The following is a 57,064-nucleotide window of genomic DNA, read 5'->3' on the forward strand; positions in this document are numbered from 1 at the left end:
TCATCCAATTCAGTCAACCGGTGCAGCATCAGGCGTTCAAGTTCCGGCAGATCAGCGTGAGGAAGATTTTCGCCTTCATCGTGGGCGAGCGTGCCCAGCATCCAGCGGATCGTGTTCCGCAACTTGCGATAGGCATCAATGTTAGTCTGGATGATGCTCTTGCCGAGGCGCTGATCTTCCCAATAATCGGTCGTCATGACCCAGAGACGCAGAATATCCGCACCGGATTCCTTGATGACGTCCTGTGGCGTGACTGTATTACCGAGCGACTTCGACATCTTCTTGCCGTGCTCATCCATGGTGAAACCATGGGTCACGACGGCATTATATGGTGCCCGGCCACGCGTACCGCAGCTTTCCAGCAGCGACGAATGGAACCAACCGCGATGCTGGTCAGAGCCCTCCAGATAGACATCAGCTGGCCACTTCATATCCGGACGGTCTTCCAGCGTGAACGTGTGCGTCGAACCGGAATCGAACCAAACGTCAAGGATGTCGCGCACCTGCGTCCAGCCTTCATTGGCACGGCTTCCGAGAAAGCGCTCGCGCGCGCCTTCGGCGAACCATGCATCAGCGCCTTCGGCTTCAAAAGCATCGAGAACACGCTTGTTGACCGCATCGTCCTGAAGGATGTTGCCTTCTTCATCCACAAAAACGCAGATCGGCACGCCCCATGCACGCTGACGCGAAAGCACCCAGTCCGGGCGGCCTTCGATCATCGAGCGCAGGCGTGTCTGTCCGGCTGCCGGTACGAAACGCGTGTCGTCGATTGCCTTCAAAGCGCGTGAACGCAAGGTCGTACCGTCACCGAGGTTCTTGTCCATATAGACGAACCACTGCGGCGTATTGCGGAAGATGACCTGCTTCTTGGAACGCCACGAATGCGGATAAGAATGCTTCAGGCGACCACGTGCGAAAAGCTTGTCGCGCGCGATCAACTGATCCATGACAGACTTGTTGGCATCGCCCTTCTTGCCGTTATCGTCGATAACCCGCGCGGGACCGCCGTCACGGTCCGGACCAAAGCCCGGCGCGTCCTTGGTGTAAAAGCCATCATCCCCGACCGGGAACGGAATACTTGGATCTATACCGCGCGCTTCCAGCTCGCGGGCATTGTTCATCCATGCCTCAAAGTCTTCGCGACCATGGCTTGGAGCGGTGTGCACAAAGCCCGTACCTGCATCATCGGTAACATGGTCGCCATCAAGCATTGGCACGATGAATTCATAACCACCGCCAAAGCCCTTCAACGGATGATCCAGAACGATTTTACCCAGTTCATCAGCCGAGATACCACGCAAACGCTTGAATTGAAGCTTCGCCTTGGCAAAGCTTTCTTCGGCGAGCTTGTCGGCGAAGATAAGCTTTTCGCCCGGGCGAGGGCCAAAGTCGTTCTCGGGTTCCGTGACTTCATAAAGCCCGTATTCGATGCGCGACGAATAGGACACGGCACGATTGCCGGGAATGGTCCACGGCGTGGTCGTCCAGATCACAACATCGCTGCCGGAGAGATCATTCTGACCGGCGACCGGGAACTTGACCCAGATCATATCCGACTCGACATCGTGATACTCGACTTCGGCTTCGGCGAGTGCCGTGCGCTCGACGACCGACCACATCACCGGCTTGGAGCCGCGATAAAGCTGACCGGAAGCCGCGAATTTGAGAAGCTCGCCAGCGATACGCGATTCAGCGTGGAAGTTCATCGTCGTATAGGGATTTTCGAAATCGCCGAGGATGGCAAGGCGCTTGAACTCATCCGTCTGGACCTTGATCCAGTTGGTCGCGAATTCGCGGCATTCCCTGCGGAATTCGTTGATCGGCACTTCGTCCTTGTTCTTACCCTCGGCGCGATATTTTTCCTCGATCTTCCACTCGATCGGCAGACCGTGACAATCCCAACCCGGAACGTAATTCGAGTTGTATCCGCGCATCTGGAAAGAGCGCGTGATAACATCCTTGAGAATCTTGTTCAGTGCGTGGCCGATATGGATATTGCCGTTGGCGTAGGGCGGACCGTCGTGCAGCACATAGAGCGGGCGATCCTTGGCCTGTTCGCGCAGCTTCTTGTAAAGGTTCATCCCCTCCCAGCGCTCGACGAACAGCGGTTCGCGCTGCGGCAGGCCCGCGCGCATCGGAAATTCTGTCTGCGGCAGATAAAGGGTTTTGGAATAATCGATTTTGGTCGTCTCAGTCATGAGGGTATTCGCCTGTGAAGCCCCGGCCGGAGATGGCGGGCAAGTGGATCAAAGAAAACAGGGGGCTGTAGAGCACAGCCGGTCGGTCCCGGACCTCCGCGCCAGATATTGCCTGGCAAAGCAGCCATTCAGGCAAAGCGGGAGACCGGGCCAATAATTCGTATGGCCGTCATGATAAGCCGAAAATCCGTCATCATGGGCACGCTTTTAGCAATGAGCTTCGCAGGAATAAAGAGGCCAGAGGGGCAAAGACGCAATAAAACTGCATCCCTGCCCCTGAAAGTGTTCACATTGATACCGTTGAGGTCAGTCCAGCGAGAAATCGAAACGGTAAGTCGCAGAAACGCCGACCATGAACTGGTCCGGGGAGCCGCGTTCCTTCACGATGCTTGAATCCTTTGCCGAACCTTGCAGACGACTGTACTCACCAAACAGGCTCGTATCGATCTTGTCGGTTGCCTTCCAGGTAATTGCGCCACCAACACCAGCTGACTTGAAGCCACCGCCCGGACTATATTCGGAAAGTCCCGACGCAACCGCTTCCTCGGCATCGACGCCGAAATAGGTTTTGAAGTAATCCTTTGAGGCGAAAGTCGCACGCGGACCACCCGACACACGAACAGTCGGCGTAACATCATAGAACGCATCGGCAGCAATATCGGCTACGACGCCATTATGCGCACGGATACCGTGACGCACTTCGCCACGCACACGCATCCAGTCGGTGGGGTAGACGTCGACAAAAGCGCCCGCTTCACCGCCAAACTTTGTGTCTTTCAGGCCATGAATGTCGTCATCCCGCTCAAAAAGAAGTTTGCCAGCGAGACCCACACGGAAGCGGTCATTGTCGATCAACGCGAAGGACACATTGTCATTTCGCGATGAGAAGCGCGTCGCCTGCCCCTGTCGGCCAAGCGAGATCAACGGCTGGGCAGAAAAGCGATATTTGTTCGAGCCTTCGAACTTTGGAGCGACGAGTCCTGCCGCGCCGACCTTTAGATACCAATCGCCGGACCAGAAATGCTTGCGAGCGGGCTGAACGGTTTCCGCCGCATAAATATCGGTTTGCTGTACATCGGCGGAGAAAGCGAGCGAACTACTCGTTAGGAATGCGGCACCTGCAACGAGCGCCAGAGGAACAATACGTGCCACATTAAACTCCAACAAAAAGCGCCCCAACAAGTTTTGAGGCATTTATCACTTTTTGTCGAGAATAAGTAAAATTTGATTTAAATCTTAAGTGGAAAACGAAACCAAGACTTCGCCTCACTCAAAAGAAAGCAAGCGATCCAGTTCTGACAGTGGCTTCGCACTTGCAAGCAGGGCTCGTGCCTCTGCGTCATCGCGCTTCATCTGATCGATAAGCGGATCAAGGCCATCAAACTTGATTTCCCCGCGCAGAAAGCCGAAGAAAGATACACAAGCGATCTCGCCATAAAGGTTGCCCGAAAAATCAAAAAGAAATGTTTCAAGAAGAGGCGTACCGTCACTGTCGACGGTTGGCCGACGACCGAAACTTGCAACCCCGTCATAAAGGTCACCGTTCTCGCGCCGGAACCTGACAGCATAGATTCCGTGCTTCAAGCCCGCCTGCGCGTCGATTTGCATGTTCGCGGTCGGAAATCCAAGCGTACGTCCGAGCTTCTTGCCGTGAATAACTTTACCGCAAGCCATATAGCGATAACCAAGAAGTCCTGCTGCTTGAACGACGTCCCCTTCGCAAAGCAGATTTCTTATGCGGGTCGATGAGACGAGGTTATCGCCTTCGTCTGAAAAGGCGTCAACAAGTGTAACCGTGAAACCGGCTTTTTCTCCAGCTTTCTGAAGAAATTCCGGTGTTCCGCGCCGGCCCTTGCCGAAATGAAAATCATAACCGGTGACCACACAGCTTGCGTGCAATCTTTCAACCAGAATGTGTTCAACGAAGTCCTCCGCAGAGCGAGACGAGAACTCACCGGTAAATGGTTGCTCGACGACCGCATCAAAACCCATCAGACGCAGAATCTCAGCCTTCTTTGCTGCTGCGGTCAAACGATCGATTGGCGCATCTGGCTTGAAGAAGCTACGCGGGTGCGGTTCAAAAGTCAGGACTACTGCTGGCAGACCGCTTTTTTCAGCAATCTCCAGCGCACGCTCCAGCACAGCCTGATGGCCGCGATGGACACCATCGAAATTACCGATTGCCACGACACAATTCTGCAGGCGTTCCGGCAAAGAATCCGTTCCAGAAAGGCGCTGAAAGCTGGATGGGGTCATTGTGATCCGAACTTCGTTGGTCGTAACGAGATTGCTCACCCTCAAACAAGAGCATTAAGCGCAGCAACCGGACGATTGCCATGCTTCTGGAGAAACGCTTCCATTCGGGCGATGTCAACAGTACCATCGGTCGTATAGTCCGCAGCATGGACTCCGCCGGAGATGTAGAGCACATCCAGTCCGAAATCGGCAGCTCCCTTCACATCGGTCAAGACACCGTCTCCGATACCGAGAATCCGGCTTTTCTCGACTGTCTCACCGCGGATCTCTTCAGCGAACCTCAGTGCTGCCTCGTAAATCGGGCGATGCGGCTTTCCTGCTATAAGGGTGCGTCCGCCGAGCTGGCCATATTCGCGTGCAAGGGCACCTGCGCACCAGATCAGCCGCGTACCGCGCTCAACCATAATGTCCGGATTCGCACAGATGAACGGAAGATTGCGCGAACGCAGCCGGACCAGCAATTCCTTATAATCGTCCGGTGTTTCACTTTCATCATCATAAAGTCCGGTACAGACGACCCCCGAAGCTTCGAATTCTTCGACCAATTCAACATCGAGACCGTCATAGATGGTCAACTCGCGCTCACAGCCGATGTGAAACACCTTGCGCGGACCTTCGGCGATCAGATCACGGGTTACATCGCCGGACGTGACCACACGATCATAGGCATCGGCGGGAACGCCAAGACCCAACATCTGCTTTTCGACATCAGGATGAGGCCTTGGAGAATTCGTCACCAGAATGACCGTAACACCCTTGGCGCGCGCGCGCTTTAGCGCCTCGATTGCAGCCGGATACGCGGCTTCACCGTTATGCACCACGCCCCATACATCACAGAAGAGCACATCGTACTGGTCGGTCAGATCGTCGAGGCGTTCGAGCTGCTTCATGGTTTCCTCTTGATAATCCATCGGTAAGGCGAGAACCGCTATAGGGTGTCTTTAAGACTGCCGAAAAGGCAGCCAGCGCTCCATCTAACGCAGCCAATCACATCTGTCACGGTCTTTGGCCTGGATATCCGACCAGCAAAGCGCGTCCAATTATCCCATAGGTGATTTCACCGATCATTTACCGTGCTTCGTGACTGACTGTTAGAAAGATGCTGGTAGGAGCGGATACAACCTTTCATTTCATGTGTCGCAGACACAACCGTCGGCGGGGGCTACATTGAAAAACTGGATCACTCAAACCAGCAGGCTTGCGCTGCGTAGTTTTCGTCAATTGACTCAACCCATGAGCCTGCGCTTTGCCAAAGACGAGCGCGGTAATTTTGCGATGATAATGGCTTTGGTGCTGGTGCCCCTGTTGCTTGCCGGCATGGTTGCAGTCGACTCCGCCAATCTCATGCGCGTGCGCAACAATGTGCAGGCTTCGCTCGATGCTGCGGCACTTGCTGTGGGTAGGAGATTTTCCACTGGCGAAAGTCAAACTGTCGTGCAGGTCTATGGTGCGCAAGTTTTTACCGCTAACCTTACCGCACTGAGCGCAGATGCGGTCAATTTCGACGTCGCTTTTCCCAAAGATAAAACAACTGATCAACAGATACAGGCGACCGCTGGATTCACTTATAAGTCCCTGTTTGGTGTCATTGCTTCTCGCCTTACAGGAGATGATTGGGATCAAAACCAATATACGCTCAGCTCTTCGGTCAGGCTTAAGAACACTATTGAAGTCGCTCTCGTTCTCGACAATTCCCGCTCCATGGATGAAACTAGAAGCGGGTCGACAAAAAAGCGCATCGACCTTCTGAAAGAAGCCGCCTCACAGCTCGTGGAGACAATGGCCGCGCAATCCACGCTCATAACGCACGTTGAAAACCCTGTGCAATTTTCACTCGTTCCCTTTGCTGGTTCAGTAAATATCGGCCCGCAATATTTGAACGCAGCCTGGATGGATCCGGAAGGCAGGTCTCCCGTCAATCTCGAAAACTTTACGCTGCCTGTCACCATCGACAGTACACGCAAGATAGAAGAAAAGCCGGTAGGCAGCGGGCGATATTACAAATCCGGAACCGGCTGGGGGGAACGCAATAACAAACCTTATTCGCGTGCAGAACTTTATGCCGACCTTTCCCTGCGATCGAAAGAGACTTGGCTCCCTTGGCAGGGTTGTGTCGAATCTCGTCCGGGCACCTATGCGCTGGATGTAACGCCTCCTTCTGACAACAACCCAGACACATTATTTGTCCCCATGTTCGGCCCGGCCGAGTATTACAATACCGATAGCAGGGGAAACGTCACTTCCACCGTTTTGAACAGCTGGTGGCAAGACGACACATCCTTGGCTTACTCGCCCCGGCAAAGCGACCTCAAGAAATACTATCTGCGCGATTCCCTCGACAAGATTTACCGAGGCGGCAGATCGAATGGCGGCGGCCCCAACTATAGCTGCACATCATCACCTCTCACCCCATTGACGGACGTCACTACCGAACAGGGGATGAAAACAATTCAAACCGCAATCAAGGCGATGGTACCAAGCGGCGGTACGAATGTTCCCGAGGCTATGGCCTGGGGCTGGCGAACGATCGTCCGAGGAGCACCGTTTACAGAAGCCCGGCCTTCGACCGAACGCGGCAATGATAAAGTTGTGATCGTGCTGACCGACGGCGCCAACACCTATTATAAATATGACGGACTGGCTGGCTCGGGTCCCGACAGAGCTGCAAACTTTTCCTACTATTCAGCGCACGGCTACACTGCTCGCATAACCAAACACTACAGCCAGGCCCGTTTATTTCAGGAAAGCGGCGTTTCGGTTTCGCAAAATAACAGTACATATACGAAGGCCATGAATGCGCGTTTTGCAAAGCTCTGCGACAACGCCAAGTCAGCCAGTATCATCGTTATGACAGTCGCATTGGACCTCAGCGAGACGAACAGCACCGAGAAAGCACAAATAGATCTGTTGAGATCCTGTTCTTCAAACTCGCGCGTTCGCATGGAGAGTGGCAGGCCAGCCAAGCTTTTCTGGAACTCAACCGGCGGTGAACTAAGCGAAACATTCAGGCAGATCGGCGACGAACTCTCCAATTTGCGCATTGTGGATTGATATTGCCAACGACATCACCATATGCCGGATCGGACATAGTCAACCCGTGGCCGCTCCGCGTTAAGGATGGTGCAAATTAACCATCATTCATCTGTCAAATTTCTCAGGCAATCTTGACAAGATAAGGTCCGGCTTCTATCTCAGAGCCACGTTAGCACTCTCGCATGATGAGTGCTAACAAGCGCGGATCGGCTCGATCCGTTAACAGGGTTCAACGTCTATAACACCAAGGGTTATACCATGGCTGATATCAAGTTCCGCCCGCTTCATGACCGCGTCGTCGTTCGTCGCGTTGAATCGGAAGCCAAGACCGCTGGCGGCATCATCATCCCTGACACCGCCAAGGAAAAGCCGCAGGAAGGCGAAATCGTCGCTGTTGGCGCAGGCGCTCGTGACGAAGCTGGCAAGCTGATCGCTCTGGAAGTCAAGGCTGGCGACAAGGTTCTGTTCGGCAAGTGGTCGGGAACCGAAGTCAAGATCGGCGGCGAAGACCTGCTGATCATGAAGGAATCCGACATTTTGGGTATTGTCGGCTAACGCCTCCGACTCGGTATCGTCGGCTAATATGGCCTACATACGGGTCGATCATATACCACAAACCAATTCACCATAATCTGACCGGGACAATTCCCAGGAGAGTAAAATGGCTGCAAAAGACGTAAAATTCGGTCGCTCTGCGCGCGAAAAGATGCTGCGCGGCGTCGATATCCTTGCTGACGCTGTAAAGGTAACGCTCGGCCCGAAGGGTCGTAACGTTGTCATCGACAAGTCCTTTGGCGCTCCGCGCATCACCAAGGACGGCGTATCGGTCGCCAAGGAAATCGAACTGGAAGACAAGTTCGAAAACATGGGCGCACAGATGCTGCGCGAAGTGGCTTCGAAGACCAACGACACTGCCGGTGACGGCACGACGACCGCTACCGTTCTCGGTCAGGCAATCGTTCAGGAAGGCGCAAAGGCTGTTGCCGCCGGCATGAACCCGATGGACCTGAAGCGCGGTATCGACCTCGCAGTAACCGAAGTTGTTGCTGAACTTCTCGGCAAGGCCAAGAAGATCAACACGTCGGAAGAAGTTGCTCAGGTTGGCACCATCTCCGCTAACGGTGAAGCCGAAATCGGCAAGATGATCGCTGATGCGATGCAGAAGGTCGGCAATGAAGGCGTGATCACGGTTGAAGAAGCCAAGACCGCTGAAACCGAACTCGAAGTCGTCGAAGGCATGCAGTTCGACCGCGGTTACCTGTCGCCTTACTTCGTCACCAACCCTGAAAAGATGGTTGCTGACCTCGAAGACGCCTACATCCTTCTGCACGAAAAGAAGCTCTCGAACCTCCAGGCTCTTCTGCCGGTTCTGGAAGCTGTCGTTCAGACCTCCAAGCCGCTCGTCATCATCGCTGAAGACGTCGAAGGCGAAGCTCTTGCAACACTCGTCGTCAACAAGCTGCGCGGCGGCCTGAAGATCGCTGCTGTCAAGGCTCCTGGCTTCGGCGATCGCCGCAAAGCCATGCTCGAAGACATCGCGATCCTCACCGGCGGTCAGGTTATCTCCGAAGACCTCGGCATCAAGCTCGAAACCGTTACGCTCGACATGCTCGGCCGTGCAAAGAAGGTTTCGATCTCGAAGGAAAACACCACGATCGTTGACGGTGCAGGCCAGAAGGCTGAAATCGACGCTCGCGTTAGCCAGATCAAACAGCAGATCGAAGAAACCTCTTCGGACTACGACCGTGAAAAGCTTCAGGAACGTCTTGCCAAGCTTGCTGGTGGCGTTGCCGTGATCCGCGTCGGCGGTGCAACGGAAGTTGAAGTGAAGGAAAAGAAGGACCGCGTTGACGACGCCCTGAACGCAACCCGCGCTGCGGTTGAAGAAGGCATCGTTGCTGGTGGCGGCACCGCCCTCCTCCGCGCTTCGGCCAAGATCTCCGCCAAGGGCATCAACGCCGACCAGGAAGCTGGTATCAACATCGTTCGTCGCGCTCTGCAGGCTCCAGCTCGTCAGATCACGACCAATGCCGGTGAAGAAGCTTCGGTTATCGTTGGCAAGATCCTTGAGAATGCCTCTGAAACCTACGGCTACAACACTGCCAATGGTGAATTCGGCGACCTGATCAAGGCTGGCGTTGTCGATCCGGTTAAGGTTGTCCGTACCGCCCTGCAGAATGCTGCATCGGTTGCCGGCCTCCTGATCACGACGGAAGCCATGATCGCTGAACTGCCGAAGAAGGATGCAGCTCCGGCTGGCATGCCTGGCGGCATGGGCGGCATGGGCGGCATGGACTTCTAAGAAGTCTATAAAGCACGCCCATCAGGTAATAAGCTCGCACCGCAAAGCGGTGCGGGTGGCGGCATGGACTTCCAAGAAGTCCGTCAAGCTTACTTTGATGAAAATGCGAGAAAGGTGGCCTTGGGCCGCCTTTCTTTTTACGTTGCATAACCGTTTGTGATTTATGAAAAATTTACTCTGCTCGCGCTTTGCTGCACCGAAGTCGTTATTTTAGAAACTTCTGATTGACTCATAACCACCAATCATGGTCAATCCCGAATGACACAGAGATGGACTTCCTGTTTGCCCCCGCACTTTGGAAGTCCTGTCTCAGGCAACAGGAAAGGCAGGCTTCGGCCTGTCTTTCCACTTGCACTTCCAAAAACTCAGCTTCTATTCTGCGGCGTCAATCTGCGCCTTTCCTGATATCGAGGCGTCATAACGCGCGCGAGCCATCATTACCTTTGCTTCATTGGCTATCGCCCACTCACCCAATGCGCGCACAGGCCGCAAGAGATCGCTCCCCATTTCAGTCAGTTCATATTCGACCTTGGGCGGAATTGTCGGAAAGATCGTACGCGTGACGAAACCATCTCGCTCCAGATTGCGTAACGTCGTCGTCAGCATTTTCTGAGAAATACCATCTACGCTTCGACGCAACTCGTTGAAACGCATTGGATGATTACCGAGATAGCTCACCACAAGCACCGTCCATTTATCGCCCACGCGAGACAGAATATCCGCAACGGTCCTGCATGCACTGGTTTCCTTGAAGTCACCGGGTTTCATAAAAGTGCCTCCTTGTGCGCTAGGTAAGTCACTTATATAGCGTCAGTTTCTAACGGTTACCACTCTAAATAAAGGTGCTATCTATGTCTAAGCTCAAAGTCGCCGTCATCGTCGGCAGTACACGTGAACAGCGTTTTGCTCCAGTCCCTGCTCAGTGGATTGCGAAACTCGTAGCAGAACGCCCGGAACTGGACGTGGAAATTCTCGATGTCGCCGATTATCCGATGGGCTTCTATGGCGACACTTCCACCACGACCGCACAAGCAGAAACTGCTGACAAATGGAAAAACAAGCTGCGCGAGTTCGATGCCTACATCCTGACTGCGGCTGAATACAATCACGCTCCTACTGCTGTTCTGAAAAACGCCATCGACTATGGTGACTGGATTCAGAAGCCAATGGGATTTGTCGGCTATGGTGGCGTCGGTGGTGCTCGCGCTGTCGAACAACTGCGGATGATCGCAGTCGAAATGTCTTCTATGTCAGTCAAAACCGGCGTTCATATACTTTTCCCTGATTATCTCGCCGTCGTCAAAGGCGAGAATAAGCTGGACGACTTCCCTCATCTGGCAGAAGCAGCCAAAAACATGCTGGATCAGTTGGTTTGGTGGGGCAAGGCACTTAAGCCGGCGCGTGCCGTCTGAATAAGACGGCAAGCCGGAACGTTAGAGTTCCGGCTTGCCGCTAGCATTGTATGCCCTATGATTATCCGCAGTCACAATGTAATGGATGATCATATGCGTAAAGAACTTCCTATCGCCACAGTTCCGAAAGACGGTCGTAAGATTACAGTCGTCTGGACCGATGAAGATGACCAGCGCAATGAGTCAATTGCACAGTATCGAACGCTAGCCCAATTGCAGGCCGGTGGCGGTCAGTGGGATGAGACAGATACTGGCTGGTGGACGTTCACCGATAGCAAAACCCAGCGCAAGATCGAACCGACCGCTTGGATTTCCGAAACGGATAACGGTGACGAAGAGGACGGCGCTTGACCGTGGAGGTGCCGGTCAACAAAAATTGACTTTTATAGTCATGTTTTATCAAATGATTGCGTTATAAAAGTTTCACGAAGAAACATTAGCCCGCCAAGCTCCTGGCGGTGCTATATTTGCTTTGGATGGCTCGGTTTCGAGTCCAATTACCCGGAGACCTGAAATGACCGCTACGCGTACCGAAACAGATACGTTCGGACCGATTGATGTTCCTGCAGACCGCTACTGGGGCGCTCAGACGCAACGCTCGTTGCAAAACTTCAAGATCGGCGGGGAGCGCATGCCGCTTCCGTTGGTCCACGCACTGGGTGTCGTCAAGCGCGCGGCAGCGGAAACCAATATTGCGCTTGGCAAACTCGATCCGGTTCTCGGCCAGGTAATTGCAGTGGCGGCGTCCGAAGTCATCGAGGGTAAGCTCGACGAGCACTTCCCGCTGGTCGTCTGGCAGACTGGTTCGGGAACGCAATCGAACATGAATGCCAACGAGGTCATTTCAAACCGGGCTATCGAACTTCTCGGTGGTGAAATGGGGTCCAAGAAGCCGGTCCATCCCAATGACCACGTGAATATGAGCCAGTCGTCCAATGATAGCTTCCCAACGGCAATCCATGTTGCCACGGCAGTCGAGGCCGTCAATCGGCTTTATCCGGCGGTTGAACATCTGACCAAGGCGCTCCAGGCCAAGGAAGAGTCCTTCAAGGATATCATCAAGATCGGTCGTACCCATACGCAGGATGCAACGCCGGTTACACTGGGACAGGAATTCTCCGGGTATCGCGCCGCGTTGGAATATGCGCGCCATCGCATCGAGCAATCGCTCGCAGACGTCTTTCTGCTCGCACAAGGCGGGACTGCAGTCGGCACGGGCCTGAACGCGCCAATCGGTTTCGACACGGGCTTTGCTGAAGCCGTGAGCGAAATTACCGGCCTCCCTTTCAAGACTGCGCCCAACAAATTTGAGGCTCTTGCCAGCCACGGCGCTATCCTCAATTTCCATGGCAGCCTGAATGCTTTGGCGGCGGATCTTTTCAAGATCGCGAATGACATTCGTTTCCTCGGTTCGGGTCCGCGTTCCGGGCTTGGTGAACTGTCACTGCCGGAAAACGAACCCGGCTCCTCAATCATGCCGGGCAAGGTCAATCCGACCCAGGCAGAAGCTTTGACTATGGTCACAACACAGGTGTTTGGCAACCAGACCACAATTACGGTCGCCGCAAGCCAGGGTCACTTCGAGCTTAACGTGTTCAAACCGGTAATCGCATATAATGTCCTGCAATCGATCCGCATTCTCAGTGATGCCATGGTGTCGTTTGCCGATCATTGTGTGGAGGGAATCGAACCGAACCTGAACCGTATCAAGGAACTGCTGGACCGCTCGCTGATGCTTGTGACCGCGCTGGCTCCGGCGATCGGTTATGACAATGCAGCCAAGATCGCCAAGACTGCGCACAAGAATGGAACGACCTTACGTGAAGAAGCATTGGCGAGCGGATTGGTGTCGGCAGAAGACTATGAGCGGCTGGTGCGGGCAGAGAGAATGATTGCACCAGAGTGAATTGGTATTCATACTGTAAACAAACTGTCGAGGATTAGACGGCTTTCCTTGACAGTCTGCAGTCGTTAATTGATGCCTCAGTTCAACAGGAGATAGCCCCGCATGTCCTCTATCACTCCACAGTCCAATGGCGCTGTAACGCTCATCGCCCGTATCTTTCTTTCGATCCTCTTCATTCTTGCCGGCTATGGCAAGCTGACGGCCATCTCGGGCACTGCAGGTTACTTCGCTGGTCTCGGCCTTCCGGTTCCAACCGTTACGGCTGTCATTGTCGGTCTGGTGGAATTTGTCGGCGGTCTCGCAATTCTCGTCGGCTTTCAGACCCGCATCGCGGCAGCCATTGTCGGTCTGTTCACCATCGGCGCAACGCTTGTTGCCCATATGGACTTCTCGCAAGGCATGAACGCCATGATGGCGCAGAAAAACCTCGCAATTGCGGGTGGTCTCTTTATCCTCGCCCTGCATGGTGCAGGTTCGCTTTCGATTGACGCCAAGCGCGGCTGAGCAGACATCACCAACACAACATAAAGAAACCGCGCTATTCAGATGGCGCGGTTTTTTAATTTCCAGCGTCTTGCTGCCAATGGTTAAAAAGGAGGATTCTCCTCGAATTGAGGTAAGTCATCCAGAATGTCATACCATGGAGCTTTCGAGCCGACGAAAATATGAGCAGACGGCTTCAGCTTTGGCTCCTCAGCCAACACACCATAATTGACGTGAACATATTCGCCTCCGCGAACGATGGAATATAGAAAAGAACCACAAGAAGCGCATCGCACATCGTGATCGATCTCGTTGCCGACAAGCATGAGCGACGATTTACTATTCGTCTCTTCGAGTGCGTGGGTTTTTATTCCACCGAAAGCCTTGAATGCACTGCCAGTGGCACGACGACATAATGAGCAATGGCAGTTCAGGGCATATTCGAATTCATCCGTCACTGTGAAACGGACTGCTTCGCAGGTACAACGTCCAATCAATTTCCGCACACTATTCATCTGAACTGTTCCGAGTTCCAATTGTGAAATGGCAACTCGCAACATAAAAGACAAACTTGAAGTTATCTACCCGCCCAGTCCTTTACGAATACGGGTCGCAACTTCTGTGACACGTGCATTCTCGCGACTGCGGCGCGCTGAAACAAGGCAAGCCTGCGAGCGCAGAATAACGCCGTCTTCCAGAACCTTTAGGCGGTTAGCCCGCAGTGTTGAACCCGTCGATGTAATATCGACGATCATGTCTGCAGAACCTGCAGCCGGAGCGCCTTCAGTAGCCCCCAAGCTTTCAACGATGCGGTAAACCTGAATGCCATGCTTCTGCGAAAAGAATTGCTGTGTCAGTCGCCAGTATTTGGTGGCGATGCGCAGACGGCGACCATGACGCTGGCGGAAATCTGCCGCCACATCGTCCAAGTCAGCCATGCTGGTCACATCACGCCAGACTTCCGGAACTGCCACCACAACGTCAGCATGACCGAACCCCAGTTCCGCTTCGATGGCCACGCGTTCTTCCGAATGCGCCAATGTTTCGCGAACAAGATCTTCGCCTGTAACGCCCAGATCAACACTGCCGTATCCCAGTTCACGGGCGATTTCGGAAGCCGAAAGGAACAGAATGTCGAGATCAGTTTCGCCCTCAACACGAGCCCGGTAATTACGCGAGTCATCCGGCAGGATCACTTTGTAACCTGCCTTGTCTAGTACTGCGAGCGTCTGTTCCTTCAAGCGCCCTTTGGACGGCAATGCCAGAGTCACACTCATTTTTTCTCTCCCGCCAGCATTTGCAGTCGGTCGAGCCAGATGGAAAAGCCGACGCCGGGAATGTTTTCCGAAGCGCCAAGCATGGTCAGAAGCCGGTCATAACGACCGCCGCCAGCGAGAACGCCTTCCTTTTCAACACCCGGAGCCCGGATTTCATAAACGAGACCGGTATAGTAATCGAGCGGACGCCCGAAGGAGGCATCGTAGATAATATCTTTTGTGGCGATGCCCGCATTCACAATAGCTTCACTGCGCGCCTCAAACTTCTGCAAGACTGCAGCAAGATCAAGGGCGTGTTCCGAAGCAAATGCCCGCAAGGTAACGGCTGCGGAATCAAGCGAGACGCGCGTTTCAAGAAACTGTTTCAGAAGATCAAGCGCGGATGCAGGAAAGCGCGTAACCGCAAGATCTTCCTTCTCGATCAACCGGCGTGCAATCTCGGCCGGCGAACGTCCTGCACTGGGCGAAATGCCAGCTTCGAGCATTTCCGCTTCCAGCATGCGTGCAAGCCCGGATTCATCGCCCTCTGCCACCAGCCCGGCAAGCGTTTCCGGCAACGGATCACGCCGTTGTGCGCCAGTCAGTTCAGCAAGTACCTGTTCCATGGAATTCGCATCGCCGAAAGAACGCAGAAGCTTCTTGCGCCAACCTTGTGGCAGGCCCAGCGCCTTCAGCATACCCGCAAAAACCGACTGGTCTCCCAGAACAATCTCAAGCTCTGCTTCAGGAGCCGCCGCGCGAACACAGGAAAGCGCATCAGCAATCGAGCGCGCATCCGATGCGGCTTCGTCGGAAGCACCCAAGTCTTCGATACCGGCCTGAAGGAATTCAGCCGCACCGTCACGATGCTGACGGAACACTTCGCCCAGATAGGCATAGCGCTTCGGCGTGGCAGCATTCAGGGCGATGTGGTTGCGGCAGACGGGAATGGTAAATTCCGGCCGCAAGCACAAACTATCGCCGTTCTCGTTTTCAGTGAGAAAAATACGACGGCGTAAATCCTCGCCCGCCATATCCAGAAATGGATCAGCCGGCTGAATCAGCGGAATTTCGACAAGTTCGGCTTCGCGCGCACCAAGCGTCGCACGAAGAGAATTGAAAACACCAGACGAGCTCGATCCAGCCATGGTTTCCGTCACTTCGACTGTTCTGCGCGATCTCGCGCCTGGCTGGCAAGGATTTCACGGACGGCATCGATGAGGCCATTTTCCTTGGCCGTGATCTGAGCCGGGCGGCTTTCGCGCCAGGTTACATTGTCCTCGATCTCCGCAGAAAGGCGCTTGCCCTCGACCAGATCCTTGATCTGCACCTCACCTGCCTCACGCTCCTGCGAGCCCTGAATGATGACGCAAGGCGCTTCACGACGATCAGCATATTTCATCTGCGCCTTCATGCCGGACCCGCCGACATACATTTCAGCGCGAATGCCCGCCTGACGCAGGTCGGAGACCATCTTCTGATAGCGGCCAAGGCTTTCTGTATCCCTGTCCATAACCAGAACCACTACCGGGCCGACAACATCGGAAACATCAAGTTTGCCGAGGTTCTTCAAAGCCGTCATCAAGCGCGAAACACCAATAGAAATGCCCGTCGCTGGTACTGGCTCGCCGCGGAAGCGTGACACGAGACCATCATACCGGCCACCACCGCCCACAGAACCAAACACGACCTTCTGACCGTCTTCATTGGTAACGTCGAATTGCAGTTCCGCTTCGAAAACCGGCCCCGTATAATATTCAAGACCACGCACAACGGACGGGTCAATCTTCACACGACCATCGTAGCCACCCGCCGAGAACAGCACCTGCATGTCGGCAAGTTCGGTTACACCTTCCTCACCCTTGGCGTTGCCAGCCACAACTGCACGGAGATTGGCGATCGTTTCGACGCCTGTCGCCCCGCCCGCCGCAGTGAAAGCCAGAACTTTCTCGATTGCATCATCAGTAAGTTCAGCGCCCTTGGTGAAATCGCCGCTTTCATCAAGACGGCCCTTGCCGAGCAGAAGGCGAACGCCTTCAGGTCCAAACTTGTCGAGCTTGTCGATGGCACGCAGTACATTGAGGCGCTTGACAGCATTGCCCTCACCTTCAAGACCGATAGCATCCAACACGCCGTCAAGAACCTTGCGGTTATTGACGCGGATCGCATAATCGCCACGACTGATGCCTAGGCGCTCCATCGTGTCGGCCATCATCATGCACATTTCGGCATCGGCCGAGACATTCGGCGCACCGACCGTGTCAGCGTCGAACTGCATGAATTGACGGAAACGACCCGGTCCCGGCTTCTCATTGCGGAACACCCAACCATTACGATAGCTGCGATAAGGCTTTGGCAACGACTCGTAGTTTTCAGCGACGTAACGTGCCAGCGGCGCAGTCAGATCGTAGCGCAGCGACAGCCATTGTTCATCGTCGTCCTGAAACGAGAACACGCCTTCGTTCGGGCGGTCCTGATCCGGCAGAAACTTGCCGAGCGCATCCGTATATTCCACGAGCGGAGTTTCCACCGGCTCGAAGCCATATAGGTCGTAAACTTCACGGATTGTCGCCATCATCTTTTCAGCGGCGCGCAAATCATCCGGCACCCGATCGACAAACCCGCGCGGCAACCGCGCCTTCATCTTGTCCGCTTTATCGGCCATTTTTCCTGCCTGATCGCTGATTTATACACACATGCCGATTGGAACCGGCATCAATTCTGTTGCCGGTTTCCTAACCGATCAAGTCCGTTGCGGCAAGTGCAGGAAGCGTGTTCAGCGTGTCGCAATAGCGACGGCCGCGCCTGCCATCATGCCAGCACTGGTTCTGTTAGCGATCCGCATCATGCGAGGACTGCGCAGAAACCGTCTTGCCTGCGCGGCAAGCACCACCCACGCCGTATCAACTGCAGCGAGAACAGCAAACATGACCACCAGCAATTCAGCCCAACCAACCAGCGAAACATGGGTGATATCAACCACCGTCGGCAGGATGGCGAGGTAGAAAACCATGATTTTCGGATTACCAAGTGTAATCGCCAGCGCGCTAAGGAAGAGCTTCCCAGCCTCACCCTGACGCGGAATGGCATTTTCATCCGCAACTTCATCTACCGGTGCGATCCACATCTTCCACGAAAGATAGATCAGATAGGCTACGCCCACATATTTGAGGATGAGAAACGCAGTGTGAAATGTGTTGGCCAGCGCAGCCAGTCCCCAGACTGCGAGTGAAAGCCAGATAGCATCACCAAGCCACAGACCGAACATGAATGGAAAGACGCCCTTGTGGCCGCGGCTGATGACGCGTGCCACCAGCGCGCCGACATTCGGCCCCGGCGTACCCGCCGCCACAACCAGAATACCGGCAAATGCCAACAACGACACCAAATCCATGATCGTCTCCCATACTCAAAGATGGATGTTTCTCGCAGAAATGATGCGGCTTAGCAATCGTTGCTCTAGCTGGGTCGTTTGAAACTCTGTCGCAATTTTTCAATGTGTGTCCGACAGTGACAACCTTCGATGTGGTCGTTCACCAGCCCCATTGCTTGCATGAAAGCATATACAGTCGTTGGACCAACGAATGACCAGCCGCGCTTCTTCAAATCTTTGGAGATGCGAATTGATGTTTCAGTCTTCGGATTGGCAACAAGAGTTGGATAGTCCACCACGGTAGGGCGATCTTTCACGCCCGGTTCGAATGACCAGAAATAGGCCGCAAGTGAACCCTTTTCGGCAACCAGCTCAATTGCGCGCTTGGCGTTGTTGATCGTGGATTCGATCTTGCCGCGATGGCGCACGATACCCTTATCGGCCAGCAGGCGCGCCACATCTTCTTGATTGTACTGCGCAACACGATGGAAATCGAAGCCATCGAAAGCGGCCCGAAAGTTCTCACGCTTGCGCAAGATCGTGAGCCACGACAAGCCTGACTGGAAGCCCTCAAGGCAGATTTTTTCGAAAAGCCGGAAATCGTCAGAGACAGGAACACCCCATTCCTTGTCATGATAAGCAAGATAATCGGGTAACTCACCCGGCCAGAAGCAACGCGCCATTCCATCGGCGCCGACGATCAGACCGGTTTTTGCCTCAGCGACATCGCTCATTGTTCCGCCTCTCAAGTTTCATCCATAATTAATTATGTCGCGCAACCTGACACTAACCACAACTTTAATTGGAAGGGCCGTCAGGCAAAACACGCGACCAAAATTTACCTTTACGATTCCATTCCGGCACACAATCCCCACACGAGCATGAGGGTCGCTCTCCTGACAGCAGATGTCAGGAGCTGCAACGGGCAACTGCGTCACAAAGATTTTCAGGCGCAAAGATACGGATCTGAATTATGAAACCACGGCATCTTCTTTTAATCGGGTCGCTTGCGGCGATTGCCGTTTCCATCGTCAGCACGGGCATGGCCTTTGCCAATGACCGCTATGCAACACTGCCGCCGGTACGTGTGAGTCCTGATCTTTCCGCGCCATGGGTAGCTCAATTACATGGACAGCCTGCCCGCATAAGGGCCGTACCGCAATCTTTGCAGCCAGCGTCACGTGTTGCCGCCAGACAGAAGCAGAAAGTCAAATCCAGCTATCGTCAGGTTTCGTATCAACGCCCGGCTGCGAATCCGGCAACCACAGTACGAAAGCACCAGATCGATCCCGCTTACCTGCCGCAGACGGTTTCCTATTCCGGCAACGAAAAACCGGGCACAATCGTCATCGATACAGGCAAGCGCTTCCTTTATCTCGTTCAATCCGGCGGTAAAGCGATGCGATATGGCGTCGGCGTCGGGAAACAAGGTTTCAGCTGGAAGGGTGCGCAGCGCATCAGCCGCAAGGCTGAATGGCCAACCTGGACACCGCCGAAGGAAATGATCGCCCGCGAGCGCAAGAAGGGGCGTATCCTCCCGGCGCGTATGGAAGGGGGGATAAATAACCCGCTTGGCGCGCGCGCGCTTTATCTCGGTTCAACACTCTATCGTATCCACGGGACTAACCAGCCTTGGACTATCGGCAAGGCAATGTCGTCCGGCTGCATTCGCATGCGCAATGAAGACGTCACCGATCTTTATGAACGTGTCCCGGTCGGCGCAAAGGTGGTTGTCCGCTAATCGAACCATCTTTTTTATGCCATTTACAACCGCCTTCTCTCGGAGGCGGTCGTATTGTTTTCATAAATCTGAAAAGATCAAAATTTCTGCACAGAAAGAATGATTGCAGACTTGGAAACATGATTGAAAGGGCTTTTCCTTTTCCCCCGAACACCCATATGCTGACAGTGGCAAAGTCCAAAGAGATATGAAAATGGCTGCCAAATGGCAGTTCGTGCTGGAGAAAGAACCGGCATGCAGGTCAATAGCATTCATGCGCATCAAAGGATCCACCTTTGCGCTGAATGCTTCGGAGGGAAAGGATAAATCATGACCGTACCGACGGTTAAACTGAACGACGGCAATCACATTCCGCAGCTCGGTTACGGTGTCTGGCAAGTAGGTAATGACGAAGCAGTGGCCGCTGTCAGCGAAGCGTTGAAAGCAGGATATCGTCACATCGACACCGCTGCCATTTACGGCAATGAAGAAGGCGTCGGCAAGGCGATCAAGAGTTCCGGAATCGAGCGCGGCGACATTTACCTCACCACGAAACTGTGGAACGGTGAACAAGGCTATGAATCGACGCTGAAAGCATTCGACGCCAGCTTGAAAAAGCTTGGCACGGATTATGTGGATCTCTATCTCATCCACTGGCCGATGCCATCGAAAGATCTTTTCATGGAAACATGGCGCGCTTTTCTCAAATTGAAAGAAGAGGGTCGAGCCAAATCCATTGGTGTATCCAACTTCCGTACAGCCGATCTCGAACGCATCATCACGGAAAGCGGCGTAACGCCGGTTCTCAATCAGATTGAGCTGCACCCACAGTTCCAGCAGGACGAGTTGCGTCTGTTCCACAGCAAACACGACATCGCGACGGAAGCGTGGAGCCCACTTGGTCAGGGTAAAATTCTGGAGGATGCCACGCTGAAGGCCATCGCGGAAAAGCATGGCAAGTCGGTCGCACAAATCATCCTGCGCTGGCACATCGAAACGGGCAATATCGTCATTCCCAAGTCCGTTACGCCCGCCCGTATCAAAGAAAATTTCGATATTTTCGATTTCCGTCTCAACGGAACCGATCACGATGCGATTACGAAACTGGACAAGGCAGACGGCCGGATCGGCCCGAATCCGAGTACCTTTTCGGCTGGCTGAGCAGACATCGAAGACAAAACCGGGCAATTGCCCGGTTTTTTTATGCAGCTATTTGTGACAATCCCTGAGGCTTCGGCCCACCATAGGCCCAGTCGATCAGTTCCACCGTGTGCACGATGGGTAGCTTGCTGCCGGTGGCGATCTGGGTCATGCAGCCGATATTACCGGTAGCGATCAGATCGGCGCCTGTCGCCTCAATGTTCTTTACCTTGCGGTCACGCAGCTTGGCGGCAATCTCCGGCTGCATGATGTTATAGGTGCCAGCCGATCCGCAGCACAGATGCCCTTCCAGCGGTTCCTTCACCGTGAAGCCCGCTTTTGACAGCAGGTCTTTCGGCTGCCGCACAATTTTCTGCCCGTGCTGCATCGAGCAGGCCGAGTGATAGGCGACTGTCAGCGTCTGCGGCGCATCGGGTTCCGGCAGATCGATGCCGGTGAGATATTCGGTGATGTCCTTGGCCAACGCTGATACGTGTGCTGCCTTGTCCTTGTAGAATGGATCGAGACGCAGCATGTAGCCGTAGTCTTTGATGGTCGTGCCGCAGCCCGATGCAGTGACAATAATGGCATCAAGACCACCCGCTTCGATCTCACGCGTCCAGACATCGACATTGTGCCGTGCCTGTTCAAGCGCCTGCTCCTCGCGGCCCATATGATGGACCAGCGAACCGCAGCAGCCTTCGCCCTTCGGTGTCACCACTTCGATGCCGAAGCGGTTCAAAAGCCGCAAGGTGGCGGCATTAATGCCCGGATTGAGCACTGGCTGCGCGCAGCCATTGAGGATCGCCACGCGACCACGCTTCTCACCTTTGGCAGCACTAACTGTTTCGATATTGGCAGCCGCTGGCAGACTTTGCGGCGCTAGGTCGAGCATGGCCGCCATCGGTCGCAGGGATTGGCTTTTGCGCAGGAGCGGCGCAAACGGCTTTCCAAGTTTTGCCAGTTTTAGCGCAGCGCGGAAACGGCCCGGATAGGGCAGCACCTGCGCCAAAACCCCACGCAGGAAGCGGTTCATAAATGGGCGCTTATAGGTTTTTTCGATATGCGCCCGTGCATGATCGACCAAATGCATATAGTTGACCCCGGAAGGACATGTCGTCATGCAGGAAAGGCAGGACAGGCAGCGGTCAACATGGCGAACGATTTCCTCATCCGCCGGGCGACCGTTTTCCAGCATATCCTTGATGAGGTAGATGCGGCCACGCGGGCTGTCGAGTTCGTTGCCGAGCGTCACATAGGTCGGGCATGTTGCGGTACAGAAGCCGCAGTGCACGCATTTACGCAGAATTTTCTCGGCTTCGCTGACACCAGGATCGCGTAACTGATCGGGGCTGAAATGGGTCTGCATGGCTTCAAGCTCCAGCCTGACGGGGATGCATACGCCCCGGATTGAGGATATTTTCGGGATCGAATTGTTGCTTCAACCGCTGAGAAAGCGCTGCAAGTGCTGCCGGTTGCGGCTCGAACACTGCATTGCTTGCGCGAATATGTTCCGATGCGCGCACGAGCGTCGCATGGCCACCGCCATATTTGGTAATCAGCTTGCGCAAAGTTTGCGCTTCCGGGTCCGCTTCCATCCGCATCCAGATCAGCCCACCCTGCCAGTCGTAATAGGCATCGACGCCCGCATGACGGCGGAACTCGTCCACCATCTGCCAGCCTTGCATCGGCGTCATCGAAACGCGCCAGACAGCGCGATTGTCGCCTGCATTGGCATAAGGCAGGACATCGCGCACTTCACGCCAGAGCTGCTGCGATTGCCCCCCGTTCAACACTTCCACCGTGCCGGATTGGCGGAGCAGCGCCTGCAATTGCCGACTACGGTGCTCGACCGAAGGTGCAAAGCCTTCGAGCCGTAGAACGGTCGCCGCATCCCAGCCGAGCTTACCGTCAAGGAAGCGATTGGCAACAGTCGGCGGCAGATGCGCGGCGGAAGCGACTTCCTCTCGCGATCCCATAGCCATGGCCATGACGCGCGCCGCCTGTTCGTCGGTCAGACCGCGCACGGCAAGCGTTGCCGCCGTTTCCGGCTTCGGCAGAACCTTGAACGTCACCTCGGTGGCAACGCCCAGTGTGCCCCAGGAATTAGCCATGCCTTTGGACAAATCATAGCCGGTCACGTTCTTGACCACGCGACCACCAGATTTGAACAATTCGCCACGCCCGGACACAACGCGCACCCCAAGCACATGATCGCGGGCAGCACCCGCCTTGAGGCGACGCGGACCGGACAGATTGGCGGCAAGCACTCCGCCGATCGTACCGCGACCGCTCTCACCCGAAAGCAACGGACCGTAATCCATAGGCTCGAAATGAAAGCACTGATTGTTGTCGGCCAGAAGCTTTTCGATCTCGACCATTGGCGTTCCGGCTTTTGCCGAAAGCACCAGTTCGTCCGGCTCATACAAGGTCACGCCCGTAAGCCGCGACACGTCGAGCACGCGACCGGCATCAACCCTGCGTCCGATGCCACGCTTGGAGCCATGGCCGATAATTTCCAGCGGCGTAGAACTGGCCAGTGCATCCTGCACCGCCTCCAGAACGCCAGCCTCATCTTGCGGCTTTAGAATATTTGCATCGCTCATGATCAAAACCACAACTCAGAATCGGGGAATATCCGGGAAGGCCAGCTCGCCGCGATGCACATGCATACGACCAAGCTCGGCGCAGCGGCGTAATTGCGGAAAGACCTTGCCGGGATTAAGAAGGTGCTTGGCATCGAAAGCACATTTGACACGCATCTGCTGGTCAAGATCGATCTCGTTGAACATTTCCGGCATCAGATCGCGCTTTTCGATGCCTACTCCATGTTCGCCAGTGAGAACACCACCGACTTTCACGCAAAGGCGCAAAATGTCCGCGCCAAAATCTTCCGCAGCTTCCAGTTCGCCAGGAATATTCGCATCATAGAGGATAAGCGGATGCAGGTTGCCGTCGCCCGCGTGGAACACATTGGCCACCCGCAATCCGTATTTCTCGGAAAGTTCGCGCATCCCGGACAGAACACGCGGCAGTTCCTTACGCGGAATGGTGCCGTCCATGCACAGATAATCGGGCGAAATGCGCCCCACCGCCGGAAAAGCAGCCTTGCGCCCGGCCCAGAAAGCCAGACGCTGTTCTTCCGATTGCGACAGAATGCAGGTTGTGGAACCGTTTGTAAGCGCCAGTGCTTCGACCCGACCTATCAGATAGTCCACTTCGACGGGCGGCCCATCAAGTTCGACGATCAGCAGCGCTTCGACATCGAGCGGATAACCGACCCGCACGAAATCTTCGGCGGCCTTGATGGCTGGCCTGTCCATCATCTCCATGCCGCCTGGTATGATACCTGCGCCGATGATGTCAGCGACACACTGACCGGCTTGCTCGCTGGAGGGAAAGCCGACCATGACTGCACGCGCCGTTTCCGGTTTTTGCAGGATACGGACCGTAATCTCTGTCACGACACCGAGCAGTCCTTCTGAGCCGGTCATCAGACCGAGAAGATCGTAGCCCTCACTGTCGAGATGCTTACCGCCAAGCCGGATAACTTCTCCGGTGATAAGCACCATTTCGATGCCGAGCACATTATTGGCGGTCAGACCGTATTTAAGGCAATGCACACCACCCGCATTTTCAGCGACGTTGCCACCGATGGAACAGGCAATCTGTGACGAGGGATCAGGCGCATAATAAAACCCCTCGTGTTCAACAGCCTTGGTAATGCCGAGATTGGTCACGCCTGGCTGCACCACAGCGACGCGGTTCGGATAATCGATTTCAAGAATGCGATTGAAGCGCGACATGCCAAGCAAAACTGCATCCTGCAGCGGCATGGAACCGCCGGACAGTGATGTACCCGCTCCCCGTGGCACGACACGAACGTTGTTATCGTGACAATAGCGCAGAACCTGCGAAACCTGATCAACCGTTTCTGGCAGCACAACGACCAACGGCAACGAACGGTGCGCGGTCAGGCCATCGCTCTCGAACACGCGCATTGCATTGATAGCATCCACAACGCCTTCGCCCGGCACGATGTCGCGCAAGTCTGCAACGATCTGCTCGCGCCGCTGCATGACGGACGCGTCCGGCTCCGGCATGATGAGTCCGCTCATATTCTCCTCCACCACTTATGTGGTCAAAGTGCACTCCGCACCATTCTCGTCAAGTGGTAAATCATTTTTACCACTTTAGTCAGCGGCTAAACAGTTTTCACACTGCGGCATAATTGCTTGCCTAGTTTCCTAGCGCTCGGCTAGATGCTTTAAACCCAAAGCTTTAGCAAAGCACGGCAATGAGTGGGATAGCAGAACATGATGAGCAGTCTGGCGGATATGGAAATCTTTGCCCGCGTCGTGGCAACGGGCAGCATGTCAGCAGCCGCTCGCGATCTGGGCCTCTCGCCAGCGGTCGTCTCAAAACGTCTGGGACGGCTGGAAGAGCGCCTCGGAACCCGACTGCTTCAACGAACGACACGCCAGATCGCGTTGACTGAGGCCGGTCAGGGTTATCATGAGCGGGTTCTGGCCATTCTCTCCAACATCGAAGAAGCGGAAGCCTTTGTTGCCCGCCGTTCTGCCGATGCGCGCGGTACATTGAAAATTTCAGCCCCTACGACTTTCGGTCGCATGCACATTGCGCCCTATCTCGTGCCGTTCATGCGCGCCAACGCAGACCTTACCGTCAATATGCAGCTCACCGACGAGATGGTCGACATTGTAGGCGATGGATACGATCTTGCCATTCGGATCGCCGAACTTTCCGATTCAACCCTCGTCGCACGCCGTCTCGCACCCGTGCGTCGTATTCTCGTCGCTTCACCCGGCTATATCGCGGAACGCGGTACACCACAGACGATTGAGGACTTGCAGGACCATATCTGTCTGGCACCGCACAACAACGACCCCTGGCGACTGGAAGGCCCCAAAGGCCCCATCGTCATTCGCCCAGTGGGGCCACTGCAAACCAATTCCAGCGAAATGGTACGCGAGGCAGTCCTGGCAGGCCTCGGCATAGCGCAACGCTCGACCTGGGATATCGGCCCGGAACTTGCAGCAGGCAAGTTGGTGCAAGTTCTGCCCGACTACGCCGCGTCTCGCAACGTTGCAATTCATGCCGTCTATCCATCGAAACAGTTCCTCCCGGCAAAGGTCAGACTGTTCATCGACTATCTGGCAGATCTTTATGGCCCTGTTCCTTACTGGGAAAGCGGCGCATCTCCGCACGAAGTAGCAAAGAAATAGACTGGCTTTCGTTCGTCGGTTAATAAGTCGCGCGCGCTATATTAGTGTGCCAGCACATAAAGCTAACTAAGCTTTTGATTCTAAAAGGCTTAAATATCCCGCAATCCGTTATTCAAGCGAATCGGATGATTTTCTCCCATTGTCCTGATTTTCTGGGAAAAATGATGAACACACCTTTACGTTTTATTCTAGCGATCATCGTCGCCGTTATCGTCGGCTGTGGTTTCATGTTCTATGACAAATCACGTGGCGCCGAGTGGGTCGTTTCTCCACAACAGATCGAACAAGCTAAAGCCGAAGGCAAATCGGGCGTAGAAAGCCGCCCCGGCACTGTGACCGTACTTCCGATCCGCAGCGAAACCGCTGACGCACTCCCGTTTAAATGGGCTATGTACGGCTTTGTCGCAGGTCTTTTCGTACTCGTCGCGACACGCAAGCGCAAAAAAGCCTGATCATTTTTTGATCATGTATTCCGAAAGCCCGGTCGCATCATCGATCGGACTTTCCTTTTCAATATATTCCGTTGCCGGGCATCGACCTAAAGGCTAATTTGCCGCCGTTATGGAGAGGGCTTCAGACGGCATGGCCGAAACAATTTTTTCACGCATACAGGCAAGCCGCACGGCAGACGACGTTGTGCATCAGATCGAAACGCTCATTCTCGAAGGCGTTCTGCGCGGTGGCGACCGGCTTCCCGGCGAGCGTGAACTGGCGCGCCAGTTCGATATATCTCGCCCGATATTGCGCGATGCTCTAAAAAGGCTTGAGACTGCCGAACTCCTCATCTCTCGTCATGGTGGAGGCACATTCGTTGCAGACGTGATCGGACAGGTATTCAGCGCCCCTGTGGTCAAGCTTTTTGCCGATCATCGCAAGGCGACCGCAGACTATCTCGAATATCGCCGGGAAATCGAAAGCATTGCCGCAGAATATGCAGCACTTCGAGCTACACCAGCTGACAAAGCGCTTTTGACCGAGATCATGGAGGCCATGGAAAAGGCTCATGGCGTCAGCGACTTCGACACGGAGGCACGCCTCGATGTGGAATTGCACAATGCTATTGGTGAAGCAGCACACAACATCGTTCTGCTGCACACCCTGCGGTCTTGCTATCAACTTCTGAAGGATGGCGTTTTTTACAATCGCAGCCTAATTTACAGCTATCCTGGCGTCGCCGACATGTTTCTTTCGCAGCACCGCGCCATTTACGATGCCGTCATGGCCGGTAATCCGCAAGCGGCACGCGAAGCGGTGCGAAAACACATTCGTTTCGTGGAACAGGCCACGCATGATCGCGAGCTTCACGAAGAACGCGAACGTGTCTCGCGTCTGCGCTATCGGCAGCGGGCGGGTGCGAAGTCAGGCAAGGACATGAAGGAAAATGACAGCGAATGAACGGCGTAGTTTTCAAGGATGCCAAAGGACCTGACGGTATCCGCCTTTATGCCATCGGCGACGTACATGGCCGCCTCGACTTGTTGCAGGATATGCACGGGCTGATCCGCGCCGACCTTGACCACCGCCCCGCTCACGACTGGCGTATCATTCATCTTGGTGATTATATCGATCGTGGTCCGCGCTCGAAAGAAGTGCTGGATTTTCTGATTGATGTGTCACGTCGGGATAAGCGCGTCATTTCGCTGTTGGGCAATCACGACGACGGTTTTCTTACCTATCTAGCAACGGGAGACGTTGCCGGGATATTCGCACTCCACGGTGGCATTGATACCGCCCGCTCCTACAATGTGGAAGTTGATTTTACTGATGCAGATTCAGCGCGCCTAGGTCATGCCGCGCTCGTCAAGGCCGTTCCCCAAACCCATATCGACTTCATTCGCGCCATGCCGCGCTCGGTCGCTTTTGGCGAATTCTTCTTCTGTCATGCAGGCATAAACCCTGCTGTGCCGCTGGATGCACAAGACCCAGAAGAATTGATCTGGATTCGCACAGCTTTCCTCAAATGGACTGAGCCCTTCGAAAAGGTCATCATCCACGGGCATACACCGCAAAGTGCTATCGATATTCAACCGAACAGGGTCAATCTCGATACATATGCATGGAGAAGTGGGCAGCTTTCAGCCATCGTGATCGACGGCTCTGAAAAGCGTTTTATTGCAGCGAGCTAGTACGCTCAATGAGCGCTGGAAATGCCATAACCGTCAGTAGACATCGCGTTGTTGCCCGCATCGACGGTAAATATGCCGACCGCCATGAATACAATCGCGGAAACCATCAGGACGGTGAGAAGAGCGGCATGCTTGGCGGTCATATTCGGAAACTCTTTCGACGGTGGCCGGATAAAGTTCGGTAGACGAGCCGCCACTTGAGAGCATGGCGATCAGCCTTGCTCATTCGGTTGCTGCCCGGGGAGACGGCGTTCAGTTACACCCGAAAAAAGTTACCCGCAACTGAACGGTTCCAGCCAAGCCACCGCTTTTCTCTTGAAAAACCGAATTGGTTGAACGCTGTGGCAAAGCGGCAACGCGATACTTCGACTTAAGGTTAAGACGCAGTTACGAGGCCTCTAGATTTGGTTTACCCACGCCTTGGCTAATGCAGCACCTGCGGCATCCGCCTGTGCTCCGAACTTCTTTGCAAGCTCTGGATATTGTATCGCCCAATCCGGCGCGAAACCCGCGATCAGTTCGCTTAGCTGGTCATTCCACTCGGCCACAAGCTGCGTGTTCGCCTCGAAATGGAATTGCGTGCCATAGACTGCACGTCCAATGCGATAAGCCTGATGAGGTGTCATATCGCTTATCGCCATATGCAAAGCTTGCTTCGGAAGCGAAAACGTATCGCGATGCCAATGAAAGATTGGAAAGATGTCACCCGCGGCAGACAAGACCGGATCGCTTTTACCCTCCTCGGTAAGCCGAATTTCTTGCCAGCCGAACTCCATCGGGCGATCCAGAATATTCTCCCCACCATAAGCACGAGCCACGAGCTGGCTGCCCAGACAAATGCCGAGAACGGCCTTATCATGATCGCCAAACCGGCGTATAAGCTCGAGCAAATGGGGGAAGTAAGGACATTCGGCGTCGGCAAGCGCATTCTGCTCGCCGCCAAGAACGATCAAGGCTTGATAGCCATTGTCATCGGAGGGTAATGAATCGCCGTTGTAGGGATGACGCAGATCAATCGAATGCCCAGCATTCACCAGTATTGGCTCGATCTGTCCCAATCCGGACCCATCGTAGTTCTGGACAACCAGCACACCCATGAGAAATCCCCAACCGCTTTTGTCTTTGCTAACATGGAAAAAGCCCGGACGACAGCCGGGCCTTTAAATCAGTTCACCACCGAAACGCTGACCGTTCGGCCAGCAACGAGATGGACACTGTCCGGCACCTCTTCAAGTTTCACACGCACTGGCACACGTTGTGCCAGACGCACCCAGTTGAAGGTCGGCGAAACATTCGCAAGCAAGCTGGAAGAATCGCTACGCTCACGATCTTCAATACCTCCAGCGATGCCTTCAACCTTTCCTTTGAGTTGCACTTTGCTGCCCATGATATCGACCACTACCGGGTCACCAATCTGGATACGCTCGAGTTTGTTCTCTTCAAAATAGCCAGAAACGTAGAACGAGTCCGTATCCACCAAGGCAGTCACTGCTGAGCCTGCGGAGACGTAATCACCCGGCTGAAGCGAGAAGTTGGTAATCACACCGTTGACGGGCGCTTTTACCGACGATCTATCGAGATTGAGTGCTGCAAGATCGCGATCCAGTTGCGCCTGCCGATAGGAAGCTTCCGCTTGCTGGGCCGTCGTTTCAATCTGCTCCAGTTTCTGGCGTGTCACGGTCGTGTCGTTAAGCTGGCGATAGCGGACCAGATCGCGGTTTGCCATATCAAGTGCCGCCTTGCTGCTATCAACCTTTGCTTCCGTTGTTTGCAGGGCGAGCTTGTAACGGGCCTGATCGATGCGAAAGATAACGTCGCCCTGATGAACAGTCGCATTGTCGTGGACGAGCACTTCGCCAACAAGGCCCGAGACATCCGGTGCAACACGCACGACATCGGCACGAATTTTGCCATCGCGTGTCCATGGCGCGTTCATGTAGTAATCCCACAAATGCCAACCGAGGAGCCCTGCCATCGTAACCATGACGACGGTTACAAAGACACGGCCTGAATGTGCAAAGAGCTTTTTCATAGCGGTATTCCATTGAGAATGACGGCGGCAACACCGAGAATACAAAAATACATCGCAGCATCGAACAAAGGCCGATGCCAGACGAAACGATAAAGGCGTGCCCGCGCCAAAAGGCGTTGCATGACCGTATTTGCAAAATAAGCGCCAAGCGCCAGCACGCCGAGGGTCGGAATGTAAATTCCGTAGATATCGAGTTCAGGTTGCATCACAAATCACATCGTTGTCTTAGGCTGCTTGCGGGAGTTCCATGAGTGGACGCGGCGGCAAGGCAAAAGGTGGCGCTTTCGGAAACAGATTGAAGCGAAGGGCGACCAGCGCCATTCGCGTACGTTTGGCTATTGCTGGCGATCCGCTCTCGATAATGGTAGTGATTGCCGCATCAATGGAGGCGAGCAGGTTTCTGTCGATTTCACCTGCCTCCTGTGGCTTGTTGGCCAAGGCTCGGTAATGCGCGCCAACACCATCCAGCACTTCATCGACAGCTGGCCGACAGTTTTCGGGCAGTTTGGAGCGGTATTGCTGGAGATCGATCGTGTTCATGCCGTTTCGCAGATCGCGCAACAGATCGACCTTCGCGACATCTGCCGCCGGGACCAGCGCGAGACGCGGGGTCATCATGCCGATACGGTCGATCATCCGGAGCAAAAGGCGATTCATGCGCTGGCGACGATGACGTCCGGGGCGCCGTTCAGCAGCAAGTGCAATATCGTTCCAACCCGCCTTGATCAGGCGGCGCACGCTCCATTCAGCACCGACAGACCGGACAATTGAAGTCACTACGGCAGCGATTACGATCCCCACTACGGTGGCCAGATTGGCATTGGCAAAACTGACAAAATCGTGGGTCAGATGGCCCTGCAGCATGAGCATGTTCGGCAAGTTCACGCAGAGCACCATGCCGAGCAAAAATTGCGAAGGAATGGCAAGCAGCAAGCCTGCCGGGATGAGGAACAGTCCCAGCACCAGAACCAGCGGGAAGAACCCATCCACAAGTGGCAGCAACGCAAACTCAAAAATGAAGGCGGCAACGATGACAATCAAAAGCAGCCAGTTGAACTTGCGCATGACCGGTACCGGATCATCCATGGTTGCGAAGATGCAGCAAAAAATACCGGCCATCATGGCTGCAGCACTGCCTTGAGACCAGCCGCTCGCAATCCAGAATGCGGTCGCTACACAAGTTGCCAGAAAGGCGGAAAAGCCAGAGAGAAGCGCCATGCCGTAATCACGATGCATGGGGCGGGCCTTTAGGTGTGCGTCGTAGCGACGCCACCGCAGGGCATGCCGTGAACCGGACACAATGTCCTGACGCAATGTGATGCAATCGCTCCATATCTGCACCAGATCGCGAACGCGCGCAGCCACATTGAACGGCAGCAATTCACCCCAACTTGTCGCATCCTTCCCATGCCGGTCGATTTCGTCGATCAACTGCAAGAAAACAGCACGGCGTTCCTCTGTCAGGTTTTCGCCGCTCTCGATCCAGTCACAGGCCTCGTCCAACAGTTTCTGCACCGCTGGATGCCAGGACTTTTCATTTTCACCAGGCTTCATAGCCAGCACATCGTGCAAGCTTGATATGATCGGAAGAACAGCCACCATACGCTGCTGCAAAACGTGAAGCTGCGTTCCGACATTTCTGATTGATGAAGTGTCATAGGCAACATGCGTCGTCAGATTGCGCAGCTCGAGCGCATCGGCTGCAAGACGCTGGCGATCCCGAAGAAATTCAGGTGTAGCACCTTCCCCCCGCATGCTTGCCAGCGCCAGCTTTGAACCGTCACGCAGCCAATTATCGATACGACTGACGAGCACCGGGCCGCTGTGACGTGGAAAAACAAGTCGATTGACGACAGCAGCGCAAATGATCCCGATTGCGATCTCTTCCACACGACCCACGGCATAGTCGAAAGTCGTTTCAGGCACGGAAACAACGGCAAAACTCGCGATAGCCACCGTATAGCCAGCCAGCATGAACAAATAACTGCGCGGCGTACCATCGAGCAGGCTGATCGCAAGGCAGAGGCCCATCCAAAGACCGATCGCCAGCGTCAGTATTTCAGGAGAATTGACCAGATGCGGCACGAACAGAATGGTCACTGCTCCGCCGATAATCGTACCGATCAGACGGTAAAAACCCTTTGATGTCGTCGCACCTGAGAGCGGATGCGCAACAATATAGACAGCCGCAATGGACCAGTAAGGATTGGGCAAATTGGCCATCAGGCCGATCCACAGCGCAAGCATGGCTGCAGCGAAAGTCTTCAGTGAAAAGACCACGTCCCAGAACTTCGGAGTTGTTTCGACTGGCTTCGTCATGGCTGTGAGGGCACCGGTTGAATGCATCGCATCTTTCCGGTCGCGCGACCGATCAGAAAGATTGTGTTTGAAACTTCTCATTCAGCTTGCGCAGCACTTCCATGGCAATGTCGACCGCATCGGAATCGAAATCACCAAGGAAAATGGCGCGAAGACGGGCAGCAGACTTTTCCACCTTGGCGGCAAGGGCGCGACCGTCCTCTGTCAGTTGAATGAGCTTGACGCGACGATCAGCATCGTCGGCAACCCGCTGGATCAGGCCATCCTTCTCCAACTCGTCGACAACCCGGACAATCGTTGCTCCCTCGATACCGACCCGTTCGGCCAGCACACCTTGGGGAATACGATCTCCGTGCCGCAACAGGATCATCAGCGGTATGGCTTTCGCGTCGGAAAGACCATGTTCCGCCATCGCTGCATCGAAAGCTTTCCGCCATCCTCTGGCGGTGCTTGCAAGAAGCGGTGCGAATTCGACCCAAGTTTGTTTCATCACATCAATTCCATTCAAATAGATAGCTTCATACCTATATGGATACAATCTAATTAAATGCAACTGCCATGATGTTTCCCATCAATTGTTTGTGTAGGAATGCTAATTAATTGTCTCTTGATGCATTACCAAAGCGCTTGACCGCCGCCCCTGCCCTCTGCCATCGATGCTGTCATGCGCGCAAACTACAAAATGCAGAGACTATATGTTGAAAACGACCTCGACGACGGCGACCAGATTGAGGTCGCCCCGCAGGCCGCACATTATCTCACCCACGTCCTTCGCTTGAAGGATGGCGATGAAATTCTCGCCTTCAATGGACGCCACGGCGAATGGAAATCACGGCTGAAGCCGGAGGGTAAAAAGCGTCTGTTCCTCATGCCCTTCGAACAGACGCGCCCGCAGCCTTTAGCGAGTGATCTTGTTTATTGCTTCGCCCCTCTGAAACAGGGGCGGCTGGACTATATGGTCCAGAAAGCTGTCGAGATGGGCGCAGGTATACTGCAACCTGTCATCACACAGCACACGCAGGTACCAAAGCTGGGGGCCGATCGCATCAAGGCCAATGCGATAGAAGCTGCGGAACAGTGCGGCGTACTTTCCATACCGGAATGTTGTGAGGCCATTCGCTTTGACCGCTTCATTGAGCAGTGGGACAAATCCCGACATTTGATCTTCTGCGATGAAGGGTACGAATCGGACGATCCGTTGACCATCTTGCAGAAAATGGCGCCCGGCCCTGTCGCGTTGTTGATTGGTCCCGAAGGTGGCTTCTCAGAAGACGAACGTCAAACGCTCCGAAATCTCCCCTTCGTGACAGCTATTCCGCTCGGCCCTCGAATCCTGCGTGCCGACACAGCTGCTGTCGCTGCGATGGCTCTGGTACAATCTGTGCTCGGAGACTGGCGGAATGCAGGATGACGTTCTCGAAATCTGACGTTCAATGGAATTGACTTGCGTGATTTGACAAATTTGTCCAATCACGCTGAAAAGCGAAAAATAGGCTAGGGATAGACTGCATGGCGCGCGATACAACTGACGAAACGGCACTGACGGGCGTTGAACAACTGGCGAACTATCTGGCTGGCGGATGCAAGCCCAAGGATGCCTGGCGTATCGGCACCGAGCATGAGAAATTTCCATTTTACACAGCCGATAACAGTCCTGTTCCCTATGAGGGGCCGCGCGGTATCAAAGCCATACTCGAAGGCATGCAGGCCACGCTTGGTTGGGAGCCTATTATCGATGAAGGCAATATCATCGGCTTGGTAGAGCCAACCGGACAGGGCGCCATTTCGCTGGAACCCGGAGGCCAGTTTGAGCTTTCCGGGGCACCGCTTTCAACCATTCACCAGACGTGTCGTGAAGTGAATGCGCATCTGTCCCAGGTCCGCGAAATTGCCGAGCCTCTGGGCATCCAATTTTTAGGTGTTGGTGGCAGTCCAAAATGGACCTTGGCTGAAACACCTGTCATGCCGAAATCACGCTACAAGATCATGACCAACTATATGCCAAAAGTCGGGCATGAAGGTCTGGACATGATGTACCGCACGTCGACCATTCAGGTTAATCTCGACTTCAGCTCGGAACGCGACATGCGCCGCAAGATGCAGGTTTCGATGAAGCTGCAATCTGTGGCCACCGCACTTTTCGCCAGCTCCCCATTCACCGAAGGCAAGCCAAACCACCTTTTGTCGTGGCGCTCGAATATCTGGCGCGATACCGATAACCAGCGTTCGGGCGTGCTGCCGTTCGTCTTCTCGGAGAACTTCGGTTTTGCCGATTATGTCGAATGGGCGCTTGATATACCGATGTACTTCATCCTGCGCGACGGCCATTATCACGACTGTACGCATGTCACGTTCCGTCAGTTCATGAATGGTGCGCTGAAAGGTGAAGTGAGCGACCCGGTTCCCAATATGGGTGACTGGACCAATCACCTTTCCACGCTTTTCCCCGAAGTCCGTCTGAAACGCTTCCTTGAAATGCGGGGAGCCGATGGAGGTCCGTGGCGCCGTATCTGTGCGCTTCCAGCCTACTGGGTCGGCCTGCTTTATGATGAAGAGGCACTGACTGCTGCCGAGCTTCTCACCAAGGATTGGACTTACGAAGAGGTCCTTGCCCTTCGTAACGAGGTTCCCGCTAAAGCTTTGAACACGACCTTCCGGGGCAAGCCGCTGGAACAGGTCGCTCGTGAGACTTTGAAAATCTCCCGGCTCGGTCTTTTGAATCGCAACAAGCTCAACAGCGAAGGCCATGACGAAACGCATTTCCTTGCACCGCTTGAAGAAATCGTAGCAGCAGGCGTCACGGATGCCGAGCGCATGCTGAAGGCATATAACAGCGTATGGGCAGGGTCGGTCGATCCAATCTTTCTCGAATATGCCTATTGAGCATTGAGCCGCAAAACACATCCAACAAAAAGGGCGCGGATACCGCGCCCTTTTTGTTTTAGTCAGCTTGTGACCTGCTGGCCTTTGCTCGGATCGGGTATCACGACAATCGTGCTGCCATCGCGTACATTATTGTAAAGATCAATCACATCTTGATTGAGCATGCGAATGCACCCCGACGACACGGCTTTACCGATGCTCCATGCTTCCGGCGATCCGTGAATGCGATAGAGCGTATCGCGCCCATCCTTGTGAATATACATCGCTCTCGCACCCAGCGGATTCTTGATACCAGGGGGCATCCCGCCATTGGCGATGCTGTAAGGCTCCAGCGCAGGTTGACGTGCAACCATCTCATCCGGCGGCGTCCAGCGCGGCCATTGGCGCTTATAAGCGATCTTGGCGCGTCCGGCCCATGCAAAACCATCGCGCCCGACACCGATACCGTAGCGCATGGCCCGCCCATTGCCGAGTACATGGTAGAGATACTTGTTCGGCGTATCGACGATAACAGTGCCTCTGACTTCGTCCGTTGGATAATCCACTTCCTGCCGCCAGAATTTTGGATCAACCTTGCTCGTATCGACAGCCGGGATCGGGAACTGTTCTTCCGGCAGCGCCTGGTACATCAGCGGCACAGGTCGCGACGGTGCAGGTTCAGGCAGTTTTTTCACCGGTTGAGGTGGCTGTTGCGTCGTGGAAACACAGCCCGACAACGCAACCGCGCTTACACCTATAAGAAAGCCGCGACGGCTGAAAGCAGCCTTCGCAAAGCCATTTGTGAGGTCGTCCTGGGATTTTTTACGCGACATCCTAAATCTCTAACAATGACAGATGCGCGAGAAAAAGACGTCCAAGCTTAAGCCAGCCTTAAGGCCAAACAATCTCAGCAGAAAACGGAAAACACAGCGACTGACTGTTGCTAAAATAACGATCCCTGATTGCCAGAGCCGGGAGACTGAACCTTTTTTGTTTGTACAAGCTTTGCGGGCTCGCTCTCGTCCTCATCACCCGCAACGACTGCAACGTCACCATCGCGAAACCGAATAGACAATGCATCGCCAGCCGATACGGATCCAGCCTGCTTCACCGGTTTCCCTTCTTCATCGAAGACAACCGCAAAACCGCGCTCTAGAATGCTTTCATAAGAAAGCGTGCGCATAAGACGCTCCAGTTCCTGCCCGCGCCGTTTAGCTCGTTCAATGAGAAGACGGACGGCTTGATCGCGACGACGATCCAGCTGTTCTATTGCAACGCTCGTAAGTTTTGTTCGCCGCAGTATCGGCTCCGCCGAAAGGCGATTTGCCCGATGAATGAAAGCTGTTCTTCGTTCGCGCAGGAATGCCTCGAGCGCACGAGGCAGTCTTTGTCCAAGAGCGGAAACATCGCGCTGCAGTTCCGTAAACCGGCGTTGAAGGAGACGCGGCGATAACTGTCGCGCATGACCGTCAAAGTGGACCCGCTTCTTTTGCGTGTTGACGAACAGAGCCCGCGTGAGGCGCGCAGCGGCTTCATCGAAACGCCGACGCGGTAAAGCCAGCAACTGGTCAGCCGACGGAAGAGCACGCGCTGCCGAACGATGTGCTTGTCGTTTCAGATCGATAAAGCGTGACATGGCCGACGAAAGTCGCGCGGATTGCCCCGCCAGCGCTGCCAGAAGATCTTCCTTTACAGGCACCGCCATTTCCGCCGCGCCTGTTGGCGTGGGAGCACGAATGTCGGCTGCAAGATCAATCAAGGTCCAGTCGGTTTCATGACCGACCGCAGAAATTACCGGTATATGCGATGTAGCAACGGCACGAACGACGATTTCGTCATTGAAGCCCCAAAGGTCTTCCAGACTGCCGCCCCCGCGCGCCACGATCAGCACATCCGGCCTCGGAATATTCCCTTCGTCGGGCAAAGCGTTGAAACCGTGCACCGCAGCTGCCACCTCAGGTCCACTTGTCTCGCCCTGCACACGCACAGGCCAGACAATGACATGCAGCGGATAGCGATCTGCGATCCGGTGAATGATGTCCCGAATGACGGCACCGGTCGGAGAAGTCACCACTCCGATCACACGGGGCATAAAGGGCAAGAGTTGTTTTACGGCAGGATCGAACAGTCCTTCCGAAGCCAGCCGCTGCTTACGCTCCTCCAGAAGCGCCATCAGCGCGCCCGCACCGGCGGGCTCCATCTGTTCGATGACGATCTGATATTTCGATGAGCCCGGATAGGTCGTGAGTTTGCCTGTAGCAATGACTTCCATCCCCTCTTCGGGAAGGAAGCGGAGACGACTCATCGAACCGCGCCAGATGACGGCTTCAAGACGCGCGCGATCATCTTTCAATGCGAAATAGGCATGCCCCGACGAATGCGGACCTCTATAGCCGGAAATTTCGCCGCGCACGCGCACATGCCCGAACGTATCCTCAACCGTGCGCTTTAACGCGCCGGAAATCTCGGAAACGCTATACTCGGCAACATTAGACGATGCGCCGGTAAAACTCGAATCGGAACCCATGCTCATCCCATCATAGGCAACCAGGTGACATGGCTGGTCAAGAAGCCATGCGGCTATTTACGGTGTCGTCACCAGCCTGGCAGCAATTCGTTGGCTCGCACCCTCCTCGTACGAACTGCCGGAAACGGTGAAATTTCCGCCGAAGCCATCGCGCCGGGCTGCGGTGACGATATATTGTCTAGACTTTCAATAATATGCTGCGCAAGTGCGTCGACGACGGCATTCTGTTTTGTATGGCCGCGCATGATGCCAATACCGAACTCCGGCAGCATTCCAAACCCGTCTGCTTCACCAAGGACCCGCATACCGGGACGCAGTGCACATTCCGGAAGAACTGAGACCGCAAGGCCGGAGAGAACCGCCGCCGCCAGAACGGTCGCTGACCAGCTTGTGATGATGATGCGATAATCTCGTCTGGCCGCTTCCAGCACATCGATGGCTGCATGTCGCCAGATACAGGTCGGGCGCCCGACAGCAAGCGGCAGGACAGCCTCTTCATGCACAGCATGATTGGCAGAAGTCACCCAAAGCAATGGCTCCGTTCGAACAACTTCCGAGCGACGTTTGTCATCGCACTGGGTGACAAGAGCAATATCCAGTGTTCCGCGGCGGATCATCTCGTCCAGATTGACGGTCGGTTCGCACACAACCGACAATTCGACGCGCGGGTTTGATCGCGCAAAACGCGCCATGATTTCCGGCAAAAACCGATCGGCATAATCGTCCGGCGTACCGATACGCACGTGGCCTTCCAGTTGAGTGTCATCAAACGCAGCGATGGTTTCACCATTGAGCTGCATCATGCGGCGTGCATAAAGCAGAAGCCGCTCGCCCTCTTCAGTAAGACGATTGATCCGTCCATCACGTTCAAATAACGGTTTACCAATACGCTCTTCCAGCCGGCGCATCTGCATGGAAACAGCGGATTGCGTCTTGAAAACAGCATCGGCTGCCCGCGTAAAACTGCCCGCATCCGCTATCGCTATGAAGGTCTGCAACTGATCGAGATCCAGAGGCGTGCTCATCGGCGTCATCCATCATTATTATTGAAGAATTACATTAAAAACATTCGTTGGAACAATCAATTCGATTGTTGGATAAAGCCGCCATCGTAAAGGAAAAGGAGCCGCGAAAGCGAATGACCCTGACGATAAGGATCACTTAGCCCCGCCAGATCAAAGGAGAGCGGACATGACAGCGACAAGCAAGATAACGACAACGCATTTACCTGCAATAAGCGGACAAACCTCCACGTTCGTGCAGATGGTAAAGACCGTATTTACGTCGATCATGCGTCGCTGGACGTTTTCCAATGGTCGACGGCAAGTGCTGAACCTGAGCAGCTTTGACGACCACATGCTGCGCGATATCGGACTTCGCCGTGAGGATATTTACACGGCAGCTCATTATCGCGGCACGGAAGACCCTACGCGGGTTCTGAGTGAGCTGGCAGACGCTCGGTTGCAGATCAAGGCTACACGCCTGATCTGCTGAACCAACATCTCTTCGGGTAAGTAAGGCGCAGCCTTTTTAAGCCCGCAGACAAATCATCTGGCAGGTGCCACCTTCACATACCGGGTCCCCTCCCGGTCAGCCTGCCTCTTGCCCGGCCGCTCCTCCGCTGGCCGGGCTTTTTTTATGCGCCGGCTTCCAGAAACCATTCCTCAGCGCATCAATTTGCAGCGACCCTATCGCATGAAATCAGCAATTGCTGGATAACTTAAATCGCTTTGATTTTTTTCGAAGAAAAGTATTGCGTTCGGTGTTTGAGTTCGCTAGATGGAAGCCGTCGCGGATGAGCTGATGCTTTACCGCGCTTGCAGGCCTCCAGATCGAAGGCATTTGCATATTCCTGCTGGGGAATAGTTTAAGGGTAGAACAGCGGACTCTGACTCCGCTAGTCTTGGTTCGAATCCAGGTTCCCCAGCCAATACTTTCTTCAATAAAATCAATGTGATAGACAGCAAGTTGGGACACTTCCTGGCTTTTTTCGTGTCGCGTTTAGCGGCAATCAGCTTCCAGTACTTGGCTTAGATATCGTAACTCGCATTGAAAGTTCTCAGAACGGGACACGTACCGGATCGAACATTACAAAAAATTCAGGTTCCACTCTTGAACTTGGCAAAACCATACACATTTGAAGAAATGCAGCGCCGGGCCCCTCTGGTCATGGCTACCGCTATGGCGATGTCGGGGCTGCTCCACTTGTTCAAATGGAGATGGTCCGGCGATGGATTCGCTTATTGTAGCCCTTTCGGGCGATTTTCTTGGCACACCTGTATATTTCTGGGCGGCGTTTATCGTCGTCGTCGTCGGCTTGCTTGTCTTCGACCTCGGCATTCTCCATCGTGACGAACACGAGATCGAAGCCAAGGAAAGCCTCCTGCTTTATGGCTTTTATGTTCTGATCGCACTCGCCTTCGGTGGCTGGGTGTGGTGGCAGCGCGGAGCGGAATCCGGCCTGGAATTTTATACCGGCTATCTGATCGAACAGAGTCTTGCGATGGACAACATGTTTGTTATCGCAACGATCTTCGGCTTTCTTGGCATCCCTCGTCTTTACCAGCATCGTGTTTTGTTCTGGGGTATTCTCGGCGTTATCGCCTTCCGGGCAATCCTGATCGGACTTGGTGCAGCCCTTGTGCACGAGTTCAACTGGATTCTGTTCCTCTTTGGCGCGTTTCTCGTTTTCACCGGCTTCAAGATGTTCGGCCATCAGGACGAGACGCCCGACATCGAGCAGAACGCTGTCTTCAAGTTCCTTCGTCGCCGGTTCAATATCACCCGCGAATTGCATGGTCGCAACTTCACGGTCAAACAGCCACACCCTAAAACCGGCAAGATGGTCACCTGGTTGACCCCTTTGGCGGTCGCGCTCATCATGGTGGAAACTGTCGATCTGATCTTTGCAGTCGACTCTGTCCCCGCCGTCTTCGCAGTCACTCAGGACACGTTTATCGTCTACACTTCGAACATCTTTGCCGTTCTGGGCTTGCGCGCGCTCTATTTCGCGCTGGCTGCGGCGATGAACCGGTTCCGCTATCTACAGGTTTCGCTTGCTATCATTCTCGTGCTGATCGGCATCAAGATTTTCCTCGTACCGCTGGGCGTTCACATCAACACGCTGCTGTCGCTTGTCGTAACGCTGGCTATCCTCGCAAGCGGCGTGCTTTATTCGCTGTATAAAACCCGTAACGAACCGGACATGAGCGTCGAGGACCTCGCCAAGCAGCAACATACAGAGAACTGATTGAAAGCAGTTTTGATAACAAAGGGTCGGCCATATGTGCCGACCTTTTTCATCTGATCGCGGTGTAATTTATTGAATGCACTTTCTTCGCATACCGGGCCATATCGAGCCTAAAACACCACCCTTTTGGTGAAGCTGCATCTCAACTCACAGATGATATACTAAGCTTCAATGGGCGATCATTCGAGAGCAAGTCGCGGAAGGCGAAGTTGAACTCCTTATTGCTTGGCGCACTGGTATTCTTCATCCTGATATTGGCGACTATGCTTGGCATGTTCGCTCGATCACGTTTGCCCGAGCATCATCTCAACTCCGAGTCCAAGGATGTCATACGCCTTGCCACCGCTGTTGTCGGAACACTTTCCGCTCTCGCTCTCGGACTTCTGATTGCTTCGGCAAAATCCGATTATGACAATGCGCAAGCCGAGATGAAGACATCGGCAGCCCGCATTGTTCTCCTGGACCGGATCATGGCCCGCTATGGTCCTGAAACGGAGCATCCACGTGCCGTACTCAAGCAAATAATCCAGAAACGTCTCGATCGGGCATGGAATGCTGAGCGAGCCGATGAGCTGTCCAATGGAGCTTTGCCGGAGTTCAAGGATATTGAGGATATTCAGGACAGTCTGCGCGCTTTGAACCCGAAGGACGCCGCGCAAGGCTCTCTCCAAACACGCGCGCTTGAAGTCAGCGGCATGATTGCAGAAGGTCACTGGCAATTGGTGGAAACGACAGATGAAGGGCTGCCTGTCCCATTTCTCATCGTGCTGATTTCATGGCTGGCGCTTTTATTCGCAACTTTTGGCCTACAGGCCCCGCTAAACAGCACTGTCATACTGATAATAATCGTATGCTCATTGTCCGTTGCCGGCGCGATTTTCGTGATTTCGGATATGGCGAGCCCCTATGCCGGACTGATCCACATTTCCGAAACTCCGCTTCGCACTGCACTGGATCGTCTCGGCGCACCATAATGAATTGCATGCTCTACAACGCCACGAAGTGCTGCGGCGATACCTCTCGATATTCGCGCAAAGGCACAACGAAATCCGCGGGACGGATTGGGCTTTTGAGTTCTCCCGTTTCGCTTGAAAGCTTCACCCGGCGTCGGTCAGGATCAGGAACCGGAACAGCCGCCATCAGCTTGCGTGTGTAATCATGTTGAGGGTTCTCAAATACCGCCGATCTCGGTCCGATTTCTACGATCTCGCCCAGATACATGACGGCCACACGATGGCTTACACGCTCAACGACGGCCATATCGTGTGAGATAAACAGAAACGCCAGATCGAGACTTTGTTGAAGATCGAGCATGAGATTGATGACCTGCGCCTTGATCGAGACGTCGAGCGCCGACACACTCTCATCTGCCACGATGACTTTAGGTTTCAAGGCAAGCGCGCGGGCGATACAGATACGCTGCCTTTGCCCGCCAGAGAATTCATGCGGATAGCGCTTTGCCATATCAGGCGTGAGGCCAACTTTCTCCAGCATGTCTGCAACAACATCCTTCGCGTCCCGCACACTCCCCAGCCGGTGTTCAATGTAGGGTTCCGCGATCGCGGCACCCACTGTCATGCGCGGGTTCAACGATGCATAGGGATCCTGAAAGATCATCTGAACCGACCGTCGCATCTCGCGCATAGCCTGTTTGTCGAGGGACAGAATGTTTCGGCCTTCAACCAGAACTTCACCGGAATCCGGTTCGCTCAGCCGCATGATGGCACGGCCGGTCGTCGATTTCCCACACCCACTCTCGCCAACCAGCGAAAGGGTTTCGCCCTTGCGAAGATCGAAGGACACGTTTTCCACGGCATGAACACGCCCGCTCAGGCGAGACATAAAGCCCGAATAAATCTCGAAGCGCTTTGTAAGGCCTTTTACTTCCAACACGGGTACATCGATCTTGTCGACCGTATCCGCCACCTCGACTGGCGTTTCCGAAAGGCCAGTCGCATTGTCTACTATCGGAAACCGCAGAGGACGTTGATAGCCCTGCATTGAACCCAGTACAGGAACCGCCGACAAAAGTGCTCGCGTATAAGGATGCTGGCTCTGCCGGAAAATATCGGCAGTCTGCCCTGTCTCGACCTGCTTTCCCCGAAACATGACGACCGTACGATCCGATATTTCGGCCACCACGCCCATGTCATGCGTGATGAAAAGAACGGACGTGCCCTCTTCTTCCTGCAATGTCTTGATAAGATCGAGTATCTGCCCCTGAATGGTTACATCCAATGCCGTTGTCGGTTCGTCGGCGATCAGCAGTTTGGGTCTCGACGCCAGAGCCATCGCGATCATGACACGCTGACGCATACCGCCTGAAAAGCGATGCGGATATTCATCGAAGCGGGAAGCAGCCGACGGGATACGGACCTTTTCAAGCAAGCGGATCGTTTCAACACGCGCATCTGCCTTCGACATTTGCGAATGGCAGAGCAATGCTTCCGAGATCTGGTCTCCGATTGTGAAGAGCGGGTTGAGGCTGGTCATCGGCTCTTGAAAGATCATGGAGATTTCATTGCCGCGTATCCGGCGCATTTCCTCTTCCGGGAGCGTCAGAAGCTCCAGATCTCCCAACCTGATACTGCCTTCGGTGCGGCTCGTATCCTTCTGCAGAAGCCGCATGATCGACAGCGAGGTTACGCTCTTGCCCGAGCCGGATTCCCCGACGATTGCCACGGTTTCTCCGGGGTGGACATCGAAGGAAACGTCATCGACAACAGGCTTCCAGACACCATCGACCAGAAAAGAAGTGGTCAGTCCTTGAACGGATAGAACAGGTTCGTGTTTTCCAACCGTCGCTATTTTCTCAGACGTCATGATGTTCCTCCGCTTTACTCAGACTCTTCCGATTATCAATCCGGCCAACGCAGCAAACCGTCGAAACGATGTCTGCTTCGGTCCTCAAAAGGAGTGGCGATAATCTCATTAGACGCCCGGGCTTTATCGAGCTCCTCACCAAGACGCTGCGCAACAACGGTTTCCTGACCGGGATGAAGATTACAGGGATCGAGATAGAAATAGTTGTGCTCTACCTCATGGTCACGTGTGATGATCGGTGGGTTCCCTCGCGCAAGAGCGGTTACCAAATCCCAGGCCGTGATGTGGGCATCAGTAGCTGATACAATTACTCGCAGGCGGTCGAGCGGGTTGTTGGTCGGATCTGGTTCGATCAGAGCCGTGATACCGGGGCGACCATCCAGCGTCTTCTTCCACAGTTCCAGATATCCGGTTTCCCTCTCGCGAATTCCAGCATGGTCACGCTTTTCCCACGCTTCCAGCGCTGCCATGACGCCGTAAATGCTCTCTTTGCCGACTTTCATGCCTCGCCCGATGCCAAGATTCTGCAGGAAAGCATTACGGACAAGTTCCTTCCTGCCTGCAACGATGCCGGAGGTCGGGCCGCCCAGAAACTTGTGTCCCGAATAGATTGCGATATCTGCGCCCTTTTCCAGAAACAGCTTCAGGTCATATTCAGATGCAGCATCCACGATCACGGGCACGCCCTTGGCATGCGCGATCTCGACAAACTCGCTGAGATGCAGAAGGCCGTAGTCCACGACATGATGCGATACGACATAAATCGCCGCAGCCGTCTTTTCGGTAATCGCATGTTCCATGTGATAACGGTGGGTCGATGTTGCCTGTCCGATCAGGACGACTTTGCCTCCCGCAAGCCGGATTGCCTGATCGACCGGCGCGCCGTAGCTGACCACGTGACCGGTCTGCACCAGAACTTCGTTCTTTTCCGGCGCGATATCCGGCAATCGTTCAATCGCTAGGAGGTTGTTGCCTGTCATAGCTCCGGCAACGGCAAGCGTAATGCCTGATGAGCAGGACGCGGTGACGAATCCAGCTTCACCTCCTGTCAATCGTGCGATCACTTCGCTCGCCTTACGCTGCAGATCATTGACCTCGACGAATTGTGGCAGGATGGCCGCCATCGCCTCTACTGCCTCGGGCACAACGATGGATGCACCAAGTGATGTCATCGTACCGGAAACATTGATGACCGGTCGAAGCCCGATCTTGCGGCGAATATCATCGGTCATTTCATTTCTCCCATTTCTTTCGCTGTAACAGGCATGGACGGATATGCCATAATAATGTAATAACTTCTCGAGTTTCACATGGAGCACTTGAGTGAGCGCATCATCACCCACCGTCCACGCCGAAACGTCCCCTGCGGACGACCTTGAAAACAAGTCGACACGCCGCTCGCGCGTGAGCGGCATAGACCGCGCACTGCAGGTGATTGATTATCTTTATGAAACCGGCGCGCCAGCTGGTCCCTATGCGATTGCAAAAGCGATCAAGGCGCCTTTGTCGACGGTCTATGTGACCATCGACGATCTGGTTGAAAAGAACATGCTTGCCCGCAACGCGGATGGTGCAATCTGGCTCGGCGCGCGGCTCTATCACTACGGTCTTGCCTATGCGCGATCGCTTGATTTCATGAGCGTCGCTACGCACGAGATGCATGATCTCTGCCGCGAAGCAAACGAAGCGGTGCAGCTTTGCGGCCGGGATGGCGATCATATGCTTGTTCTGGCCATGGCGGATGGACCAAGCCCGTTTCAGGTTGCCTCGCGAGTCGGCACAAGAGTGCCTTTGAACTGGACCGCGTCGGGTCGCCTTCTGGTCGGTCATTTGGTTGCTAATGAACGGATCGAGCTTTTCAAACGCTGCGCCCGGACTTCTCCAACCGGTCGGGCCGAAATCGACGCCACAAGTCTCTCGGAGGCTGCAGCGAAAGCCTTCGATGAGCGGCTCTCGATCCAGATTGCGGAATCCGACTATGCGGTGGCCTGTATTGCTTCCCCGATCTGCGACCGCGATGGACAATGCGTTGCGACCATTTCCATCGTGCTTCCCGAACAGAAGGTGCTTTCCGACGAAAGCCGCTACACCAGTCAGGTGCGTGCTTCGGCAGCGAAGATCGAAAAGCTGATGGGCTGGCGCAATCATTGACGCTGTCCTAGTCGTTCAGGGCGACGATCGCTTCGATTTCAACCGTGATATTGCCCGGCAATGAACCGAAGCCGACGGCTGAACGCGCATGTTGGCCGGCAGCGCCAAATACTTCGATGAAAAGATCGGAGCAGCCATTGATGACATTGGGGTGCAGTTCGAAATCTGGCACGGCATTGACCATACCCAATAGCTTCACGACCCGCTTGACACGGGAAAGGTCACCAAGCGCCTCGTGCATGACGGCCAGCAGATTGATACCCGTCAGACGGGCATCCTGATAAGCCTGATCCACGCCGATGTCGCCACCGACTTTACCCGCGCGCAAATGTCCGCTCTCTTCCCGCGGTCCTTGCCCCGAAAGATAGAGGATATTGCCTTCCCGAACATGCGTGACAAAATTCGCGATAGGCGGCGGCGGTGGCGGCAAAGTTATGCCAAGTGAAGCCAGCCGGTCGTAGGGGGAATGCTGTACTTCGGTCGTTTGGGGAGAATGAGACACGAATTTTCCTCATCATTTCGTCACGGGACGTTCCCGCAAATTCAATGCTGCGCCGACAGTGTCAGCGCCACGAATAGCCATGGCTATGACGAACAAGTTTGCGCGCCCGCGGTATATAGCGGCTGGCCGTGATGGCCTCGGCACCGATGACTGCGTAGCGGGGTTCAAAAAGCCTGTTCAGGCGAGACACATCGCCATTGGAATCCGTCGCTTCCAGGTCGGCGTCGACCAGATCAAAGATCGTGAAATCAGCACGTTGCCCAACCGACAGCCGGTTTTCCATCGAGAGCTTAATCACCGACGCCGGATTATGTGTGACGGCTTCGATGACATTTTCAAACGGCATGTTGACCGACAGCAGTTTGGACATGGTTGTCGCCAGGTCCCAAACAGGGAAGTTCATCGAATGGCCATGCAGGTCCGTCGAGATCGAAAATGGAAGGAGACCGCGTTCAATTGCCGCTTCGGCGACCTTGAACGAGAAGGATGCCCCACCATGGCCGATATCCAGCCGGATGCCCTCGCCCGAGCAGCGTTCCGCGAGATTGAAGAGGTCTTCGTCTTCCATGATGCTGGAGCCGGATTTTCCGTTGAAGCAATGCGTGACCACATCGCCTGGCCCAAGGATTTCCAGAACTTCGTCATAGAGCGCGGGCGGTTCGCCCACATGCACCATCATAGGCACTTTGAGTATCTTGGCGATCTTCTTGCCAAGCTTGACCGGCGTAACGCCCCATGACCCGGTTATGACGTGACTGGCCCTGACCTTGATCCCAACAATATGCTCGCTGTTGGCTGCGTAGCATTCGAGAATACGGTCGAGATCAATGTCCTTGATGTCTCGCAGTTCCGGAACCCGGTTGCAGGCAACAAGGCCGATTGAACCGAGATTGAGGAAGGCTTTGATCCGTTCCTTGGACGGCTCGATGATATATTCCCGGAAGCCATGGAAATTGGCCTCTCCCGCCGAACCGGCATCGACGAGCGTTGTCACTCCTCGTTCAGCGCCGCACTCTGAAGGGCGTATCGAAATATCCGTACCGCCATGCCAGATATGGACATGCAGGTCGACCCAACCCGGCGAAATCCATGCTCCTTTGCCATCGACACGCTCCACATCGGCTGGTGCGTTCAACGACTTGCCGATGGCGCTGATACTACCGTCTTTTCCGACCAGAATATCGGTCGTCGCGTCGGAGTGTTCCACCCCGAAGGCTACCGGTTTGACATTGGTGATAAGAAGCGGCTTCGCCTGTTCACCGGAAATCATATTACAAATCCCTTCGCAGTCTTGGATCGAGCATGTCGCGTAGTCCATCCCCCACCATCTGGAGCGAGAGAACAGAAAGAATGATGGCGAAGCCGGGGAAGTAGGTCATCCAGTCGGCCTGACCGATGTATTGGCGTCCTGCCGCAATCATGGTTCCCCAGGTTGGAATCTCGGGGCTTACGCCGAGACCAAGGAAAGAGAGCCCCGCTTCGGCGAGCATTGCGCTCGCAAAAAGGAAAGTGCACTGCACGATGATGGGTGAGATCAGATTTCTCAGCACGTGCCGCGTCATGATGTGGAATGTCGAAATTCCAAGCGATTGGGCTGCTTCGACATAGGGCAGCTCACGGATCACCAGCGTTGAGGCGCGCACAATGCGCGCCAGCCTCGGTGCGTAAACAACAGACAGCGCAACGATGACCGTCGCCAGCGACGGGCCGAGCGCCGCGACCAGCGCAATGGCCAGCAGAATGTCGGGGAATGCCATCATCGCGTCGATCAGGCGAGCGATCGGCGTATCCAGACGCTGAAAGAAGCCTGCAAGCAATCCGAGCGTAACCCCTATGATCGCCGACAGGACAACGACCGCCGCGCCCACCATAAGTGACAGCCGTCCGGCATAGATCGTGCGAGAAAAGACATCGCGCCCGAACTCATCCGTACCGAACCAGAACATCTCGCTCGGTGGCTTGAGCCGGTTGACGATAGAAAGCTTCGACGGTGAATAAGGCGCGATCCAGGGTGCCAGCAGCGCGAGGATAGCGAAGACGGCAAGCACAATGATGCCTGCCGCCACCGTCTTGCGTTTGAACAGCCGACGGATGAACAAAGCGCGTTCCGAAGGGGCTTTTTGCGTGGTCGTAACAAGATCGGCCATCAGTAGCGAACCCTCGGATCTACGAACAGATAGAGCATGTCGATGATGAAATTGATCAGGACATAGAGCCCCGCGATGACGAGCAGCGCGCCCTGAATTACCGGGTAATCCCGTCGAAGGACCGCAGACACGACAAGATTGCCAACCCCCGGCAGGCCGAACACCGTTTCTGTCACCACGGCTCCGGAGATCAGAACGGCTGCGGTGAGACCGACGACTGTAAGGATAGGGATAAGCGCATTCTTCAATGCGTGCTTCATGATCACGCGCCGCTCGATCAACCCCTTTGCGCGCGCCGTGCGGATGTAATCGTCACCAAGAACATCAAGCATTGAGGCGCGCGTGAAACGCAGGATCAGAGCGGAGGAAACCAGCCCCAGCGCGATGGCTGGCAGGATCAGATGGTACATTCGATCGATGAAGCTCGAACCCGGCCCGCCATAGCCGGATACCGGAAACAGGTTCAGCCGGACAGCAAAAAACTGCATGAGGATGAGACCGAGCCAGAAGCTCGGTATGCTCGCTGCAAGCATAGCAACCGTTGTCGCCGCCTGATCGACAAAGGAACCGCGCCGATAAGCTGCATAAACTCCAACCGGCAGGGCAATGATGCAGGCAATCAGAAGCGAAAGAACGGTCAGAAAGAAGGTCGGCTCAGCCCGGTCGAGCAATGCTGCACCAACCGGCATGTTGAGGAAGATCGACTGGCCGAGATCGCCCTTCAGTAGCTGACCGATGTAGTAGAAGTATTGGATGACCAGCGACTGATCGAGTCCGAGTCGAGCGCGCAGATCGGCAATGTCCTGCGCCGATGCGTCCGGCCCAAGCATGACGGCGGCAGGATCGCCGGGCGTCACACGAACGATCACGAATACGATCGTTACGACCAGAAACATGACGACAGCCATACCGACAAACCGCTGAAGGATGTAGCGCACCATGCGATCAGATTCTCCAGATTGAACCATTCAGCGAATGCCGACCGGAAGGACGGCATTCGCCTTGCCGGAAGTTACTTCTTCAACGAAGCATTCCAGAAGTAAGGCCACGGCGCTGGCTCGACGCCCTCCAGCTTGGTGGACATCGCTGCAACGGCATTGAAGTCGCCGATCTTGATCAGGGGCAGTTCGTCATAGATGGTCTTCTGAACGTCCGCCCACAGCGCAACGCGCTTTTCCGGATTGGATTCGGACGTGAAAGCATCGACTACAGTTTTACGCGCTGGCGTGTCCCACCAACCCGGCGAACTGGTCGACAGAGAGCCCATCAAAGCAGGCTCGGGCAGGAAGGGGCTGTGCGTTATGTAGATATCCCAGAGCTTGGGATCTGCGCGGCGCTGTGTCAGCGTCGCCCAATCGACAACCTGCAAATCCACTGTAAAACCGGCAAGTTTCAGATATTCGGCAGCCACCTGCGCCATCTTGTAATGGAACTCGTACTGGCGGCTGGTCAGAATACGCAGCGGCTCGCCGTTGTAGCCAGCGGCCTTCAATTCTTCCGCTGCAGCTTCCGGCTGGGCCACATTGTAGTTCCCTTCGACGCCAGCTTCTGTATTCCAGACGAAATTGGACGGATAGAAAGCGCCGTCCAATGCATAGAATTCCGTGCTGCCAAATGCCGCTGCAAGCATGTCTTCCATGCTCAACGCATGTGTCACGGCCTTTCGGACCGGCAGTTTCGACGCCACACCTTCCTTGGTGTTGAAAACAAAGACAGGATAGCCGAAGGGCTTGAGAAGCAATGGCTGGGAAGCTGTCGAAGACTTGATCTTGTCAAATGATTCAACCGGAATGGAATCGACATAATCATACTGTCCGGAAACCGCTGCCTCGACACGGGTGTTAGCATCCGGGACTGACACGAAGCGGATTTCGTCTAGATATTGATGGCGTGCGCCACCGTAACCATCACTCTCACCGTCGCGCGACTTGTATCCGTCGAAACGCACGAGCTGAATATACTGATCAGCCTTTCGCTCCTTGAGCATATAGGGACCGGTACCGATAAATTCATTCATCGGCTCAGCCTGTTTTTCTGACGGTATGATGATCGCCGCAGAGTTGTTGAAGGCAAGCAGAGAGGTCAATGGCGCATAAGGCTGCTTGAGCGTTATCGTCACTGTGGCCGGATCGGTCGCCGCGATATTATCGATAAAGGCCGACGCCTGCTTTCCGCGCGAAGCGAGCTTCGTCCAGCGCTCCAGCGACGCAACCACGTCTTCCGACGTCATGTCGCTACCGTCATGGAACTTGATGCCGGAACGCAGCTTGATCGTATAGGTTTTTCCATCCGCGCTGATTTCAGGCAGGCTTTCTGCCAGCAATGGCGTCGGCTTCCATTCCTTGTCGAACGTATAGAGCGTTTCGAAGATATGCTGCGTGACGATACCCACAAGATCGGCAGTGGATACCATCGGGTCAAGCGTCGGCGGCTCGCCAATGGTCGCGACATTGATGACACCACCCTTGTCCTGAGCCAGCGAAACGCCGGGACTGAAGATCATGGCAGAAGCCAGAAGGAGTGCTAATTTGATCCGCAAGGCAGAACCCCCATTTTTGATTTGTTCCACAATTATGTTATATAGGCTTTTATAAAAGAATAACCGAGAACTTGGAGGTGTCAATCCATCAAAGCACATCGACTGGAAATCTTCCGTCGATAACGATGGAATGCTCATACTATGTGGGCATTTCGGATTTTATGGGTGGCAGCACCAAAGCTGTGTCGATATGAGTGCGCCATGACACGCAAAGGCCAGGGCTATCTCTTCACACTTCTCGCGGTTACCATTTTTGCAACGCAGGATGGTATTTCGAAGTATCTTGGCACCCATTATTCGCCGATCCTCATAACGATGATCCGCTATTGGGTCTTTGCAGCCTTCGTCCTCCTGCTTGCAATCCGCTCCGGAGGCATTGCCAAGGCCGCAGCAACGAAACGTCCCTTTTTACAGGTTTTTCGCGGCATCCTGCTTGCTGCTGAAATCGTTACATTCATATTCGCCCTCAGTCGCGCGGGCATGGCAACGGCACAATCGATCTTTCAGGGCGCACCGCTATTGGTGACCATGCTCTCCGTGCCCTTCCTTGGCGAAAAGGTTGGCTGGAGACGTTGGACTGCAATTATTGTCGGGTTGATCGGTGTTCTGCTGATTATCAATCCAGTGAACGCTACATTCGACGCAAGCCTGCTTCTGCCCGTGGCGGCGATGATCATGTTCGCCGTTTACGCGGTTGCGACACGCGCCGTCAGCAAGAGCGACGATGCCATGACCAGCTTCTTCTACACCGGCATAGCAGGCGCTGTTGCCCTCACATTTGTCGGCAGTTTCTATCTCATGCCTATTGCCAGAAGCGACTGGCTCTGGATGGCAGCCCTTTGTGCCTGCGGTATCGCAAGCCATTATTTCCTCATCCGTGCCTACAACATTCTGGAGGCAGGAGAAGTACAACCGCTTACCTATCTGCAGCTCGTTATCGGCGCGTGTATCGCAGTCACAGTGTTCCACGAGCAATTGACATGGAACATCATTGCCGGTGCGGTCATCGTCGTCAGCGCCGGATTGTTCTCGGTCTTCCGCGAGCGGCAGCTTGGCAAAAGAAATCCACCCGCGCTTGGATAGGTTTCAATTCTCAATGCCTGATATACCGACGAGTCAGAGATTTCGAGTACTTTCCATCAAATCGGCTCCAATCACTGACCCATCGACAGGGCTCACGGGCTTGACAAATTAAACTTGATAATTTAATTCATGTTTTGACCTCTACTGGTCGCGTAGACTTCCAGCCGGCGCTTGACCTATTGAGAGCGCCGGTCTTTTTATGTCTTGTGCAAAACAAGCGCGGTCGAGTGGAACAGTCATGACGCAGCCAATAAGCTATATCGAAACCGATTGCGCGATAGCGGGTGGTGGGCCAGCAGGAATGATGCTGGGACTTTTGCTTGCACGCGCTGGTGTGAACGTGACCGTTCTCGAAAAGCATCCAGATTTTCTGCGTGATTTTCGCGGGGACACAATTCACCCGTCCACGCTTCAAGTCATGCATGAACTCGGCTTGCTGGACGGTCTTCTCGACTTGCCCCATACCAAGGCGCATCGGCTACATGCGGAGATTGGCGGCAAGGACATCACGATAGCCGATTTTTCGAGAATTCCCGCTCAGTGTCGTTTCATCGCTTTCATGCCGCAATGGGAATTTCTGAATTACATTGCACGCGAAGCTGCGAAATATTCAAACTTCAGGCTCCTTATGCCTGCAAGTGTGATCAATCTGACCGAGAAGGACGGAAGTGTCACCGGCCTCGTCGCGACAACACCAGCTGAAACCATAAATATCAATGCCAAACTTGTTGTGGGTGCGGACGGAAGAAACTCCGTGGTGCGCACAAAAGCCGGTCTGGAGGTCGAAAGTTTTGGCTCGCCAAGCGAAATTCTCTGGATGAAGCTGTCGCACGCTCCCAATGACCCACCCTATACGATGGGCCATGGCGGCCCTCGACAGGGTTTCGTCATGATCGATCGCGGTGACTACTGGCAATGCGGTTATGTACTCCGCAAACAGACCTTTGCCGATGTCAGGCAGGGAGGACTCGATGCACTTCGCAAGGCAGTTGCAGAAGTCTCTCCATTGCCTCCTGACCGAATGAACGAAATAGGCACATGGGATGACATTCATCTCTTGAGCGTACGCATCGACCGACTTAGAACGTGGTGGAAACCGGGGCTTCTGTGTATCGGCGATGCCGCCCATGCCATGTCGCCAATTGGTGGCTTTGGGGTCAATCTCGCCATTCAGGATGCTGTTGCAGCAGCCAATATTCTGGCCGCTCCGCTCAGGGATAACCAAACTTTGGAACCGTATCTCCTAGCAGTCGAAGCCCGACGTCGCTTTCCCACAAAGGCAACGCAGAAACTGCAACTGATGATGCGCAGTGATCGTCGCAAGCGTGAAACGAACAATACCAGACGCGATGGGCCACCCGCCTTTATGCGTCACCTCGCACGCTGGCCCATTCTTGCACATCTTGCGGGCAGGTTGATCGGTGTCGGCTTCCGCCCGGAGCATGTCAGGAACAACTGAACGGCTGAGTTTCAGTCCATATCGTCAAGTTCGTCGTGAATACCGGCGACGATCTCAAGTCGCTGTTGCGCCGATTTCCCCGCATATGAAGCATAGGTCAACGCCAGAAGCCGGATGGCGCTGCTGACGGCGGTATAAGATGCGCCCAATCCGATACTGTCTACATGACACGGAAGAACAACACGCGCGTAACGCTGTGCCTCAAAAACAGATCCTCGGTCCGTAATGGTCACGATATTCAACCGGCTCGTCACGGCATAACCCAGAATTTGTTTCAGCAATGCCCGATGCGGTGGCAATGTGATCAGCAGCAACACATCCTTCGGACCAGTCATGGCCAGATCCTCAGCCCATGACCCCTGGTTGATGCCCAGGAGCATCACGCTGTGGCGCAGCCTTGAAAACAGAAGCCGCGCGTAGCGCGCAAACCCTTCCTCGTCACCAAGCCCGATCACCCAGACACGCGGTGCTTCTGCAATAAGTTCAGCAGCTTCGCGCATCTTGTCGGAGCGAAGCGCCTCGAACGTCCGGGTAATATTGGCGATCTCCAGATCGAGATGTGCGCTGATGGTACGCACCAGCGGCACTTCTTCGTCAACCGTACTCGAATATTCAAAAGGTTCGGTACGGTTACGCTCCTCACGCGCCTGAAGTTTCACTTCATTGAAATCGGCATAGCCCAGATGTTGAAAGAAGCGAGCTGTGGTCGCCTTGGATACGCCGGCCATCTCCGCGATTTCGGTAGCGGAATGAATCAGAATGTCGTCCTCGCGCTCGAGAACGAGCTGCGCGATTTTCTGCTCGCCTGCCGTAAGTTTTGCGTAGCGCTCCTGTATGCGCAGTACCAGACGTGAAGCCATGTGCGTTTATTCCGAATCTCTCTGTGCACTAAAAAAGCTTATCATCGCCTCTTGCAATACTGAAACATTTGTTTCATTGATAGTGAAACATTGAAATTCATGGATTCTCCATGGCGTATTCCCGCAATACACGGCAGCGCATCTGGGATCGGCTGAAAGACGTCGCGCGCCCTGATGCACGCTTCCACTTCAAATTCTCGGAATTCATACCGGACTTTGAAGGAGTAGAGGCAGCTACGGATCGCTTGCTGGCGATTGAAGGGATTGCGAAAGCCAAATTGGTTTTTGTGACGCCAGATAATTCCATGATCGAGTTGCGCCGTCGCCTGATCATGTCGGGTACACCATTCATCATGCCGACCTACGGCATGCAGCGCGGCTTTCTTCTGCTCGAACCGGGATCCGTTCCCCCGGGGTTGGAGAAAGCCGCAGCCTGGCTTGACGGAATGGAACATTTCGGTCGATCGGTCAGTCTAGAAGACCTGACCCATATCGGTCGTTTTGATGTCATTGCGACTGGCGCATCCGCTGTTTCCATCGATGGAGTCCGTTTTGGCAAAGGCCATGCGTTCTTCGATCTGGAATGGGGCATGTTCACCGATCTGGGACTTGCCGACGAGCAGTCTCTGATTGTGGCAGCCGTGCATGACGTACAGATCGTGGAAGAGCGCCTCAACGTATCGGAGAACGATATTGCTCTCGACTTCATTGCCACGCCCAGCCGCCTGATCGAGATAACGCGCAACCGTCGCAGGCCGCGCGGTATTCGCTGGAACGACGTTTCAGCCGAAGACATCCAGTCCATCCCGCCGCTGCGTGAGCTTGCGCGCATGCGCGGCATTGCCTGACAGTTCAGCACCAAAAGGAAAATTCAATGAATATTGCCCTGGATCGCCGTCGTTTTCTCGGACTGATGGGCGCCGCAGCCGCTCTGCCAGCCATGAGCCGTTTTGCCTCTGCGGATACACCATTCAACTTTCAGGCTTCCTGGATCAATGACGCGGAATTCAGCGGTTATTTCATTGCAGTAGACAAGGGTTTCTATCGCGAAGAAGGCCTCGACCTGAACTATATCTCCGGTGGCCCCGACGTCATTCCGGAAAGCACGATCATTGCGGGCAAGGCCGATCTGACCCTCACCACCCCCGACACGACGATCAAGGCAATCGTCGAACAGGGTGCGCCTTTCAAGATCATCGGCGCCCAGTATCAGAAGAACCCAATCGGTATTATTTCGCTAGCCAAGAACCCGATCAGGGAGCCAAAGGACCTGATCGGTAAAACGCTGGCTGTACCGCCGGTCAACGTCATCTCGGTTGAAGCCATGCTGAAGATTTCGGGCATAGAGCCTTCTCAAGTCAACATCGTTCCTTACGCCTATGATCCGACGCCGCTCATCAAGGGTGAAATCGACGCTTCACTCGATTTTACGACCAATGTTCCTTTCACCATCAAGCAGGCTGGCGAAGAGGCAGTTTCCTTCCTGCTCTATGATTTTGGCTTTACGATCTTCAACGATACGGTTGTCGTTACGGAAGAAACACTCAAGACAAAGCGCAAGGATCTCGTTGCTTTCCTTCGCGCAAGCCGCAAGGGCTGGGATGAAAACCTCAAGGACCCAGCAGCCTACCCACCAAAATTTGCCGACAGCTGGTTCAAGGGCACCGGCCGCTCGATCGAAAACGAAGTCTATTTCAACACGGCGCAGAAGCCGCTGATCGAGACGCCGAATGGTGTATTCTCCATGAGCGAAGAAGCCATCGAGAACACGATCAAGGCGCTCGGTACGATTGGCATCGCCGCCAAGCGCGATCATTTCGACACAACGCTTCTTGAAGAGATTTGATGCCTGATATGTCCGGGATCAAACTTGAAAATGTGACGCGCTCCTTTTCGGGGCGCGGCACGAACGTAATTGCACTATCCGATGTCTCGCTCGAATGCCCCACCGGCTCGTTCACTGCACTCATCGGACCGTCCGGTTGTGGCAAGTCGACCATGTTGCGGCTGGCACTCGGTCTCGATCAGCCTGATAACGGCTCGATTTCAGTCATGGGCA

55 protein-coding genes and 1 tRNA gene (2 of these 56 running past the window's edge) are annotated in these 57,064 nt (G+C 54.6%); 25 read left to right on the forward strand and 31 right to left on the reverse strand.

Going from position 1 to position 57,064, the window contains the following annotated elements:
• The 4 genes from ileS to ABDF71_RS17370 form a co-directional block, all read right to left on the reverse strand.
• Positions 1–2,198, reverse strand: partial view of an isoleucine--tRNA ligase gene (gene ileS / locus ABDF71_RS17355; protein ID WP_500061695.1) — the 5' portion only. The gene continues 715 nt to the left of window position 1, outside the view; only the first 2,198 of its 2,913 coding nucleotides appear in the window; it begins with the start codon at positions 2,196–2,198; its stop codon lies beyond the left edge, outside the window.
• A 306-nt stretch (positions 2,199–2,504) separates the two neighbouring features.
• Complete coding sequence (locus ABDF71_RS17360; protein ID WP_185757985.1) at positions 2,505–3,392, reverse strand: MipA/OmpV family protein; 888 nt, start codon at positions 3,390–3,392, stop codon at positions 2,505–2,507.
• 72 nt (positions 3,393–3,464) lie between these two features.
• Positions 3,465–4,454, reverse strand: a complete 990-nt coding sequence (locus ABDF71_RS17365; RefSeq protein ID WP_258124460.1) for a bifunctional riboflavin kinase/FAD synthetase — start codon at positions 4,452–4,454, stop codon at positions 3,465–3,467.
• 41 nt (positions 4,455–4,495) lie between these two features.
• Positions 4,496–5,344, reverse strand: a complete 849-nt coding sequence (locus ABDF71_RS17370; protein WP_010660993.1) for a TIGR01459 family HAD-type hydrolase — start codon at positions 5,342–5,344, stop codon at positions 4,496–4,498.
• Between the two features lie 277 nt (positions 5,345–5,621).
• Here ABDF71_RS17370 and ABDF71_RS17375 point away from each other — a divergent pair, with 277 nt between their 5' ends.
• The 3 genes from ABDF71_RS17375 (at position 5,622) to groL (ending at position 9,789) form a co-directional block, all read left to right on the forward strand.
• Positions 5,622–7,505: a pilus assembly protein gene (locus tag ABDF71_RS17375; protein ID WP_258124461.1), complete on the forward strand. Its 1,884-nt coding sequence runs from the start codon at positions 5,622–5,624 to the stop codon at positions 7,503–7,505.
• 240 nt (positions 7,506–7,745) lie between these two features.
• On the forward strand, positions 7,746–8,042 hold the full coding sequence (gene groES / locus ABDF71_RS17380) for a co-chaperone GroES (protein WP_006472506.1): 297 nt from the start codon (positions 7,746–7,748) through the stop codon (positions 8,040–8,042).
• Positions 8,043–8,148: 106 nt separating this feature from the next.
• Complete coding sequence (groL, locus tag ABDF71_RS17385) at positions 8,149–9,789, forward strand: chaperonin GroEL (RefSeq protein WP_010660991.1); 1,641 nt, start codon at positions 8,149–8,151, stop codon at positions 9,787–9,789.
• Positions 9,790–10,161: 372 nt separating this feature from the next.
• Here groL and ABDF71_RS17390 read toward each other — a convergent pair whose 3' ends face one another.
• A complete protein-coding gene (locus ABDF71_RS17390) occupies positions 10,162–10,557 on the reverse strand; it encodes a winged helix-turn-helix transcriptional regulator (protein WP_010660990.1) in 396 nt (131 codons plus the stop codon).
• A gap of 83 nt (positions 10,558–10,640) precedes the next feature.
• Here ABDF71_RS17390 and ABDF71_RS17395 point away from each other — a divergent pair, with 83 nt between their 5' ends.
• The 4 genes from ABDF71_RS17395 to ABDF71_RS17410 all read left to right on the forward strand — a co-directional run bounded on the left by ABDF71_RS17395 (position 10,641) and on the right by ABDF71_RS17410 (position 13,611).
• Positions 10,641–11,201, forward strand: coding sequence for an NADPH-dependent FMN reductase (locus tag ABDF71_RS17395; protein WP_258124462.1), 561 nt, complete (start codon positions 10,641–10,643; stop codon positions 11,199–11,201).
• 93 nt (positions 11,202–11,294) lie between these two features.
• On the forward strand, positions 11,295–11,552 hold the full coding sequence (locus ABDF71_RS17400) for a hypothetical protein (protein WP_258124463.1): 258 nt from the start codon (positions 11,295–11,297) through the stop codon (positions 11,550–11,552).
• A gap of 163 nt (positions 11,553–11,715) precedes the next feature.
• Positions 11,716–13,107, forward strand: coding sequence for a class II fumarate hydratase (gene fumC / locus ABDF71_RS17405; protein ID WP_010660987.1), 1,392 nt, complete (start codon positions 11,716–11,718; stop codon positions 13,105–13,107).
• Positions 13,108–13,209: 102 nt separating this feature from the next.
• Complete coding sequence (locus tag ABDF71_RS17410) at positions 13,210–13,611, forward strand: DoxX family protein (RefSeq protein ID WP_010660986.1); 402 nt, start codon at positions 13,210–13,212, stop codon at positions 13,609–13,611.
• A gap of 83 nt (positions 13,612–13,694) precedes the next feature.
• Here ABDF71_RS17410 and ABDF71_RS17415 read toward each other — a convergent pair whose 3' ends face one another.
• The 6 genes from ABDF71_RS17415 to ABDF71_RS17440 form a co-directional block, all read right to left on the reverse strand.
• Complete coding sequence (locus ABDF71_RS17415) at positions 13,695–14,048, reverse strand: GFA family protein (protein ID WP_308669810.1); 354 nt, start codon at positions 14,046–14,048, stop codon at positions 13,695–13,697.
• A 123-nt stretch (positions 14,049–14,171) separates the two neighbouring features.
• Positions 14,172–14,867 (reverse strand): ATP phosphoribosyltransferase, encoded by a 696-nt coding sequence (gene hisG, locus ABDF71_RS17420; protein WP_010660984.1) that lies wholly within the window; start codon positions 14,865–14,867, stop codon positions 14,172–14,174.
• Positions 14,864–15,994, reverse strand: coding sequence for an ATP phosphoribosyltransferase regulatory subunit (locus ABDF71_RS17425; protein ID WP_010660983.1), 1,131 nt, complete (start codon positions 15,992–15,994; stop codon positions 14,864–14,866). Before ABDF71_RS17425 ends, hisG begins: the two co-directional genes overlap by 4 nt.
• A gap of 8 nt (positions 15,995–16,002) precedes the next feature.
• Positions 16,003–17,511 carry a histidine--tRNA ligase gene (gene hisS, locus ABDF71_RS17430; protein WP_036581527.1) on the reverse strand — a complete coding sequence of 503 codons (1,509 nt, stop codon included), beginning with the start codon at positions 17,509–17,511 and terminating at the stop codon, positions 16,003–16,005.
• A 111-nt stretch (positions 17,512–17,622) separates the two neighbouring features.
• On the reverse strand, positions 17,623–18,240 hold the full coding sequence (locus ABDF71_RS17435) for a LysE family translocator (protein WP_011982737.1): 618 nt from the start codon (positions 18,238–18,240) through the stop codon (positions 17,623–17,625).
• A gap of 65 nt (positions 18,241–18,305) precedes the next feature.
• Complete coding sequence (locus tag ABDF71_RS17440; protein ID WP_258124464.1) at positions 18,306–18,953, reverse strand: DNA-3-methyladenine glycosylase I; 648 nt, start codon at positions 18,951–18,953, stop codon at positions 18,306–18,308.
• Positions 18,954–19,192: 239 nt separating this feature from the next.
• Between ABDF71_RS17440 and ABDF71_RS17445 the strand changes: the two genes are divergently transcribed.
• Entirely contained in the window at positions 19,193–19,960 is a 768-nt protein-coding gene (locus ABDF71_RS17445; protein ID WP_258124465.1) for a L,D-transpeptidase, read from the forward strand.
• A 309-nt stretch (positions 19,961–20,269) separates the two neighbouring features.
• The gene (locus ABDF71_RS17450) at positions 20,270–21,100 is read left to right on the forward strand and encodes an aldo/keto reductase (RefSeq protein WP_010660978.1); all 831 of its coding nucleotides are present in this window, start codon (positions 20,270–20,272) and stop codon (positions 21,098–21,100) included.
• Positions 21,101–21,140: 40 nt separating this feature from the next.
• Here ABDF71_RS17450 and glcF read toward each other — a convergent pair whose 3' ends face one another.
• From glcF to ABDF71_RS17465, 3 genes are read right to left on the reverse strand one after another with little or no spacing between them, the layout of a single operon-like run.
• The gene (gene glcF / locus ABDF71_RS17455) at positions 21,141–22,448 is read right to left on the reverse strand and encodes a glycolate oxidase subunit GlcF (protein WP_010660977.1); all 1,308 of its coding nucleotides are present in this window, start codon (positions 22,446–22,448) and stop codon (positions 21,141–21,143) included.
• A 4-nt stretch (positions 22,449–22,452) separates the two neighbouring features.
• Complete coding sequence (gene glcE, locus ABDF71_RS17460; protein ID WP_258124466.1) at positions 22,453–23,685, reverse strand: glycolate oxidase subunit GlcE; 1,233 nt, start codon at positions 23,683–23,685, stop codon at positions 22,453–22,455.
• Between the two features lie 15 nt (positions 23,686–23,700).
• Entirely contained in the window at positions 23,701–25,197 is a 1,497-nt protein-coding gene (locus ABDF71_RS17465; protein ID WP_011982731.1) for an FAD-linked oxidase C-terminal domain-containing protein, read from the reverse strand.
• A 198-nt stretch (positions 25,198–25,395) separates the two neighbouring features.
• On the opposite strand from ABDF71_RS17465, the gene ABDF71_RS17470 reads away from it, so the two are divergent.
• The 4 genes from ABDF71_RS17470 (at position 25,396) to ABDF71_RS17485 (ending at position 28,451) form a co-directional block, all read left to right on the forward strand.
• Positions 25,396–26,325, forward strand: coding sequence for a LysR family transcriptional regulator (locus ABDF71_RS17470; protein ID WP_010660974.1), 930 nt, complete (start codon positions 25,396–25,398; stop codon positions 26,323–26,325).
• A gap of 164 nt (positions 26,326–26,489) precedes the next feature.
• Entirely contained in the window at positions 26,490–26,777 is a 288-nt protein-coding gene (locus tag ABDF71_RS17475; protein ID WP_010660973.1) for a hypothetical protein, read from the forward strand.
• Positions 26,778–26,907: 130 nt separating this feature from the next.
• Positions 26,908–27,720 carry an FCD domain-containing protein gene (locus ABDF71_RS17480; RefSeq protein WP_011982730.1) on the forward strand — a complete coding sequence of 271 codons (813 nt, stop codon included), beginning with the start codon at positions 26,908–26,910 and terminating at the stop codon, positions 27,718–27,720.
• Positions 27,717–28,451: a metallophosphoesterase gene (locus tag ABDF71_RS17485; protein WP_151663492.1), complete on the forward strand. Its 735-nt coding sequence runs from the start codon at positions 27,717–27,719 to the stop codon at positions 28,449–28,451. The genes ABDF71_RS17480 and ABDF71_RS17485 overlap by 4 nt, the downstream gene beginning before the upstream one ends.
• A gap of 5 nt (positions 28,452–28,456) precedes the next feature.
• On the opposite strand, the gene ABDF71_RS17490 is transcribed toward ABDF71_RS17485, so the two are convergent.
• The 6 genes from ABDF71_RS17490 to ABDF71_RS17515 all read right to left on the reverse strand — a co-directional run bounded on the left by ABDF71_RS17490 (position 28,457) and on the right by ABDF71_RS17515 (position 33,292).
• Positions 28,457–28,594 carry a hypothetical protein gene (locus ABDF71_RS17490; protein ID WP_010660970.1) on the reverse strand — a complete coding sequence of 46 codons (138 nt, stop codon included), beginning with the start codon at positions 28,592–28,594 and terminating at the stop codon, positions 28,457–28,459.
• 255 nt (positions 28,595–28,849) lie between these two features.
• Positions 28,850–29,548 carry a type 1 glutamine amidotransferase gene (locus ABDF71_RS17495; RefSeq protein WP_151615876.1) on the reverse strand — a complete coding sequence of 233 codons (699 nt, stop codon included), beginning with the start codon at positions 29,546–29,548 and terminating at the stop codon, positions 28,850–28,852.
• Between the two features lie 68 nt (positions 29,549–29,616).
• On the reverse strand, positions 29,617–30,483 hold the full coding sequence (locus tag ABDF71_RS17500) for an efflux RND transporter periplasmic adaptor subunit (protein ID WP_011982727.1): 867 nt from the start codon (positions 30,481–30,483) through the stop codon (positions 29,617–29,619).
• A complete protein-coding gene (locus ABDF71_RS17505) occupies positions 30,480–30,689 on the reverse strand; it encodes a DUF1656 domain-containing protein (RefSeq protein WP_010660967.1) in 210 nt (69 codons plus the stop codon). Before ABDF71_RS17505 ends, ABDF71_RS17500 begins: the two co-directional genes overlap by 4 nt.
• 19 nt (positions 30,690–30,708) lie before the next feature.
• Positions 30,709–32,802, reverse strand: a complete 2,094-nt coding sequence (locus ABDF71_RS17510) for an FUSC family protein (RefSeq protein WP_258124563.1) — start codon at positions 32,800–32,802, stop codon at positions 30,709–30,711.
• 52 nt (positions 32,803–32,854) lie between these two features.
• Positions 32,855–33,292, reverse strand: coding sequence for a MarR family winged helix-turn-helix transcriptional regulator (locus ABDF71_RS17515; RefSeq protein ID WP_010660965.1), 438 nt, complete (start codon positions 33,290–33,292; stop codon positions 32,855–32,857).
• A 174-nt stretch (positions 33,293–33,466) separates the two neighbouring features.
• On the opposite strand from ABDF71_RS17515, the gene ABDF71_RS17520 reads away from it, so the two are divergent.
• The gene (locus tag ABDF71_RS17520; RefSeq protein ID WP_010660964.1) at positions 33,467–34,213 is read left to right on the forward strand and encodes a 16S rRNA (uracil(1498)-N(3))-methyltransferase; all 747 of its coding nucleotides are present in this window, start codon (positions 33,467–33,469) and stop codon (positions 34,211–34,213) included.
• 98 nt (positions 34,214–34,311) lie between these two features.
• A complete protein-coding gene (locus ABDF71_RS17525) occupies positions 34,312–35,685 on the forward strand; it encodes a glutamate--cysteine ligase (RefSeq protein ID WP_029928008.1) in 1,374 nt (457 codons plus the stop codon).
• A gap of 62 nt (positions 35,686–35,747) precedes the next feature.
• On the opposite strand, the gene ABDF71_RS17530 is transcribed toward ABDF71_RS17525, so the two are convergent.
• The 3 genes from ABDF71_RS17530 to ABDF71_RS17540 all read right to left on the reverse strand — a co-directional run bounded on the left by ABDF71_RS17530 (position 35,748) and on the right by ABDF71_RS17540 (position 39,216).
• On the reverse strand, positions 35,748–36,497 hold the full coding sequence (locus ABDF71_RS17530) for a L,D-transpeptidase (RefSeq protein ID WP_010660962.1): 750 nt from the start codon (positions 36,495–36,497) through the stop codon (positions 35,748–35,750).
• A 110-nt stretch (positions 36,498–36,607) separates the two neighbouring features.
• A complete protein-coding gene (xseA, locus tag ABDF71_RS17535; RefSeq protein ID WP_258124467.1) occupies positions 36,608–38,191 on the reverse strand; it encodes an exodeoxyribonuclease VII large subunit in 1,584 nt (527 codons plus the stop codon).
• Positions 38,192–38,259: 68 nt separating this feature from the next.
• Positions 38,260–39,216 (reverse strand): LysR substrate-binding domain-containing protein, encoded by a 957-nt coding sequence (locus tag ABDF71_RS17540; RefSeq protein ID WP_036578458.1) that lies wholly within the window; start codon positions 39,214–39,216, stop codon positions 38,260–38,262.
• A 166-nt stretch (positions 39,217–39,382) separates the two neighbouring features.
• On the opposite strand from ABDF71_RS17540, the gene ABDF71_RS17545 reads away from it, so the two are divergent.
• The 4 genes from ABDF71_RS17545 to ABDF71_RS17560 all read left to right on the forward strand — a co-directional run bounded on the left by ABDF71_RS17545 (position 39,383) and on the right by ABDF71_RS17560 (position 42,415).
• Complete coding sequence (locus tag ABDF71_RS17545) at positions 39,383–39,685, forward strand: DUF1127 domain-containing protein (RefSeq protein ID WP_010660959.1); 303 nt, start codon at positions 39,383–39,385, stop codon at positions 39,683–39,685.
• Positions 39,686–40,047: 362 nt separating this feature from the next.
• Positions 40,048–40,121, forward strand: a tRNA-Gln gene (locus tag ABDF71_RS17550).
• Positions 40,122–40,421: 300 nt separating this feature from the next.
• Entirely contained in the window at positions 40,422–41,441 is a 1,020-nt protein-coding gene (locus tag ABDF71_RS17555; protein WP_010660957.1) for a TerC family protein, read from the forward strand.
• Between the two features lie 209 nt (positions 41,442–41,650).
• Positions 41,651–42,415, forward strand: a complete 765-nt coding sequence (locus ABDF71_RS17560) for a bestrophin-like domain (RefSeq protein WP_029376213.1) — start codon at positions 41,651–41,653, stop codon at positions 42,413–42,415.
• A 13-nt stretch (positions 42,416–42,428) separates the two neighbouring features.
• On the opposite strand, the gene ABDF71_RS17565 is transcribed toward ABDF71_RS17560, so the two are convergent.
• Both ABDF71_RS17565 and ABDF71_RS17570 read right to left on the reverse strand, forming a co-directional pair.
• Complete coding sequence (locus ABDF71_RS17565; protein ID WP_258124468.1) at positions 42,429–44,264, reverse strand: ABC transporter ATP-binding protein; 1,836 nt, start codon at positions 44,262–44,264, stop codon at positions 42,429–42,431.
• Positions 44,265–44,299: 35 nt separating this feature from the next.
• Positions 44,300–45,496, reverse strand: a complete 1,197-nt coding sequence (locus ABDF71_RS17570) for an aminotransferase class V-fold PLP-dependent enzyme (RefSeq protein ID WP_258124469.1) — start codon at positions 45,494–45,496, stop codon at positions 44,300–44,302.
• 91 nt (positions 45,497–45,587) lie between these two features.
• On the opposite strand from ABDF71_RS17570, the gene ABDF71_RS17575 reads away from it, so the two are divergent.
• Entirely contained in the window at positions 45,588–46,415 is an 828-nt protein-coding gene (locus ABDF71_RS17575) for an IclR family transcriptional regulator (protein WP_258124470.1), read from the forward strand.
• A gap of 7 nt (positions 46,416–46,422) precedes the next feature.
• Here the strand turns inward: ABDF71_RS17575 and ABDF71_RS17580 are convergent, their stop codons facing one another.
• The 5 genes from ABDF71_RS17580 to ABDF71_RS17600 form a co-directional block, all read right to left on the reverse strand.
• Positions 46,423–46,917 (reverse strand): RidA family protein, encoded by a 495-nt coding sequence (locus tag ABDF71_RS17580; protein WP_036577528.1) that lies wholly within the window; start codon positions 46,915–46,917, stop codon positions 46,423–46,425.
• A gap of 61 nt (positions 46,918–46,978) precedes the next feature.
• Positions 46,979–48,187 carry an amidohydrolase/deacetylase family metallohydrolase gene (locus tag ABDF71_RS17585; protein ID WP_011982716.1) on the reverse strand — a complete coding sequence of 403 codons (1,209 nt, stop codon included), beginning with the start codon at positions 48,185–48,187 and terminating at the stop codon, positions 46,979–46,981.
• A gap of 1 nt (position 48,188) precedes the next feature.
• Positions 48,189–49,064: an ABC transporter permease gene (locus ABDF71_RS17590; RefSeq protein ID WP_010660950.1), complete on the reverse strand. Its 876-nt coding sequence runs from the start codon at positions 49,062–49,064 to the stop codon at positions 48,189–48,191.
• Positions 49,064–50,005: an ABC transporter permease gene (locus ABDF71_RS17595; RefSeq protein WP_010660949.1), complete on the reverse strand. Its 942-nt coding sequence runs from the start codon at positions 50,003–50,005 to the stop codon at positions 49,064–49,066. Before ABDF71_RS17595 ends, ABDF71_RS17590 begins: the two co-directional genes overlap by 1 nt.
• A 71-nt stretch (positions 50,006–50,076) precedes the next feature.
• Positions 50,077–51,567: an ABC transporter substrate-binding protein gene (locus ABDF71_RS17600; RefSeq protein WP_373418748.1), complete on the reverse strand. Its 1,491-nt coding sequence runs from the start codon at positions 51,565–51,567 to the stop codon at positions 50,077–50,079.
• Between the two features lie 237 nt (positions 51,568–51,804).
• On the opposite strand from ABDF71_RS17600, the gene ABDF71_RS17605 reads away from it, so the two are divergent.
• Both ABDF71_RS17605 and ABDF71_RS17610 read left to right on the forward strand, forming a co-directional pair.
• The gene (locus tag ABDF71_RS17605) at positions 51,805–52,686 is read left to right on the forward strand and encodes a DMT family transporter (protein ID WP_036577523.1); all 882 of its coding nucleotides are present in this window, start codon (positions 51,805–51,807) and stop codon (positions 52,684–52,686) included.
• Between the two features lie 238 nt (positions 52,687–52,924).
• Positions 52,925–54,145, forward strand: a complete 1,221-nt coding sequence (locus ABDF71_RS17610) for an FAD-dependent oxidoreductase (RefSeq protein WP_194531689.1) — start codon at positions 52,925–52,927, stop codon at positions 54,143–54,145.
• A gap of 11 nt (positions 54,146–54,156) precedes the next feature.
• Here ABDF71_RS17610 and ABDF71_RS17615 read toward each other — a convergent pair whose 3' ends face one another.
• Entirely contained in the window at positions 54,157–55,005 is an 849-nt protein-coding gene (locus ABDF71_RS17615; RefSeq protein ID WP_036579077.1) for a MurR/RpiR family transcriptional regulator, read from the reverse strand.
• A gap of 110 nt (positions 55,006–55,115) precedes the next feature.
• Between ABDF71_RS17615 and ABDF71_RS17620 the strand changes: the two genes are divergently transcribed.
• The 3 genes in view from ABDF71_RS17620 to ABDF71_RS17630 are tightly spaced (at most 26 nt apart) and all read left to right on the forward strand, a layout consistent with a single transcriptional unit that may run on beyond the window.
• Positions 55,116–55,853, forward strand: coding sequence for a 5-formyltetrahydrofolate cyclo-ligase (locus ABDF71_RS17620; protein ID WP_010660944.1), 738 nt, complete (start codon positions 55,116–55,118; stop codon positions 55,851–55,853).
• Positions 55,854–55,879: 26 nt separating this feature from the next.
• Positions 55,880–56,851, forward strand: a complete 972-nt coding sequence (locus ABDF71_RS17625; protein WP_010660943.1) for an ABC transporter substrate-binding protein — start codon at positions 55,880–55,882, stop codon at positions 56,849–56,851.
• Positions 56,851–57,064, forward strand: partial view of an ABC transporter ATP-binding protein gene (locus ABDF71_RS17630; protein WP_010660942.1) — the start only. The gene runs 554 nt beyond the window's last position; 214 of the gene's 768 nt are visible here — the first part of the coding sequence; its start codon is at positions 56,851–56,853; the stop codon falls past the right edge of the window. Before ABDF71_RS17625 ends, ABDF71_RS17630 begins: the two co-directional genes overlap by 1 nt.

The organism is Ochrobactrum sp. WV_118_8 (assembly GCF_039631535.1).
GTDB lineage: Bacteria > Pseudomonadota > Alphaproteobacteria > Rhizobiales > Rhizobiaceae > Brucella > Brucella anthropi.

Coding starts and splice junctions, on each gene's coding strand:
- ABDF71_RS17565 (WP_258124468.1), bottom strand. CDS start 44,264: ATGACGTCTGAGAAAATAGCGACGGTTGGAAAACACGAACCTGTTCTA.
- ABDF71_RS17510 (WP_258124563.1), bottom strand. CDS start 32,802: ATGACGAAGCCAGTCGAAACAACTCCGAAGTTCTGGGACGTGGTCTTT.
- ABDF71_RS17480 (WP_011982730.1), top strand. CDS start 26,908: ATGGCCGAAACAATTTTTTCACGCATACAGGCAAGCCGCACGGCAGAC.
- ABDF71_RS17610 (WP_194531689.1), top strand. CDS start 52,925: ATGACGCAGCCAATAAGCTATATCGAAACCGATTGCGCGATAGCGGGT.
- ABDF71_RS17585 (WP_011982716.1), bottom strand. CDS start 48,187: ATGATTTCCGGTGAACAGGCGAAGCCGCTTCTTATCACCAATGTCAAA.
- ABDF71_RS17440 (WP_258124464.1), bottom strand. CDS start 18,953: ATGAGCGATGTCGCTGAGGCAAAAACCGGTCTGATCGTCGGCGCCGAT.
- ABDF71_RS17615 (WP_036579077.1), bottom strand. CDS start 55,005: ATGGCTTCACGTCTGGTACTGCGCATACAGGAGCGCTACGCAAAACTT.
- ABDF71_RS17540 (WP_036578458.1), bottom strand. CDS start 39,216: ATGAGCACGCCTCTGGATCTCGATCAGTTGCAGACCTTCATAGCGATA.
- ABDF71_RS17475 (WP_010660973.1), top strand. CDS start 26,490: ATGAACACACCTTTACGTTTTATTCTAGCGATCATCGTCGCCGTTATC.
- ABDF71_RS17445 (WP_258124465.1), top strand. CDS start 19,193: ATGAAACCACGGCATCTTCTTTTAATCGGGTCGCTTGCGGCGATTGCC.
- ABDF71_RS17590 (WP_010660950.1), bottom strand. CDS start 49,064: ATGGCCGATCTTGTTACGACCACGCAAAAAGCCCCTTCGGAACGCGCT.
- ABDF71_RS17620 (WP_010660944.1), top strand. CDS start 55,116: ATGGCGTATTCCCGCAATACACGGCAGCGCATCTGGGATCGGCTGAAA.
- ABDF71_RS17520 (WP_010660964.1), top strand. CDS start 33,467: ATGCGCGCAAACTACAAAATGCAGAGACTATATGTTGAAAACGACCTC.
- ABDF71_RS17625 (WP_010660943.1), top strand. CDS start 55,880: ATGAATATTGCCCTGGATCGCCGTCGTTTTCTCGGACTGATGGGCGCC.
- ABDF71_RS17390 (WP_010660990.1), bottom strand. CDS start 10,557: ATGAAACCCGGTGACTTCAAGGAAACCAGTGCATGCAGGACCGTTGCG.
- ABDF71_RS17470 (WP_010660974.1), top strand. CDS start 25,396: ATGATGAGCAGTCTGGCGGATATGGAAATCTTTGCCCGCGTCGTGGCA.
- ABDF71_RS17530 (WP_010660962.1), bottom strand. CDS start 36,497: ATGTCGCGTAAAAAATCCCAGGACGACCTCACAAATGGCTTTGCGAAG.
- ABDF71_RS17425 (WP_010660983.1), bottom strand. CDS start 15,994: ATGGCTGGATCGAGCTCGTCTGGTGTTTTCAATTCTCTTCGTGCGACG.
- ABDF71_RS17360 (WP_185757985.1), bottom strand. CDS start 3,392: ATGCCTCAAAACTTGTTGGGGCGCTTTTTGTTGGAGTTTAATGTGGCA.
- ABDF71_RS17595 (WP_010660949.1), bottom strand. CDS start 50,005: ATGGTGCGCTACATCCTTCAGCGGTTTGTCGGTATGGCTGTCGTCATG.
- glcF (WP_010660977.1), bottom strand. CDS start 22,448: ATGCAGACCCATTTCAGCCCCGATCAGTTACGCGATCCTGGTGTCAGC.
- ABDF71_RS17400 (WP_258124463.1), top strand. CDS start 11,295: ATGCGTAAAGAACTTCCTATCGCCACAGTTCCGAAAGACGGTCGTAAG.
- ABDF71_RS17410 (WP_010660986.1), top strand. CDS start 13,210: ATGTCCTCTATCACTCCACAGTCCAATGGCGCTGTAACGCTCATCGCC.
- glcE (WP_258124466.1), bottom strand. CDS start 23,685: ATGAGCGATGCAAATATTCTAAAGCCGCAAGATGAGGCTGGCGTTCTG.
- ABDF71_RS17365 (WP_258124460.1), bottom strand. CDS start 4,454: ATGACCCCATCCAGCTTTCAGCGCCTTTCTGGAACGGATTCTTTGCCG.
- ABDF71_RS17500 (WP_011982727.1), bottom strand. CDS start 30,483: ATGAAAAAGCTCTTTGCACATTCAGGCCGTGTCTTTGTAACCGTCGTC.
- xseA (WP_258124467.1), bottom strand. CDS start 38,191: ATGGGTTCCGATTCGAGTTTTACCGGCGCATCGTCTAATGTTGCCGAG.
- ABDF71_RS17570 (WP_258124469.1), bottom strand. CDS start 45,496: ATGACCGATGATATTCGCCGCAAGATCGGGCTTCGACCGGTCATCAAT.
- ABDF71_RS17545 (WP_010660959.1), top strand. CDS start 39,383: ATGACAGCGACAAGCAAGATAACGACAACGCATTTACCTGCAATAAGC.
- hisG (WP_010660984.1), bottom strand. CDS start 14,867: ATGAGTGTGACTCTGGCATTGCCGTCCAAAGGGCGCTTGAAGGAACAG.
- ABDF71_RS17485 (WP_151663492.1), top strand. CDS start 27,717: ATGAACGGCGTAGTTTTCAAGGATGCCAAAGGACCTGACGGTATCCGC.
- ABDF71_RS17600 (WP_373418748.1), bottom strand. CDS start 51,567: ATGATCTTCAGTCCCGGCGTTTCGCTGGCTCAGGACAAGGGTGGTGTC.
- ABDF71_RS17505 (WP_010660967.1), bottom strand. CDS start 30,689: ATGCAACCTGAACTCGATATCTACGGAATTTACATTCCGACCCTCGGC.
- hisS (WP_036581527.1), bottom strand. CDS start 17,511: ATGGCCGATAAAGCGGACAAGATGAAGGCGCGGTTGCCGCGCGGGTTT.
- ABDF71_RS17450 (WP_010660978.1), top strand. CDS start 20,270: ATGACCGTACCGACGGTTAAACTGAACGACGGCAATCACATTCCGCAG.
- groL (WP_010660991.1), top strand. CDS start 8,149: ATGGCTGCAAAAGACGTAAAATTCGGTCGCTCTGCGCGCGAAAAGATG.
- fumC (WP_010660987.1), top strand. CDS start 11,716: ATGACCGCTACGCGTACCGAAACAGATACGTTCGGACCGATTGATGTT.
- ABDF71_RS17465 (WP_011982731.1), bottom strand. CDS start 25,197: ATGAGCGGACTCATCATGCCGGAGCCGGACGCGTCCGTCATGCAGCGG.
- ABDF71_RS17515 (WP_010660965.1), bottom strand. CDS start 33,292: ATGAAACAAACTTGGGTCGAATTCGCACCGCTTCTTGCAAGCACCGCC.
- ABDF71_RS17555 (WP_010660957.1), top strand. CDS start 40,422: ATGGATTCGCTTATTGTAGCCCTTTCGGGCGATTTTCTTGGCACACCT.
- ABDF71_RS17490 (WP_010660970.1), bottom strand. CDS start 28,594: ATGACCGCCAAGCATGCCGCTCTTCTCACCGTCCTGATGGTTTCCGCG.
- ABDF71_RS17370 (WP_010660993.1), bottom strand. CDS start 5,344: ATGAAGCAGCTCGAACGCCTCGACGATCTGACCGACCAGTACGATGTG.
- ABDF71_RS17525 (WP_029928008.1), top strand. CDS start 34,312: ATGGCGCGCGATACAACTGACGAAACGGCACTGACGGGCGTTGAACAA.
- ABDF71_RS17395 (WP_258124462.1), top strand. CDS start 10,641: ATGTCTAAGCTCAAAGTCGCCGTCATCGTCGGCAGTACACGTGAACAG.
- ABDF71_RS17605 (WP_036577523.1), top strand. CDS start 51,805: ATGACACGCAAAGGCCAGGGCTATCTCTTCACACTTCTCGCGGTTACC.
- groES (WP_006472506.1), top strand. CDS start 7,746: ATGGCTGATATCAAGTTCCGCCCGCTTCATGACCGCGTCGTCGTTCGT.
- ABDF71_RS17495 (WP_151615876.1), bottom strand. CDS start 29,548: ATGGGTGTGCTGGTTGTCCAGAACTACGATGGGTCCGGATTGGGACAG.
- ABDF71_RS17435 (WP_011982737.1), bottom strand. CDS start 18,240: ATGGATTTGGTGTCGTTGTTGGCATTTGCCGGTATTCTGGTTGTGGCG.